The organism is Hypnocyclicus thermotrophus, from assembly GCF_004365575.1.
Lineage (GTDB): Bacteria > Fusobacteriota > Fusobacteriia > Fusobacteriales > Fusobacteriaceae > Hypnocyclicus > Hypnocyclicus thermotrophus.
The window spans coordinates 346,029-403,699 of sequence record NZ_SOBG01000001.1 but is presented as its reverse complement, the minus strand read 5'-3'; the positions used below and the strand labels follow the sequence as shown (position 1 = coordinate 403,699).

The 57,671-nt window shown below is 24.2% G+C and carries 46 protein-coding genes and 1 riboswitch (2 of these 47 cut by a window edge); of the genes, 30 read left to right on the top strand and 16 right to left on the bottom strand.

What is annotated here, in order from left to right; translation table 11 throughout:
- Positions 1-180, bottom strand: partial view of a protein kinase domain-containing protein gene (locus EV215_RS01830; RefSeq protein WP_134112276.1) — the 5' end (the start) only. The gene continues 5,025 nt to the left of window position 1, outside the view; only the first 180 of its 5,205 coding nucleotides appear in the window; it begins with the start codon at positions 178-180; the stop codon falls past the left edge of the window.
- Positions 181-412: 232 nt separating this feature from the next.
- Here EV215_RS01830 and EV215_RS01825 point away from each other — a divergent pair, with 232 nt between their 5' ends.
- The 3 genes from EV215_RS01825 (at position 413) to EV215_RS01815 (ending at position 3,793) form a co-directional block, all read left to right on the top strand.
- The gene (locus tag EV215_RS01825) at positions 413-1,801 is read left to right on the top strand and encodes an FAD-dependent monooxygenase (protein ID WP_134112275.1); all 1,389 of its coding nucleotides are present in this window, start codon (positions 413-415) and stop codon (positions 1,799-1,801) included.
- An 18-nt stretch (positions 1,802-1,819) separates the two neighbouring features.
- Entirely contained in the window at positions 1,820-2,914 is a 1,095-nt protein-coding gene (locus tag EV215_RS01820; RefSeq protein ID WP_134112274.1) for a lipocalin-like domain-containing protein, read from the top strand.
- A 102-nt stretch (positions 2,915-3,016) separates the two neighbouring features.
- Positions 3,017-3,793: an NADPH-dependent oxidoreductase gene (locus EV215_RS01815; RefSeq protein WP_243832375.1), complete on the top strand. Its 777-nt coding sequence runs from the start codon at positions 3,017-3,019 to the stop codon at positions 3,791-3,793.
- Between the two features lie 47 nt (positions 3,794-3,840).
- Here the strand turns inward: EV215_RS01815 and EV215_RS01810 are convergent, their stop codons facing one another.
- Positions 3,841-5,175 (bottom strand): APC family permease, encoded by a 1,335-nt coding sequence (locus EV215_RS01810; protein WP_134112272.1) that lies wholly within the window; start codon positions 5,173-5,175, stop codon positions 3,841-3,843.
- Between the two features lie 313 nt (positions 5,176-5,488).
- Between EV215_RS01810 and EV215_RS01805 the strand changes: the two genes are divergently transcribed.
- The 11 genes from EV215_RS01805 to EV215_RS01755 all read left to right on the top strand — a co-directional run bounded on the left by EV215_RS01805 (position 5,489) and on the right by EV215_RS01755 (position 21,393).
- Entirely contained in the window at positions 5,489-7,759 is a 2,271-nt protein-coding gene (locus tag EV215_RS01805; protein WP_134112271.1) for a ribonucleoside-diphosphate reductase subunit alpha, read from the top strand.
- Positions 7,760-7,875: 116 nt separating this feature from the next.
- The gene (locus EV215_RS01800) at positions 7,876-8,937 is read left to right on the top strand and encodes a ribonucleotide-diphosphate reductase subunit beta (RefSeq protein WP_134112270.1); all 1,062 of its coding nucleotides are present in this window, start codon (positions 7,876-7,878) and stop codon (positions 8,935-8,937) included.
- Positions 8,938-9,187: 250 nt separating this feature from the next.
- Entirely contained in the window at positions 9,188-11,023 is a 1,836-nt protein-coding gene (locus tag EV215_RS01795; RefSeq protein ID WP_166667315.1) for a methyl-accepting chemotaxis protein, read from the top strand.
- Positions 11,024-11,202: 179 nt separating this feature from the next.
- Positions 11,203-13,008, top strand: a complete 1,806-nt coding sequence (locus tag EV215_RS01790; RefSeq protein WP_134112268.1) for a methyl-accepting chemotaxis protein — start codon at positions 11,203-11,205, stop codon at positions 13,006-13,008.
- Between the two features lie 116 nt (positions 13,009-13,124).
- Complete coding sequence (locus tag EV215_RS01785) at positions 13,125-15,032, top strand: methyl-accepting chemotaxis protein (RefSeq protein WP_134112267.1); 1,908 nt, start codon at positions 13,125-13,127, stop codon at positions 15,030-15,032.
- 189 nt (positions 15,033-15,221) lie between these two features.
- Complete coding sequence (locus EV215_RS01780; RefSeq protein ID WP_208320311.1) at positions 15,222-16,658, top strand: leucyl aminopeptidase; 1,437 nt, start codon at positions 15,222-15,224, stop codon at positions 16,656-16,658.
- A gap of 131 nt (positions 16,659-16,789) precedes the next feature.
- Positions 16,790-18,295: a carboxypeptidase M32 gene (locus EV215_RS01775; protein WP_208320310.1), complete on the top strand. Its 1,506-nt coding sequence runs from the start codon at positions 16,790-16,792 to the stop codon at positions 18,293-18,295.
- 34 nt (positions 18,296-18,329) lie between these two features.
- Positions 18,330-18,941: a histidine phosphatase family protein gene (locus EV215_RS01770; RefSeq protein ID WP_134112266.1), complete on the top strand. Its 612-nt coding sequence runs from the start codon at positions 18,330-18,332 to the stop codon at positions 18,939-18,941.
- Positions 18,942-18,955: 14 nt separating this feature from the next.
- On the top strand, positions 18,956-19,276 hold the full coding sequence (locus EV215_RS01765; protein WP_134112265.1) for a thioredoxin family protein: 321 nt from the start codon (positions 18,956-18,958) through the stop codon (positions 19,274-19,276).
- A gap of 24 nt (positions 19,277-19,300) precedes the next feature.
- Entirely contained in the window at positions 19,301-20,566 is a 1,266-nt protein-coding gene (locus EV215_RS01760; protein ID WP_134112264.1) for a M18 family aminopeptidase, read from the top strand.
- A gap of 14 nt (positions 20,567-20,580) precedes the next feature.
- Positions 20,581-21,393 (top strand): ZIP family metal transporter, encoded by an 813-nt coding sequence (locus EV215_RS01755; RefSeq protein WP_134112263.1) that lies wholly within the window; start codon positions 20,581-20,583, stop codon positions 21,391-21,393.
- A gap of 59 nt (positions 21,394-21,452) precedes the next feature.
- On the opposite strand, the gene speE is transcribed toward EV215_RS01755, so the two are convergent.
- Genes speE through EV215_RS01740 form a run of 3 tightly spaced genes read right to left on the bottom strand, consistent with a single transcriptional unit; the run spans position 21,453 to position 24,226 of the window.
- Positions 21,453-22,307, bottom strand: coding sequence for a polyamine aminopropyltransferase (gene speE, locus EV215_RS01750; RefSeq protein ID WP_134112262.1), 855 nt, complete (start codon positions 22,305-22,307; stop codon positions 21,453-21,455).
- Between the two features lie 14 nt (positions 22,308-22,321).
- Entirely contained in the window at positions 22,322-22,738 is a 417-nt protein-coding gene (gene speD, locus EV215_RS01745) for an adenosylmethionine decarboxylase (RefSeq protein WP_134112261.1), read from the bottom strand.
- Between the two features lie 21 nt (positions 22,739-22,759).
- Positions 22,760-24,226, bottom strand: coding sequence for an aminotransferase class I/II-fold pyridoxal phosphate-dependent enzyme (locus EV215_RS01740; protein WP_134112260.1), 1,467 nt, complete (start codon positions 24,224-24,226; stop codon positions 22,760-22,762).
- Positions 24,227-24,494: 268 nt separating this feature from the next.
- Here EV215_RS01740 and dinB point away from each other — a divergent pair, with 268 nt between their 5' ends.
- The gene (dinB, locus tag EV215_RS01735; protein ID WP_166667314.1) at positions 24,495-25,559 is read left to right on the top strand and encodes a DNA polymerase IV; all 1,065 of its coding nucleotides are present in this window, start codon (positions 24,495-24,497) and stop codon (positions 25,557-25,559) included.
- Positions 25,560-25,617: 58 nt separating this feature from the next.
- On the opposite strand, the gene EV215_RS01730 is transcribed toward dinB, so the two are convergent.
- Genes EV215_RS01730 through EV215_RS10755 form a run of 3 tightly spaced genes read right to left on the bottom strand, consistent with a single transcriptional unit; the run spans position 25,618 to position 27,558 of the window.
- A complete protein-coding gene (locus EV215_RS01730; RefSeq protein ID WP_166667313.1) occupies positions 25,618-26,379 on the bottom strand; it encodes a TrmB family transcriptional regulator in 762 nt (253 codons plus the stop codon).
- A 34-nt stretch (positions 26,380-26,413) separates the two neighbouring features.
- Positions 26,414-27,328: an MFS transporter gene (locus tag EV215_RS01725; protein ID WP_166667312.1), complete on the bottom strand. Its 915-nt coding sequence runs from the start codon at positions 27,326-27,328 to the stop codon at positions 26,414-26,416.
- Complete coding sequence (locus tag EV215_RS10755) at positions 27,325-27,558, bottom strand: MFS transporter (RefSeq protein WP_306767433.1); 234 nt, start codon at positions 27,556-27,558, stop codon at positions 27,325-27,327. Before EV215_RS10755 ends, EV215_RS01725 begins: the two co-directional genes overlap by 4 nt.
- A gap of 174 nt (positions 27,559-27,732) precedes the next feature.
- Between EV215_RS10755 and EV215_RS01715 the strand changes: the two genes are divergently transcribed.
- From EV215_RS01715 to gmhA, 6 genes are all read left to right on the top strand, one after another.
- Positions 27,733-28,290, top strand: coding sequence for a CPBP family intramembrane glutamic endopeptidase (locus EV215_RS01715; RefSeq protein ID WP_134112255.1), 558 nt, complete (start codon positions 27,733-27,735; stop codon positions 28,288-28,290).
- 1 nt (position 28,291) lies between these two features.
- Positions 28,292-29,428, top strand: a complete 1,137-nt coding sequence (locus EV215_RS01710) for a THUMP domain-containing class I SAM-dependent RNA methyltransferase (protein ID WP_208320319.1) — start codon at positions 28,292-28,294, stop codon at positions 29,426-29,428.
- Positions 29,429-29,538: 110 nt separating this feature from the next.
- Positions 29,539-29,688, top strand: a complete 150-nt coding sequence (locus EV215_RS10480) for a hypothetical protein (protein ID WP_166667311.1) — start codon at positions 29,539-29,541, stop codon at positions 29,686-29,688.
- A 188-nt stretch (positions 29,689-29,876) separates the two neighbouring features.
- A complete protein-coding gene (locus EV215_RS01705) occupies positions 29,877-35,789 on the top strand; it encodes a hypothetical protein (RefSeq protein WP_134112253.1) in 5,913 nt (1,970 codons plus the stop codon).
- 217 nt (positions 35,790-36,006) lie between these two features.
- Positions 36,007-37,209 (top strand): L-lactate MFS transporter, encoded by a 1,203-nt coding sequence (locus EV215_RS01700; RefSeq protein ID WP_134112252.1) that lies wholly within the window; start codon positions 36,007-36,009, stop codon positions 37,207-37,209.
- A gap of 106 nt (positions 37,210-37,315) precedes the next feature.
- On the top strand, positions 37,316-37,891 hold the full coding sequence (gmhA, locus tag EV215_RS01695) for a D-sedoheptulose 7-phosphate isomerase (RefSeq protein WP_134112251.1): 576 nt from the start codon (positions 37,316-37,318) through the stop codon (positions 37,889-37,891).
- A gap of 63 nt (positions 37,892-37,954) precedes the next feature.
- Here the strand turns inward: gmhA and EV215_RS01690 are convergent, their stop codons facing one another.
- Genes EV215_RS01690 through EV215_RS01680 form a run of 3 tightly spaced genes read right to left on the bottom strand, consistent with a single transcriptional unit; the run spans position 37,955 to position 40,297 of the window.
- Positions 37,955-38,509, bottom strand: coding sequence for a DJ-1 family glyoxalase III (locus EV215_RS01690; RefSeq protein ID WP_134112250.1), 555 nt, complete (start codon positions 38,507-38,509; stop codon positions 37,955-37,957).
- Positions 38,510-38,519: 10 nt separating this feature from the next.
- The gene (locus tag EV215_RS01685) at positions 38,520-39,143 is read right to left on the bottom strand and encodes a MarC family protein (RefSeq protein WP_134112248.1); all 624 of its coding nucleotides are present in this window, start codon (positions 39,141-39,143) and stop codon (positions 38,520-38,522) included.
- On the bottom strand, positions 39,143-40,297 hold the full coding sequence (locus EV215_RS01680) for a toxin-antitoxin system YwqK family antitoxin (RefSeq protein ID WP_134112246.1): 1,155 nt from the start codon (positions 40,295-40,297) through the stop codon (positions 39,143-39,145). Before EV215_RS01680 ends, EV215_RS01685 begins: the two co-directional genes overlap by 1 nt.
- Positions 40,298-40,549: 252 nt before the next feature.
- Between EV215_RS01680 and EV215_RS01675 the strand changes: the two genes are divergently transcribed.
- Genes EV215_RS01675 through EV215_RS01665 form a run of 3 tightly spaced genes read left to right on the top strand, consistent with a single transcriptional unit; the run spans position 40,550 to position 42,207 of the window.
- Positions 40,550-41,107 carry a SiaB family protein kinase gene (locus EV215_RS01675; RefSeq protein ID WP_134112244.1) on the top strand — a complete coding sequence of 186 codons (558 nt, stop codon included), beginning with the start codon at positions 40,550-40,552 and terminating at the stop codon, positions 41,105-41,107.
- Between the two features lie 6 nt (positions 41,108-41,113).
- A complete protein-coding gene (locus EV215_RS01670) occupies positions 41,114-41,488 on the top strand; it encodes a DUF1987 domain-containing protein (RefSeq protein WP_134112242.1) in 375 nt (124 codons plus the stop codon).
- A gap of 17 nt (positions 41,489-41,505) precedes the next feature.
- Positions 41,506-42,207 carry a GGDEF domain-containing protein gene (locus tag EV215_RS01665; protein ID WP_134112240.1) on the top strand — a complete coding sequence of 234 codons (702 nt, stop codon included), beginning with the start codon at positions 41,506-41,508 and terminating at the stop codon, positions 42,205-42,207.
- 60 nt (positions 42,208-42,267) lie between these two features.
- On the opposite strand, the gene EV215_RS01660 is transcribed toward EV215_RS01665, so the two are convergent.
- A complete protein-coding gene (locus EV215_RS01660) occupies positions 42,268-44,727 on the bottom strand; it encodes a glycoside hydrolase family 31 protein (RefSeq protein WP_166667310.1) in 2,460 nt (819 codons plus the stop codon).
- Positions 44,728-44,731: 4 nt separating this feature from the next.
- Positions 44,732-45,772, bottom strand: coding sequence for a LacI family DNA-binding transcriptional regulator (locus EV215_RS01655; RefSeq protein ID WP_134112236.1), 1,041 nt, complete (start codon positions 45,770-45,772; stop codon positions 44,732-44,734).
- Positions 45,773-46,038: 266 nt separating this feature from the next.
- Here EV215_RS01655 and EV215_RS01650 point away from each other — a divergent pair, with 266 nt between their 5' ends.
- On the top strand, positions 46,039-47,544 hold the full coding sequence (locus tag EV215_RS01650; protein WP_134112234.1) for an HD domain-containing phosphohydrolase: 1,506 nt from the start codon (positions 46,039-46,041) through the stop codon (positions 47,542-47,544).
- A gap of 18 nt (positions 47,545-47,562) precedes the next feature.
- Here the strand turns inward: EV215_RS01650 and EV215_RS01645 are convergent, their stop codons facing one another.
- The 3 genes from EV215_RS01645 to EV215_RS01635 all read right to left on the bottom strand — a co-directional run bounded on the left by EV215_RS01645 (position 47,563) and on the right by EV215_RS01635 (position 51,960).
- On the bottom strand, positions 47,563-48,912 hold the full coding sequence (locus EV215_RS01645) for a citrate/2-methylcitrate synthase (protein WP_134112232.1): 1,350 nt from the start codon (positions 48,910-48,912) through the stop codon (positions 47,563-47,565).
- A 14-nt stretch (positions 48,913-48,926) separates the two neighbouring features.
- On the bottom strand, positions 48,927-49,934 hold the full coding sequence (locus tag EV215_RS01640; RefSeq protein WP_134112230.1) for an isocitrate/isopropylmalate dehydrogenase family protein: 1,008 nt from the start codon (positions 49,932-49,934) through the stop codon (positions 48,927-48,929).
- A 109-nt stretch (positions 49,935-50,043) separates the two neighbouring features.
- Entirely contained in the window at positions 50,044-51,960 is a 1,917-nt protein-coding gene (locus EV215_RS01635) for an aconitate hydratase (RefSeq protein WP_134112228.1), read from the bottom strand.
- 500 nt (positions 51,961-52,460) lie between these two features.
- Between EV215_RS01635 and EV215_RS01630 the strand changes: the two genes are divergently transcribed.
- The 5 genes from EV215_RS01630 to EV215_RS01615 form a co-directional block, all read left to right on the top strand.
- On the top strand, positions 52,461-54,353 hold the full coding sequence (locus EV215_RS01630; protein WP_134112226.1) for a DUF1858 domain-containing protein: 1,893 nt from the start codon (positions 52,461-52,463) through the stop codon (positions 54,351-54,353).
- Positions 54,354-54,822: 469 nt separating this feature from the next.
- Positions 54,823-55,716 (top strand): glycosyltransferase family 9 protein, encoded by an 894-nt coding sequence (locus EV215_RS01625; RefSeq protein ID WP_134112224.1) that lies wholly within the window; start codon positions 54,823-54,825, stop codon positions 55,714-55,716.
- A 9-nt stretch (positions 55,717-55,725) separates the two neighbouring features.
- Positions 55,726-55,875 carry a hypothetical protein gene (locus EV215_RS10475; RefSeq protein WP_166667309.1) on the top strand — a complete coding sequence of 50 codons (150 nt, stop codon included), beginning with the start codon at positions 55,726-55,728 and terminating at the stop codon, positions 55,873-55,875.
- A gap of 108 nt (positions 55,876-55,983) precedes the next feature.
- Positions 55,984-56,107, top strand: a riboswitch (SAM riboswitch).
- A 91-nt stretch (positions 56,108-56,198) separates the two neighbouring features.
- A complete protein-coding gene (locus EV215_RS01620) occupies positions 56,199-57,212 on the top strand; it encodes a methionine ABC transporter ATP-binding protein (protein WP_134112222.1) in 1,014 nt (337 codons plus the stop codon).
- Positions 57,205-57,671: the 5' portion of a methionine ABC transporter permease gene (locus EV215_RS01615; RefSeq protein WP_134112220.1), read on the top strand. The gene runs 187 nt beyond the window's last position; the window shows 467 of its 654 coding nt (coding positions 1-467); it begins with the start codon at positions 57,205-57,207; the stop codon falls past the right edge of the window. The genes EV215_RS01620 and EV215_RS01615 overlap by 8 nt, the downstream gene beginning before the upstream one ends.

The window sequence follows — 57,671 nt, the reverse complement described above, 5'->3', positions numbered from 1 at the left end:
AATATTTAAAAATTTTCCAATATTATATTCATATAGAAATTTATCAATATCATATTTTGTAGGATATTCTTTATTTAAAATTTTTATTATTTTTTTTTCATTAGATGTTTTATCAAATATAGAGTATATTAAAGTTTTATTACTTTCATATATCTTTTTGTCAAGAATGTAGTTTTCCATAAAAATCCTCCTAATATTCTTCTATTTTAACTTTATAATTATACCAAAATTAAATAATATTTTCAATTTTAAATCACTTACAATTAATTTAAGTTTTTTAAACTAAATAATTAAATATACCGATATAAATTTTAGAGTAATAGATATTACTTACAAAACTAATAGTATTAAAAAATTCTTTACATTTTAATTTTATGTAATTGAATATTTTAAACAATGAAAGGGGATTTAAATGAAGAAATATGATGTGATTATTATAGGTGGTGGACCAAGCGGTCTTAGTGTAGGAAGTGAACTTTCTAAACTAGGTAATAAAATAGCTATAATTGAAAAAAATATTGTAGGAAAAACAAATCGTTCATGGCTTATACCTGGGAATGTAATAAGTAAGCTTGATAAAGATTTACAAAAGTATGCATATAATGGAGTAAAAAGATTTTTAGAGTATACCCCACATCTAGAAATAAAATGGGATACAAATCCGCCTTGGGGAAATAAAAAATATAAGTGTTATCCTTTTATTGATCAGGCAGGATTATTAAATCATTTTAAAAACATTATTTTAGAAAATAATGGAGAATTATTTGAAAATTCTATATGTAGTGATTATATAATAAAAGATACTAATGTAGTTGTAGAAATAATTAATAAAAGTTATAGAAAAGAAAAAATAGAAGCAAAAATATTGATAGATGCTTCAGGCTATGACTCAATGATTGTAAAAAAAGAAAATATAAATAGAGATAATTATTATCATTGGTCAGTATATGGATATGATTTAGAATTTGATGATACTAGCAAATTAAAACACCCAGGAAATTTAGGGAATATGCAAATTGGTGATTATATGCTTTGGCAAGCATTTAAAGATAGTCCAATAGATAAAAATACTAATTTATTTCAATTTAGACCTATTATGGAGTATGAAGTATTAGATGAAAAAAGAGTTTTTGTATTCATTTTATTTTTTTCAAAAAATAAAGTAGATAAAAATACTATGAAGTATATATTTAATGCAATATTAAAGAATGAAAATTCTATAAAAGACTTTAAAAATGGAAAAATATTAAAAGTTAGATTTGGTTGGTACCCATCAAATGAAGTATCTCAAAAAATTTCGAAAAATAGATTAGCTTTTATTGGTGATGCTGGTTGTTGGACTATTCCTGCGGGATGGGGGATGTCTTTTATATTAAATAATTATAAAAATTATGCTTTTAAATTAAATAAACTAATAAAAAAAGATAAATTAAATAAAAAAAATCTTGATAAAATAGTTTCATTTAATCAAAGACAAAAATTTGAAATTGTTATGGATAAATTGGTATTACATTTTTTATCAAATGCTAAACCACAACTTATTGATAAATTCACTCAAACAATAGTAGACAATTTTAAAGGTAAAACTTTAGAAACTATGTTTTGTTTGGAGTTAGAAGAAAAAGAGGTATTTAAATTATTTTTAGTAATTATTAAAAAGTTTACTTTAAAAGAATTATTTTCTATATTTAATTCAAAAAAAGATTATTTTTTAGTGTTAAAAGTAATATTTTACTATATTTTATCATTTATATTTTCAATATTTACAGAGGATAATTTAGGTTTTCAATTTAAAAAATAAATTTTAAAAGGGGTTAAGATGAATTTAAAAAAATATTTAGCATATTTATATCAAAAATTATTTTATGTAAAAAATGTACATCATCCATTGAGTGTTTTTAAAAATAGAAAAAAAAGAGTTATAACGTTACCAAAATTTGATTCTTTTCAAAGAGACCAAGATGTTCAATGGTGGTATTGGACAGGTCATCTAAAAGGAGTAAATAGAAAGAGTAAAGAAGAAAGAGAGTTTGGGTTTGAAATAGTTTTTTTTGCTTTTAATAGTTTTATTTTTTTTAAAAATGAATTAGCACAAGCTGCTATTACAGATATAAAAGATAAAAATTTTTCTTATTATGAAGATGTAAAATTTTTATCTTTACCTAAAAAATTAAAAAACGGTTATAAATTTGATTTTAAAAACAAAAAAAATTGGTCAAAATGTAGTGGGGGAAATGGAGAAGATAAACTTAATTTTAAAATAGATAATTATTTAGTTAAATTAAAATTAAAATTAAAAGAAAAACCAGTTATCAGATATAATGGAAAAGCTTATGAATATACTTTTGGAGGCTATACCTATTATTATTCTAGAGAAAAAATGGAAACAAGTGGGATTATGGAAATAGATAATGAAATATATGATATTTATGGAATAACATGGTTTGATAGACAATTAGGTGAGTTGTATCAAGCTATTTTTAAAGGGTGGCAGTGGTTTGCATTATCATTAAAAAATGGAAATACAATTATGTTATTTGATTTTTTTAAAGAAAATAAAAATAATTATGGAAGTATAACTAAGAATAATAAAACTATAGAATTATTTAAAGAAGATTTTAATGTAAAAGTAATTAATGAATGGATAAGTAAAAAAACAAAAATAAAATATCCTAGTGGATGGCATATAAAGTTAAAAAACATGGATTATTATGTTTATCCTAAAATAAAAAATCAAGAATTAGCTTGTAAACATAAATTTTGGATTGGGCCTGAATATTGGGAAGGGGATTGTATTATTAAAAATATTAAAGATGAGTTCATAGGTGAAGCATATGTAGAATTAAATGGATTTGGACATAAATTAATCACTATAGATATAGATAATGATGGAAAGAGAAGTTTTGGATTTTAAATAAAATCTATGGTTATAGATAAAAAATAAATAAAATTAACATAAAATGAAAATAGTATTTAAATACACAAAAAAACTTGACTTTAAAACTAAAGAAATGTTATGATTAAGTATATTAATAAATTAGGAGATGATAATGTGAATGAAACTATAAAAACAATTAAAAACCATAGATCAATTAGAGAATATTTAAATAAGGATATTCCAAAAGAACATCTTGATGCAATTTTAGAAGCAGCTCAAGCAATGCCTACATCAATAAATGGCCAACAGGTTTCAGTTATTGTAGTAAAAGATAAAAATACAAAAGAAAAAATTGCTGAATTGGCTGGTGGACAACCATATATTGCAAAAGCACCTGTATTTTTAGTATTTGTAGCAGATTTTTATAAAACTTATTTAGCAGGTAAAAAAGCAGGTGAACCTCAAGTTATTCATGAAAGTATTGAAAGTACAGCAGTTGGGACATTTGATTCAGGACTTGCTATGGGGGCAGCAATAATTGCAGCAGAATCTTTAGGACTTGGAATAGTTCCTATAGGTGGAATTAGAAGAAATCCAGAAGAAATGATAAAACTTTTAGAATTACCTGAGTATACATATCCTTTAGTAGGATTATGTATAGGATATGCTGAAAATAACTCTAAACAAAAACCAAGATTACCAAAAGAAACATTTATTCATAATGAAAAATATCAAAAAGACAATTTAATTAAATATATTAGTGATTATGATAAAACAATGGAAATGTATTTAAAAGAAATAGGTCTTGAAAATGAAGAGAATTGGTCAAGTAGAACAGCAAGTATATATAAGCAAGTATATTTCCCTAATGTGTATCCTACAATGAAATCACAAGGATTTAAAAATGACAAATAATATAAAAACCACTAAATTATAATTGATTTAGTGGTTTTTTATTTAAATTAAGCTTTTCTATAGAATAATAGTCCTGACGCAAATACTAAAAGAGAAATTACAAGATATATTCCAATAGCAGGATTAGTTATCCCACCATATAATATGATTAATGCTCCAATAATTGCACAAATAGGTATTACAAATCGTTTGAAAAAATTTAATTCTTTAAATTCTTTTATATACCATATATAAAGTGATAAATATATTCCATAAACCATTACTATAGGAATTTCATCGAGTCCTATATATCTACCAAATAAATTATTTAAACTAGCATACCATAACCCTAGATATATAAGTGTTAAAATATTAGAAAAAATACCAGAATTTATAGGTGTATTTGTTTTAGGATTGATTTTAGATAAAATATTTGGTATAGGTCCTTGATTTCTTATAGCAAGTGAATAAGGGATTCTCATATTTGATAAAACAAGACCATTTAATGTACCAAGACAAGATATTACTACAAAAGCAGTTAATACAACAGAACCAATATTTCCAAATAACTGTGTAGTAGCAAGTCTAATAGCATTATCACCTTCATTTACGATAGTTCCAGTTTTTAAAACTCCAGCTATCCCTAAAAAATATGATATATACACAACAAATACTATAAATGTGCCTATTACAAGAGCTTTTGGTAAATTTATTTTTGAATCTTTTATTTCGTTGTTTATTGTAATAGCTATTATCCAGCCTTCATAAGCAAATGCTGTAGCAACAACTGCTGATGCAAGTGTTCCTCTACTACTTCCTACTTGATTTGCTGCTTCAATAAAATTAGATACTGTAACCCCATTAATAATTCCGCTAATTGTTCCAATTATTGCTACTGCAAATAAAGGTATTAGTTTAATTATAGTAGTAGTTACTTGCAATTTACCAGCTAAAATAGGTGCTGTCCAATTTATTATAGATATTATTGATAAATATATAAATGCTAAAATCCAAGTTTCTTTTGAGTTAACAGGATTACTACTTTTAAATAATATCATAGTATAAAGTGATGCGACCCATGCAAGTATTGCAGATAAAGGCGAAAAATAGATTATTCCTTTAAACCATCCTACAAGGTATCCAAATCTTGGACCATATGCTGCTTCTGAATAATCAACTAGACCATTTGATTTTTCTATTCTTTGAGCATACTCAGCAAAAACAAGTGCACCAAAAATCATTGAAAAAGCACCTATTCCCCATGCAATTAATGCATATATTAAATTTCCATTTGTAAGTTTTAGGATGTCATCAGCTTTGAAAAAAACTCCAGACCCAATTACAACTCCTACCACCATTGCAACAGCTGTTGCTAAACCATACTTCTTTTGTAACTGTTCCATAAAATCCTCCTTAAATTTCTGTTATGCTAATAATTATATTTTATTGTCGTTAAAAATGCAATATTTTTTTGTGATATTTATACTATTTATTAAGTACATTATTTTATATTGTTTAGTAATATATAGTTTAAATAACTCTTTATATAATTTAAAATAATAATAAAGAGAATATATAATTTAAAATAATAATAAAGAGAATTTATTTATAGCACAAAATATAGAAAAAAAATTGAATCTAAGCACAATATATGGTATTATTATTGTAACGATAATAAAAATGAAATAAATATAATTAAAGAAAGAGGGTAAGGTTATGGCTAAAATTGTGAAAAGAGATAACAGAGTATCAGAAGTAGACATTAAAGAAATAAGAGAAGCACTAGAATGGGCAAGTAAAGATCTAGAGATTAATTATTTAGAACTTGAAAGCCATATTCAAAGTATTTATACAGATACTATTACAACAAAAGATATACAAAATTCTCTTATAACACAAGCTCTTGCAATGACTACAGTTGATGAGCCAGATTGGAAAAAATTAGCAGCAAGACTTTTATTAATGGAAATATATAAAGAATCTAATAGAAAAATAAAAGAAAAGGGATATTATGATTATGTAAATTTTGTAAATAATGCGATAGAAAAAGGTTTATATAGTGATGAAATAAAAAAAATATATAGTGACGAAGAATTAAAAAAAGCATCTACATTTATAAATCAAGAATATGATTTTGAATATGATTATGCAGGAATGTCAATGCTTGTAAATAGATATCTTATTAAAGATAGAAATAATGTATTTGAACTTCCACAAGAGATGTTTTTGACAATTGCGCTTATGATAGCATCTACAGAAAAAAAAGAAACTAGATTAAAAATAGCAAAAGAAATTTATCATCATATTGCAGGAAGAAAAATATCTTTAGCCACTCCTATACTTATAAATTTGAGAAAACCAAATGGAAATTTATCATCATGCTTTATTACAGCGATAGATGATTCTTTGGAAAGTATATTTTACAATATAACTGAAATAGCTAAAATATCTAAAAATGGTGGTGGAGTAGGAGTAAATCTTAGTAGAATTCGAGGTACATCAGCAGAAATAAATAAAACTCCAGGGGCCTCAGGTGGAGTAATTCCTTGGATAAAAATTATAAATGATACAGCAGTAGCAGTTAATCAATTAGGAAAAAGAGCAGGAGCGGTAACTGTTGCATTAGATGTTTGGCATTTAGATATAGAACATTTTTTAGAGCTTCAAACAGAAAATGGAGATCAAAGAAAAAAAGCTTATGATATTTTTCCACAAGTAGTAGTTAATGATTTATTTATGGAAAGAGTAAAAGAAAATAAAGAGTGGACGTTATTTGAACCGAATGAAATAAGATTAAAATATAATGTTGAAATAGCTGAATTATGGGGTGAAGAATTTAAAAAACATTATAAAATATTTGAAAATGATAATAAACTAAAATTAACTCAAAAAATAAAGGCTAAAGAACTTTTAAAAAAAATAATGAAAACACAAATAGAGACAGGGATGCCATATATTTTCTTTAAGGATACTGTAAATAAAACAAATCCTAATAAACATGATGGAATGATAGGAAGCGGAAATCTTTGTCAAGAATCATTTTCTAATTTTAAACCAACAAAATTAAATAAAGAAATTCTTAATAAAGAAAAAATCCAAAGTGAATATAAAAGTGGACTTGTACATACATGCAATTTAGTTTCTTTAAATCTTTCTACTTTACTAGAAAGAAAAGATTTAGAAAAGGCTACTAAGTTAGCTGTAAGGATACTTGATAATGCTATTGATTTAACAGTTACTCCTATTCAAGAAAGTAATCTCCATAATAAGATATATAGAACGATAGGAGTAGGAGCCATGGGACTTGCAGATTATTTAGCAATAAATAAGCTACCTTATAGAAAAAATAAAGAAACATTAATAGAGGTGAATGATTTATTTGAATATATTGCTTTAAATGCTGTAAAATCTAGTATAGAACTCGCTAAAGAACGTGGGAAATATAAAAAATACGAAGGTAGTGAATGGAGTAAAGGGATATTATTTGGAAAAAATAAAAAGTGGTTTAGAGAAAATAGTAATTTATATAGTGAATGGGAAAAAACAATAGAAAATTTAGAGAAATATGGAATAAGAAACTCTCAATTATTAGCGATAGCACCAAATACTTCTAGTGCATTAGTACAAGGTTGTAGTGCGAGTGTATTACCTATATTTAATAAATTTTATATGGATAAAAATGCAAAAGGAGTTGTACCAATAGCACCGCCATTTATAAAAAAAGCGTTTTGGTATTACAAAGAAAATAAAAATATTCCACAAACCGATGTAGTAGAAATTATATCGACAATTCAACAATGGATAGATCAAGGAATAAGTTTTGAGCTAGTTTATAATTTAAATATGGAGATTACAGCAAAAGATATTTATAATACTATTATGACAGCATGGGAAAAAGGATGTAAAACTATATATTATACTAGAACAATTCAGAAAAATAGTAATAGAATGAATGAAAAAGAAGAATGTGTATCTTGTGCAAATTAAAAAATTATTATAAAAAATTAAGAAGAAAGAAATATCTAAATAAAAGAATTGGAAAAATAAAAAATGAGTTTAATTAAATTAAGATTTTTAAAGAAAATAAAATTTAGGAGGATAGTATGTCTGGAAAAGAATTGGAAAAATTATTAACTAAAAAACTTTTATTCAATCCAAAAGGTAATGATAATATAGAAAAAAGAAGAATAATAAATGGTAGTACAACAAATTTATTTAATTTAAATAATGTGAAATATAAATGGGCAAATAAACTTTATAGAACTATGATGGAAAATTTTTGGATACCAGAAAAAGTAGATTTAACAATGGATACTTTAGATTATAAAAAGCTTACAAAATTTGAAAAAAGAGCATATGATGGTATTTTATCATTTTTAGTATTTTTAGATAGTATTCAAACAAACAATGTACCTAAAATATCGGAAGTAATTACAGCACCAGAAATAAATTTAGTGTTATCTATACAAACTTATCAAGAAGCTATACATTCACAAAGTTATGCATATACAATTGAAAGTATTATTCCTGTTGATGATAGAGAAAATATTTATGAATTTTGGAGAGATGATGAAGTGTTATTCGATAGAATAAAATTTATAGCAAAGATTTATCAAAAATATCATGATAATGAAACGATAGAAAATTTTTTTAAAACTTTAGTTGCGGATTATTTATTAGAGGCAATATATTTTTATAATGGATTTAACTTTTTTTATTTATTAGCTAGTAGAAATCTTATGCCTGGAACAGCAGATATTATTAGATATATAAACAGAGATGAACTTAGCCATGTAGTGCTTTTTCAAAATATAATTAATGATATCAAAAAAGAAAATTCTGAAATTTTTATAGATAACATTGTATATGAAATGTTTGACACAGCAGTAAAACAAGAAATAGAATGGACAAATCATATTATAGGTGATGATGTACTTGGGATTAATAAAAAAAGTACAGAAGAATATACAAAATGGCTAGCTAATCAAAGACTTAGAAGTTTAGGATTAAATGAATTATATAAAGGGTTTGATAAAAATCCATATAAACATCTTGAAAAAATAGCAGATACAGAAGGCTCAGGAGATACAAAAGCAAACTTTTTTGAAAGTACAGTTACAAGTTATAATCAATCAAGCGCTGTTACTGGGTGGGACGAAATATAAAATTTTATCAATTGCTTAGCAGAATACTACCACTTCAAAATTCGTTAGAATTTAAGTGGTGAGTAGTTCTCTTGAATCAATGGCTAAATTAATTTTTACTCATTTTTGTTTTAAAAAATAAAAAAAAAAGGAAAAAATAATGAGAAGAGTATAAGATTAGTAACAAAGAATATTATTTAGGGAAATAGGGGAAAGGAGTTATTATAAAAAATAAACAAGGAGTGTGGTAGTTGTGATAAAATCTATGACAATGAAAAAAGGTAAGAGAAAAAAAGTAAAATATCAAATAATTATTCCAGTATTTATTGCATTTATTATAATTTCAATATTAGATATTTTATATACCTCTTATACTTTTAATAAAGAGTTAGTAGAGAGAGTAACAAGACTGAGAGATGAACAAATTGAATTTAATAAAGTAAAGTTAAATGACCTAGTTTCATTGGGGATAGGTGTGTTAGATAAGTATAATAAACTTTATGAATCTGGAGAGATGACATTAGAAGAGGCTAAAAATAAAGCAAAAGAAACAATCAGAAATATGAGATATACTGGAAATAATTATTTTTGGATAGATAATGGTAATTATATTAATATATTATATTCAGTTAAACCAAAAGCAGAGGGAACAAATAGAGAAAACTTAATAGATAAACAAGGGAAAAAATTAGTAAAAGAGTTAGTGGATATAGCAAAACAAAATGGTGAATCTTATGTTACATATTATTATCCAAAACCTGGTGGAACTACAGAGCTCCCAAAACTTGGACATGTAAAGCAATTTAAACCTTGGGATTGGTATATAGGAACGGGTTTTTATATAGATGATATAGAAGTAAAAGTAAAAAATATGGAACAAAATGAATTAAAAGTACTTGGTAAAAATATAAAACAAAGAATATTTTCTAATATACTAATGTTTATTGTTCTTGTATTAATTTTAAGTTTTGCTACTGATATAATGGCAAAAACTATTAAAGATGTTAATAAAGTATTAGAAGCTGCAGCAAAAGATGGAGAGCTCGATGCTAAAATAGTTACAAAACAAAATAATGAGTTTGCTGTAATGGCAGAAGATATAAATGCATTTATGGAGAGAATAAAAACTATAATTAAAGAAACTAAAAACCTTGGAGACGAAGTAAAAAATACCTTTACATTAGTTGTAAATATAATGGATAATTTAATAAATGGTAAAGACAGTGAAGTGTATAATGAATTAAAAGATAAATTGAACAACGGTATAATACAACTTAATGAAGCAATAGAAAATGTAGTAGATAATGTAAGAAATCAAACGGCAGCATCAGAAGAAAGCTTAGCAGCGTTAGAAGAAATTACTGCTACTACAGAAACTATAAATGAAAATATTAAAGTTACTAACGTTTCTTTTGCTGAAACATTAAAAATAACAGAGAGAAGTTTTAAAGATATAACAGAATTAACAGAAAGTATGGAAAATATAAGTGAAAGTACTGAAGAAACAAATACAGAAATAGAAAAATTAAAGGAATTGTCAAATAGTATAGGTGATATAACAGTAGCAATAAATGCAATAGCAGAACAAACAAATTTACTTGCATTAAATGCAGCAATAGAAGCGGCAAGAGCAGGAGAAGCAGGAAGAGGATTTAGTGTAGTAGCAGAAGAGATAAGAAAATTAGCAGAGCAAACAAATAAAGAAACCGATAAGATAGAAAACCTAGTAAAAACTATTCAAAATGAAGTAGAAATAGTAAAAACGGGAGCAGATGAAGTAAAAGAAAAAGTAACAAGAGGAATAAAATTAACAAATCGATCACTTGAAAATATGACAAGAATAAAAGAGAATAATGATAAAAATGCTAAACAAATAAATGAAATCTCTGTAGCTGTAGACGAACAATCACATGCATCAAAAGAAGTAACAACGGCAATCAGTAGTATAGCTGATAGCTCAACAGAAATAGAAAGTTTAACAATAGAAGTAACAGATACTTCAAATGAAATTAAAGAAAAAATACTTATGAATCAAGAAATACTTTCATCATTAGAGAGCATTATTAATAAATTACAAGAAGATTTAAATTTCTTTAAAGTCAAATAAAAAAATATAAAGGCTAACATATTAATTATGGTAGTCTTTTTTTATTTTTAACAATAAAAATTGTATTTAAAGATTGATTTTTATTCTGAAATATGGTATAATGGCTCGTTTTAAATTAGTTTTTGGATTGGGTATGTTTAAAGGGAAAATAGGTCGTTAAATTAATCAGGGAGGAAACGATGAAAAAAACAAAAATTTCTAAAAAAATTAATGTGGCAGTGATATTAGTATTGGTAATTTTTAGTTTATTTAATTCTATAGTGAGTATAATAGCAGAACAAAAGCGAAGTAAAAGAGTATTAGAAAATTTAACTAAAAATTATTACAATGAAAAAAAACAAGATTTAATAAATTTAGTGGATTCAATAGCAAGTTTTATTGAAGGGAAAAATGAACAAGAAATCATAGAGATTTTGGATAAAGCTAAATATGATTCAACAGGTTATTTCTGGGTAAATGATACTACACTACCTTATCCCAAAATGATATATAATCCAAATGGGAAATCACTTACAGGTAAATTATTAAATAATACTAAATATAATGTAGTGGGTGAAAATAAAGAAAATTTATTTGTTGCATTAGTTAAAAAAGCAAATAAAAATGGGGCTGGTTTTGTAGAATATACATGGTTAAATCCAAAAAGTGGGAAAAAAGAACCAAAACTTAGTTATGGTAAAAAAATAGGGAATTATATTATAGCAACAGGAATATATTTATCAGAAATTCAAAGTATAATAGATAGGGAAAAAATAGCAGCCAAAAAAAATATACAAAATATAATAATAAGACAAATTATTTTATCGTTTATTATTATTATTATTTCTTGGTTAATCTTTAGATTAATTTTAAGAAAAATAGTAAAACCATTAGAAGAAGTAAATAGAAATATGAAACTTATTGCAGAAGGAGAAGCGGATCTTACTAATAAAATACAAATAGTATCTAATGATGAAGTGGGAGAGTTAGCAGAATATTTTAATAAATTTCTTGATAAATTACATGATATTATATATGAAATTAAACAATTAACGATTGTATTAACAGATAGAAATACACAAATTCATAATATTATGGATAATATAATTAAAGGAAGAGAATCAGAGTATTTGCATCAGTTAGAAGAAAGACTTGAAGCAGGAACTATCCATTTACAAGAATATATAGATAGAGTACTTGATAATGTAAGAAATCAAACGGCAGCCTCAGAAGAAAGTTTAGCTGCAATACAACAAATTTCAGCAGCGTCTCAAGAATCAAAATTAAAAACAAATGACGTCAGTAAAAATAGTGAAATTGCAATAAATGTATCTGTTAGCGGCCACAAAAAGATAACGGATATGAATGGTCAAATGAGTACTATAAGAAATAGTGTAGACAGTGCAGAAAAAGAAATAAACAAATTAGTTAAATCATCACAAATAATAGGTGATATAACAGTAGCAATAAATGCAATAGCAGAACAAACAAATTTACTTGCATTAAATGCAGCAATAGAAGCGGCAAGAGCAGGAGAAGCGGGAAGAGGATTTAGTGTAGTAGCAGAAGAGATAAGAAAATTAGCAGAGCAAACAAATAAAGAGACTAAAAAAATAGAAAAAATAGTGTCTAATATACAAAAACAAATAGAAAATGTAAAAGAAGCTAATATAGACATTGATAATAAAGTAGAATTTACACTAAATACAACAAATGAATTAACAGAAACTATATTAAATATAAATAAATTAATAGATGAAAACAATGTATTAATTCAAGATGTAAATAAAATGATAGATGAACAAAATATGTCAGTTCAAGATGTAAGTAAAGCTATAGAATTATTAACAAATAGCTCTACCAATATAGAAAGTGTATCAATAAATACTCAAGAAATTTCGGTTAAAATAGGGGATATTTTAAATAATAATCTTTCTGAAATAAAAGATACTGTTGAATTAGTTCAAGAACTAGAAAAAAAAGTAAAAGGATTTAAAACAAAATAAAGTTGAAAAAAAAAAAATAATAGAGTATAATTAACTTGAAGAATAAAAAGCAGTGATATAGCTGCTTTTTATTCTTCAAGTTATAAACACGTGTTTATAAAATTAGGGAGGGAACGATGAAAAAAATAAAAAAGAAAAAAAATAAAAAGTCGGGATTAAAAAAAAATAATTTTTTAAAAAAATTAAATCTTAAAAATTTTAGTTTGAAAAAGATGAGAATAGGAACGAAAATTGAAATAGCTGTAGTTATATTATTAATTTTATTTAGTGGAATTAATGTATATCAAAATATAAAAGCAGAAAAAGAAAAAGCTAGTGAATATATAGCAAGATTAGAAAATGAAGGGACTCTTTCAGTCCAAAACGAACTTACAGAAATGGTAAGAATAGTAAGTGGAATGATAAAAGGAAAATCTCTAGACGAAATCAAAGAAGTACTTGGAACTGTAAGATATAATAAAAATGGGTCTGGTTATTTTTGGTTAACAAATGCAAAGGGACCATATCCAACAATGTTATTTGAACCTCAATTTAAAAGTGAAATTGGAAAAGTTCTTGATGATGCAAAATACAATATAATTGGAGAAGATGGGAAAAATGTATATAAAGTATTACTTGATCAGGTAAGAAGAAAAGGTGGTGGATTTGTTCAATATGAATGGAAAAAACCTGGAAGTATGTCTGCAGGGACATTATTAATATATGGTACAAAAGTTGAAGATTATATACTCATTACAGGAACATATATTGATGAAATATTAGAAAAAATAAAAATTGAAAAAATAAATGCATTGAATAAAATAGATGATTTAAAAAGAAGAGCTATAATAAACTCAATTATAGTAATAATTATTGGTATTATATTAATTAAAATTATTGTAAATAAAGCTTTAAAACCTTTAAAAATAATAAATAAAAATATGAAAGAAATATCTGAGGGAGAAGCTAATCTTACAGTAAAACTTGATATTAAAACACAAGATGAAGTAGGAGAATTAGCAGGATATTTTAATAAATTTATTGAAAAATTACATGATCTAATATTTGATATGAAGTCATTATCAAATATTCTTATAGAAAAGAATGATTATATACATAATACCATGGATAATATAATAAGTGGTAGTAAATCAAAATATTTTGATTTGTTAGAAGAAAAATTAGAAAATGGAACAATAGATTTACAACAATATATAGGAACAATACTTGATAATGTAAGAAATCAAGCAGCAGCTTCAGAAGAAAGTTTGGCTGCAATAGAACAGATATCAGCAGTATCTCAAAATGTTGTAGGAAATACAAATATAGTATCTAAAGAATCTGAAAAAGCATTAGAAATTTCAAAACAAGGTAGAAAAAAAATAGAAAATATGAATTTACAAATGGGAACCATAGGCGAAAGTGTAGAAAAAGCTGACGGAGAAATAGAAGAATTAGTTAAATCTTCAGAGAATATAGGAAGTATAACATTAGCAATAAATGCAATAGCAGAACAAACAAATTTACTTGCATTAAATGCAGCAATAGAGGCAGCTAGAGCAGGAGAAGCAGGAAGAGGATTTGCAGTAGTTGCTGATGAAATAAGAAAATTAGCAGAACAAACAAATAAAGAAACTCAAAAAATAGAAAATATTGTAAATGAGATTCAAAATCAAATAAATAATGTAAAAAAATCAAATAGTGATATTGATGAAAAAGTAGATTTTGCAGTAAAAGCTACAGAGGAGCTTAAAAACACTATAAATAAAATAAACGAAATTATATATAATAATAATGAATATGTAAAAAATGTTACTCAAATGATAAATGAGGAACAAACTTCAATAGAAGAGGTAACAAAAGCAATAGAACTATTGACAAATAGTTCTACAGATATAGAAGGAATCGCAATAAACACGAATGATATATCTGAAAAAATTGGACAGATACTAGATAATAATCTTGATGAATTAAAAGGAATGATTAGTTTAGTAGAAGAATTAGATGTAAAAATACAAGGATTTAAAACAAAAAATAATAAATAATTTTTTTAAGACCTATTGAAATCCTAAAAAAATAGGTCTTATTTTTTAGTTAGATAGATATTTTATAAAAAAATATGTTATAATTAAAAAAACGCATTAAAGTAGTAATGATTACAATTTTGTAATTATTAATTTACAAAAACATAATATTGGTGTATAATATAAAAAACAACATATAGGAGGTTATTAATGACGATAAATTTAATTGACAATATAATAGAAAACTACGATTCATATATTATTTTTATGTATAAAAATAATATTACTTTTGAAAACACGTTATTTTATTCAGAAGGTCTTTATTTAAAAAATTTAGCTGAAAAATCTGGATTTAATGCTAAAAAAGAAGAAATTTTTGTTATACCATTTGCTAAAGGAAATAGTGTAGTTCAAATAGTACTAGTAGGTTTAGGTAAAAAAGAAAAAGTAAATACGGAAATTGTTAGAAAAAGTTTATATAAGGGATTGACAACATTAAAAAATGTAGAATCTACTTTAATTATTAAAAATAATCCAATAGAAAATATTGAAAAAGCTTTAGTTGAGACAGTATATTTTGCAAACTATGAATTTGATAAATATAAAACTAAAAAAGCTGAAAAGAAAAAAATAAAAAGAATAGATATATTAGGAAATCTTAATAATAATAAAATAGAAGAAGCAAAAATTTATGCAGAATCTACTTTTATAACTAGAGAGCTTATAAATGAGCCCGCGAATACTATATATCCAGAAACTTTGGCAGAAAAAGCAAAAGAATATGGAGAAAAATATGGATTTGAAGTAGAAATATTTGAAGAAGAAAAAATAAAAGAGTTAAAAATGGAAGCATTTTTATCTGTAGCACAAGCAGCAGAAAAAAGACCAAAATTTATTGTAATGAGATATAAAGGGAATAAATCTAATGAAACGATTGGTTTAGTTGGAAAAGGACTTACTTATGATACAGGAGGATTATCATTAAAACCTACTAATAGTATGGATACAATGAAAAGTGATATGGGCGGTGCTGCTACAGTAATAGGAGTAATGAGTGCAGTTGCAAGATTAAAAATCGATAAAAATATAATTGCAGTTATAGCGGCATGTGAAAACTCAATTGCGGGAAATGCATATAGACCTGGTGATATAATAGGAAGTATGGCAGGAAAAACAATAGAAGTATTAAATACAGATGCAGAAGGAAGACTTACTTTAGTAGATGCAGTGCATTATGTAATAGAAAATGAAAAAGCCGATAAAGTAATAGATGTAGCTACTCTTACAGGTGCAGCACTTGTTGCATTAGGAACTACAACAACAGCAGTTATAACTAATAATGATGAATTATATAAAAAGCTTGAAGAGGCTTCGATTGAAACTGATGAAAGAGTATGGAAGTTACCAAATTTTCCAGAATACGGTAAATTATTAGAGTCAAAAATTGCTGATGTAAAAAATATAGGTGGTAGATTTGCAGGGACAATAACAGCTGGAATGTTTATTGAAAAATTTGTTCAAAAGAAACCATGGATTCATTTGGATATTGCAGGAGTCGCTTATACAGATAGTCCTTATTCTTACTATAAATTTGGTGCAACAGGACAGCCAGTAAGAACGATTATAAATTTCTTAAAAAAGATTTAAATTTAAGTCACTATTAATTTAGTGGCTTTTTTGAAATTTTATACAAGTTTTATATTTAAGTTCTGTAAGAAAATATAAATATACTTAAATAAAATTGTAGATAAGAAAAATATAATAAAATAGGAGGAGCAATGGATATAAAAAAAAGTATAGAAAAAATAAAAGAATTAACAAATAAAATGAAAGCATATGAACATGCTATGGCAATATTTCAATGGGATATGGAGACTGAGGCTCCAAAAGCAAGTGTAGAAAAAATAAGTAAAACAATGGGTTTTTTTATTACAGAAAATTATAATATTCTTTTATCAAAAGAGATGAAAGATACATTAGATATATTGAATGAAAATATAGATAAACTTGACGAGCTTAATGCAAAAGTAATAAATGAATTAACAAAAGAATATGATAAAGCTACAAAAATTCCTGTGGAAGAATATTCTAAATATCAAGAATTAGTTACAAAAGCACAAGTTGTGTGGGAAGAAGCTAAAACTAAAAAAGACTTTGATATTTTTAAACCTTATTTAAAAGAAATAATAGATTTTAATAAAAAGTTTATCAAATATAGAGGATATAAAGGGCATAAATATAACACTTTATTAGATGATTATGAACCGGGACTTACAGTAGATAAAGCAGATTTATTTTTTACTGCGTTAAAAAATAATATAGTGCCATTATTAAAAAAAATAGAAGATTCTAATGTAATTATAGATAATGAAAAACTTAATATTGATGTAGATATAGAAAAACAAAAGAGATTTGCAAAATTTTTAGCTGAATATATTAATTTTGATTTTAATAGAGGTGTTTTAAAAGAAAGTATGCACCCATTTACATTAAATTTTTCTAATAAAGATGTAAGAATAACAACTCATTATTATAAAAATAATATATTATCTTCCATATTTTCTGTACTTCATGAAGGTGGACATGGAATATATGAGCAGGGAATAAGTGATGAGGTAAGTGAAACTATTTTGGGACATGGTACCTCAATGGGAATACATGAATCTCAATCAAGAATGTATGAAAATATGTTTGGTAGAAGTATTGAATTTTGGAAAGGAATATATAATAAATTTATAGAAAATTTTGAAGAATTTAAAGATATATCAATAGCTGAATTTTACAAATTGATAAATAAAGTAGAAAATAGTAAAATAAGGGTAGAAGCTGATGAACTTACTTATTCATTACATGTATTAGTTAGATATGAAATAGAGAAAGCAATTTTTAATGATGAAGTGACAATAGACGAATTACCTAATTTATGGAATGAAAAAATGAAAGATTATTTAAATGTTGAAATAGAGAATGATGCTGAAGGTATTTTACAAGATGTACACTGGTCAGCAGGACTTTTTGGATATTTTCCTTCATATGCATTAGGAAATGCATATGCTGCTCAAATATACAATAAATTATCTCAGGAAATTGACATAAAAAACACTTTATTAAATGGTGAATTTAAAAAAATCAATAAATATTTAAATGAAAAAATACATAAATATGGTAAAATGAAAAAGCCATTAGAGCTTATAAAAGATATAACTAACGAAGAGTTGAATCCACAATATTTTTGTGATTATCTAAAAGAAAAGTATTGTGAAATATATAAAATAAAAAAATGATAATTTATGAAATGTAAAATATGAAAGGTAAAAAATGAATATTTATATAATAAGGCATGGAGAAACAGAATGGAATATCGTAAAAAAATGGCAAGGGCATAAAAATTCTAATCTAACTGAATTAGGCAAATTACAAGCAGAAAAACTTGCAAACAAATTAAAAAATATCAAGTTTAATAAAATTTATTCAAGTCCTTTAGGGAGAGCATATGATACTGCTAAAATTTTAAAAGGAAATAGAGATATTGATATAGAATTAGATAACAGATTAAAAGAAATTAATATGGGAGTATTAGAAGGACTTGATAGAGAAATTGGGATTAAAAAGTATGGTAATACTATAGAACAATTTTGGAATTATCCACATTTATATAATCATAAAGAAATAAATGGAGAAAGCTTTTATAGTTTAAATAATCGAACAAAAGAATTTTTAGAAGAAATAATAAAAAAATATAATAAAAATGAACACATAGTTATAGTATCACATGGTGTAACTATAAAATCATTTTTATTTAATATAAAAAATAAAAATATAAAAGAATTTTGGGATGGAGGGCATGTAAAAAATACAGCACTTACACATATTTATTTTGATAATGAATTTAAAATTATTAAATATTTAGATAATTCACATTTACAGTAGAGAGGGAGAGATATATGTATTTAGAAAATATAGAAAAAATTAAAGGAATAATTGAGACAAAGGATATAGTTATATTTTATGTATCATCTACAGGTTGTAATGCTTGTGAATCATTAAAACCTAAAGTTGAAGCATTAGCTAAAAAATTAGAAATTGAGTTTGTTGAAGCAAAAGTAGATGTGGTTGAAGAAATAAGAGATGTATATAGAATTTTAGCTGCTCCGACAGTAGCATTATTTGTAGATAAAAAAGAGATTCTTAGAGATGGTGTATTTATTAATTTACCTGATTTAGAATCTAAAATTAATAGATACAAAAAACTATTGAGAGATTAAAAAAATAAAAAAATAGGAGGATTAATGGAAAAAGAGTTTTTAAAATTTGTATATGATAGCCCTACTGCGTTTAATGCTGTAGATAATATAAAAAAAATTTTATTAAAAGAAAATTTTATTGAATTAGATATGTCACAAAAATGGAATCTTGAAAAAAAAGGTAAATATTTTATTATTAAAAATAATAGCAGTTTATTTGCTTTTCAAATAGGTGAAGAAAATATAAAAGAAACAGGTTTTAAAATAATAGGAAGTCATACAGATAGTCCAGGATTTAAGATAAAACCAAATCCTGAAATAATAATAGAAAATTATATGAAATTAAATATTGAAGTATATGGAGGACCTATATATAATACTTGGCTTGATAGGCCATTATCTATTGCAGGAAGAATAATATTAAAAGATTTGACTACTAAAATAGTAAATATAAATAAACCACTACTAATAATACCAAATTTAGCTATTCATCAAAATAGAGAAGTGAATAAAGGCATATCATTAAATCCACAAGAAAATTTACTTCCGATAATAGAAATAATGACAAAAAAATTAGAAAAAGAAAACTATTTATTAAATATTATTTCAAAAGAAACGGAAATTAATATTAATCAAATATTAGATTTTGAATTATTTTTATATGAATACGATAAAGGAAGTACAATCGGATTAAATAACGAGATGATTTCTTCTAGTAGAATAGATAATTTAGCTTCTGTATTTACTAGTTTAAATGCATTAATTAATAATAAAAATAATAAAAACACAAAAATTATAGCTTGTTTTGATAATGAAGAAATAGGAAGTACAACTCTTCAGGGGGCTGACTCTCTTTCATTATCTTATTTATTAGAAAAGATTTGTTATGGTCTGGAATTAAACAGAGAAGATTTTATATCTTCACTTGAAAAAAGTTTTATAATTTCAGCTGATGGAGCACATGCTTTTCATCCTAATTACTCAAATAAAGGAGATATAACAAATAAATTGCTTATGAATAATGGTATTGCAATTAAATATTCTTCAAATTATTCGTATACTTCTAATGCTTATAGTGCAAGCTATATAAAGAAAATATGTAAAGAAAATAATATAAAATATCAATATTTTTTAAATAGATCTGATACTAGAGGTGGTTCAACAATAGGTCCAATTTCTCAATCAAATTTACCAATAAATTCTGTTGACATAGGTATACCTATGCTTGCTATGCATTCTATAAGAGAACTATGCGGAACAGAAGATTTAAAATTATTAAATAAATTATTAAATAAATTTTTTGAAAAATAAAAAAGGAGGAGAAAATGTTAGAAAAAATGTTAACGATAAATCCTATTTTATTAGCATTATTAGCGACTCTATTTACATGGTTTATGACTGCTCTAGGATCAGCCATGGTTTTCTTTTTTAAAGAAATAAATAAAAAGTTATTAAATGCTATGTTAGGATTTGCAGCAGGAGTAATGATTGCGGCAAGTTTTTGGTCATTACTTAGTCCAGCAATTGAAATGGCTGAAAAAAGAGGAGAAATAGGTTGGGTTCCAGCCTTAGTAGGATTTTTAGGTGGAGGGGCTTTTTTATATCTATTAGATAGAATTTTACCTCATTTACATATGGGATTAGAAATAGATGAAGCCGAAGGAATAAAAACTCATTTACAAAGAAGTATTCTTTTAGTATTAGCAATTACACTTCATAATATACCCGAAGGATTTGCAGTAGGAGTAGCTTTCGGAGTATTAGCAAATAATCCAACAACAGGAGCTTTAGCAGGAGCTTTAGCATTAGCATTAGGTATAGGAATCCAAAATTTTCCCGAAGGAGCAGCAGTATCTATACCACTTCGTAGAGAAAAAATGTCTAGATTAAAAGCTTTTAATTATGGTCAATTATCTGGTATAGTAGAACCAATTGCCGGTGTAATAGGAGCATATCTAGTTTTTATTATAGAACCTTTATTACCATATGCGCTTTCTTTTGCAGCAGGGGCTATGATATTTGTAGTTGTAGAAGAATTAATTCCAGAATCTCAACTAGGGCATGAGACAGATATGTCGACGTTAGGAGCACTTTTAGGATTTGCAGTAATGATGTTTTTAGATGTAGCACTAGGATAGTAATTTTTTATAGATTATAAAAAAACATGCCCTTGTTAAGGAATCAAGGGCATGTTTTTTTAATCTTCAAGGTTTTTTAACATTTCTTGTACATAAGTTGGAAGTGCAAATGCACCTTTATGAATATCAATATTATAGTATTTTGTTTTTAATCCTAATTTTAACCATTCTTTAGGTTTAAAATCTTTTATTGGATCAATTCCTTTTGAAGCAAATCCAAACAACCAATGCCCAGAACCATATGTAGGCATATGAAATTGATATATTTTACTTAAAGGAAAAATTGATTTAATTTTCTTATGACTTCTTTTCATTTCTCTAGCATTAAACGGATAATATGGACTTTCATTTTGATTGATAAGTATTCCATTATTAGTTAGAGCTTTATAACAATTTTTATAAAATTCTGTAGTAAATAATCCTTCGCCAGGCCCAATAGGATCAGTAGAATCTACAATTATTAGATCATAAATATTTTCCTTATTTTCTACAAATTTTACGCCATCTTCAAAATAAAGATTTACTCTTCTATCTTCAAGCTTTGATGCGGTAATAGGTAAATATTTTTGGCAACATCTAACAACTCTTTCATCTATTTCGACCATATCTATTTTTTCAATAGAAGAATATCTAGTTAATTCACGGACACTTCCACCATCACCACCACCAATTATAAGTACATTTTTAATGTTTGGATTTGTGGCCATTGGTGCATGAGCTATCATATCATGATAAATAAATTCATCTTTTTCTGTTACCATTACATAACCATCTAATGTGAAAAACCTACCAAATTCATAAGAATCAAAAAAATCTATTTGTTGAAATTTACTTTTTTCAGAGTGAATATGTTCTTTTATTTTGATTGAAAATCTTGCTCCCTCAGAGTGATTTTCAGTAAACCATAATTCCATTAAAAATACCTCCATTAATTATTTTCTGGTTTAAACACAATTTTTTCTAATGGTTTTGGATAATACTTTTTGATTTTTTCAGTCATTCCTCTAGGAATTTCTATCGATTCACTTCTATCAGATTTTAACATTTTTTCTAAATAATCAAAACCTTTCCATGGATTCACAGTGTCTCCACATGTAAATAAATCAACTGCAGCATAGCCATATTCTGGCCAAGTGTGTATAGTCAAATGTGATTCAGAAATAATCACCGCTCCACTTACTCCCCAAGGATTAAAATGATGAAATACACTATTTACAATAGTAGCACCGGCGACTCTTGCAGCTTCATTCATTAATTCTTGAATAAGTTCAACATTTTTTAAAATTTCCTCATCACAATTGTAATACTCAACTAAAATATGTCTTCCTAAAGTATCAAGTTTCATTTATTCCTCCCTATATCCAGTTTATTTTACAACTTTTATATAATTTATATCAGGGTCTTCTGCCCCATTAAACACAGTATCTTGAGTTTTTAAAAATTTTATATAATTAATCATATCTTTTGTTATTTTTTCTCCAGGTGTAATTATTGGAATCCCTGGAGGATAAACCATTATAGATTCACCACTAATTCTATTTATACAATCATCTAAAATAGCATTTTCTTTTTCTGCGTAAAAAGCTTCTCTAGGTGATAAAACAACCTTTGGATTTTCTAGTGTTGGATGTTCTATTATATGTTTAGTACCTTTAAATCTTTTAGAAATATCTTTAAAAGCTTCTAAAAGTTTATTTAAGTTTTCTTCGGTATCCCCAATACTTATTATTGCAAGAACGTTATAAGTGTCTGCAAGTTCCATTTGAATAGAATAATCATCTCTAAGAATATCATATACTTCAAACCCACTAAGACCTAGTTTTGCCACGTTGATTCCAAGTTTAGATTCATCAAAATCTGCGATTCCTTTTTTATCTATAATTTCTTTTCCAAACGCATATATACCCTCGATTTTGTTTAATTCATTTCTAATATATCTTATATGTTTTAATATTTTATCAAATTTTTCTCTTCCATTTAAAACAAGATTTTTTCTAGCTACATCTAAACTACTCATTAATAAATACGATGCACTAGTGGATTGAGTGAGATTTAAAATTTTTTTTACTTTATTTTTACTTATTCTTCCCTCATTTAATAAAAGGATAGAGCTCTGAGTTAAAGAACCACCTGTTTTATGTAAACTTGTAGCAGCCATATCAGCACCAAGAGTAGTTGCACTTTTAGGAAAATCAGGATGGAAATTTAAATGTGCACCATGAGCTTCATCTACGAGTACTGACATGTTATGTTCATGAGCGATTTTAATAATTTCTTTTAATTCAGAAACAGCACCATAATAGTTTGGATTTAATAAAAATACAGCTTTTGCATCTGGATTTTCTCTAATTGCTTTTTCTATTTCTTTATGTGATACTCCCATTACTATACCTAAATCATTTCTTATATCTGCCTGTACATATATAGGGATAGCAGAACATAATATTAATGCATTAACAGCACTTTTATGAGCGTTTCTAGGTAAGATTATCTTATCTCCAGGCTTACAACAACTCATAATCATTGCTTGAACTCCAGAAGTAGTTCCATTTATTAGAAAAAAAGCATGATCTGCATTATAAGCATCAGCCATTAATTCTTCAGCTTCTTTTATTACACTAGTAGGATTAGCTAAATTGTCCAATTGTTTCATCGAATTTACATCGACTTCCATTATTCTTTTTCCAAAATAATCAGTAAATTCAGGCAATCCTTTTCCTGCTTTATGACCTGGAACATCAAAAGGAATTATATTGTCCTTTTTAAATTGTTTTAAAGCATCAAAAAGAGGAGTTACACTATGATTTAGATTTTTTCTTTCTATTTTGACCACATCCTCTATCAAAAAATAAATGTTTATTTAAAATAAAGAAAAAATTTAGTATAAATAAACACTAAATAAGAATACTATATTTTTAGTTTATTGTCAAATATTTTTTTTGTATTAAGTAAAAGTAAAAAAAACCTTGTAATTACTGGATTTTTTTACTTTTAAAATGTTAAAGAATAATAATTTAAACTACTTCTTTAGTATAAAATATGATATAATTAAAATAAAGAAAAAATTTAGTATAAATAATTTTATTAATATAAGGAGAAAAATGAAAAAGCAAGTTATAATGCATTATGATATGGATGCATTTTATGCTTCAATTGAAATAAGAGATAATGCAAAATTAAAAGGGAAGCCTGTAATTGTAGGAACTCGTGTAATAACAACTTGTAATTATGAAGCTAGGAAGTATGGGTTGCATTCTGCAATGAGTGTAACTGAAGCACGGAAATTATGTCCAAATGGAATATATCTTAATGTAGATAAAAATAAATATATAAAAGTTGCATATCAAATTCAAAATTTAATTAAAAAATTAACCGATAATATAGAATTTATTGCATTTGATGAAGGTTATATTGATATAACAAATATTATAAATAAATATCCTAGTTATGAGTATTTTATAAAAAAGTTTAAAAAAAGAATTTATATACATACAAAACTTACTTGCTCAGTAGGGATAGGATATAATAAGTTAACTGCTAAATTGGCAAGTGAAGTAAATAAACCAGGAGGATTTTTTATTATAAAAAATAATAAAGAATATTATGAATATTTTAAAGAAAAAGATATAAAAATTTTACCAGGAATAGGAGAAAAAACACAAAAATTTTTAAGACAGAATAATATAAATAGAATAAGAGAAATCAAAGAAAAAAATTATTATTTTTTAAAAGAAATTTTAGGAAGTAGTAAGGCTCAATTACTTTATGATTATAGTAGAGGAATAGACTATCGAAAAATTAAAACTGAAAGAAAATATAAATCTATAGGGAATGAAATCACTTTTAAATTTAATACAGATAATAAAATTATTATTTTTAATACACTTGATGATATTTTTAATAAAATTTATAAAAGACTGATAAATAAAAAATATTATGCAAAGACACTTGTGTTAAAAATAAGATTTGAAGATAGACACATAATTACTCGTTCTAAAACTTTAAAAGATTTTAGTGAGAATAAAATAGAATTTATTAAATTATTAGAAGAATTTAAAAAGGAATTTGATTATAAAAATAAGATAAGATTAATAGGATTAACATTTTCAAATATAATTACTCATAAAAATGAACAATTAACTTTAATTAAAAAAAAATTAGATTAAAATTAATTAAAAATAAAAAACTCTCATTTTTTTCAAATTAAAAGTGAGAGTTTTTTATTTAATTAAACAAATTTTCATGCTTAGTATTTATTTTTATTTTATTCATATCGATATTATAAAAATTTGATAAATTAGTAAGATAAATATCATGATGAATATGTTCTGTAACTATATCAATAAGTAATCTATTTTTTGTAAAACTACCTATCAACTCTTTATTTCTTCCTTTTTCTCCAATGCAGGCTTCTTTCATATCAATAACAATCATCATACGCTTATAATCATCACGACATTTTCCAGTAAATTTTTTACTAAAAACCTCTATTCCTAAATGTGAATAATCAATATCTTCAAAAGTAAATAGAATAATTCTTATTTTTTTCTTTTTTAGTTCTAAAAATTCTTTTTCAAATAAATTTAAATCAAAATTTGTATTTATATATATTTCTTCTTTTGCATTTTTAATCATTTCACGTATTTTTTCAAAAAATATTTCTTCACCATTAATATTTATGTATTGATTATTTTCATCATTAATAGAAATTTTTTTAAATTCATCATTTAATAATTCTATACCTTCCATATACTCTTTTTTTAGTTTTTTAAGAAGTTTACTAGATTCGAGTGCGATATATTTATTACTATCATTTTCAGCAAGCAAAAATACACAACCTTTTTTTAAAAGCTTATCTAATGCTGAGTACACTGAAGTTCGAGGTAAATTAAGAATTTTAGCTATTTGAGAACCATTTGAATTTGGATTTTTAATAAGTTCATAATAAACTTTTGATTCTATTTCTGTAAATCCAAATTTTGACAAAGTATTTATAATTATATTAACCACCTCCAAAAAATTATCTATGGTTTTGTTTTTTTAATGAGTAATAAAGATATATTAAAACGAGAAATCCAATAGTAGACCATAGGAAATAAAATTTATATGCTGCAAAAATATTTATCTTATCTATTATTATACCAGATAAAAATATACATAGCATTGAACCTATTCCTAAGCTAAGCGAGAAATATATGGTAATAGCAGTAGCAGTTTGAGATTGTTTTGTATGCAATTTAATATATTGTGCAGCTCCTGCTAAAAAAGTTCCAATTGATATTCCTTGTAGAAAAAACAATATTAATATTATTTTTGTGCTAGGAATAAAACTGTATATTCCCCATCTAAGCATAAAAGATATTCCAGAAAATATTAATAATTTGTTTACACCAAATTTTTTTATTATAAAATCACTATTTTTTAAAAAAGGTGCTTCACTTAAAGCGAAAAGTAAAAATGCAAATCCAATACCAGAAGTAGTACCACCTAAGTTTTTATAAAGTAATCCAAAATATGTATTATTAGCATTTATAGTACCACCTATAAAAAAAGCCATAATTAAAAATAATATATAATTTTTATTCTTAAATAAATCTTTTAATAAAACTAAGTTAATAGTTTCCTCATGAATACTTTTTATATCAATTTGTTTTAAAAATATAAGAGCAGTAAAACAAGCAAAGGCAGTGATATAAAAAATAATATTATTTGAAAGATATTGTGCTAATATTGATGATATAAAAGCAGCAGTAGCAAATCCAACAGAACCCCATTGCCTTATTTTTCCAAATTCATGTGTTGAATGAAGTACAGCAGCATCATTTAATGGGAAAATTCCACAAGTGAAAAATTGATATAAGGCATATAAAACAGCAATAATTATAAAACTTTTAGTAAAAGGAATAGAACTAATAGTCAATGCAGAAAAAGTCAATAAAAATATAAGAATTTTTTTATTGCATTAGTTTTATCTGCTATAAATCCCCAAAATGGTTGAAATAATATAGAAATAAAAGTACCAATAGAAAAAATTGAACCTATTTCTATACCAGATAACCCAATAGATTGTAGATATTGTGAAAATAAAGGCAATGTAGCACCCATTGAAAAGTATAAAAAGAATGTAAGAAAACTATAGTATTTCATAAATTTTTCCTCTCTCAATATATTTATATTATATATCTTGTCACCTAGGTATAATACTTTATAAATTTTATTTTATAAAGTATTATAAAAAGTTGTTATATTAATACAACTATTATACTTTGTAAAACAATTTTTTTCAATACAAAAAATAAAAAATATGATATAATTTAGTAAAAAATAGTGAGGCTGATCATGAATTACAAAAAAATAGAAGATAACTTATGGGAAATATTTTTGCTTAGTATAATTTTTAGGTTTTTAATAATTTTACCAATTAATTTTATAATGATTATTTTACCAAATTTAATAAAATTACCCGAAATCACAATGACTGAAAAAGAAATATGGATAACACTTTTATTTATTTCACCTATATTTGAAGAACTTTTATTTAGAAAATTTTTATTTGGATTAATAGCAAAATATAATTTTTGGTGGGCGATTTTTATTTCGACTTTTATATATTCTTTATTTGGAGTAGATTTTATAAGTTTATCATTATTAAATGTTTTTTTTATCTTTATTTATTACACTACTAAAAATATATGGTATGCAATATATTCACATTTTGTTTTTAATGCATTTGCAAGAATAATAATATTTTATAAAATAGATATTTTTATTGAGAAATATTTAGAAATTAAATCAATAAAAATTATTCTTATTATTTTAATATTGAGTTTAATTTATCCATTTTATAAAATAGCAATAAAATTTTATTTAAGAAATAGAAAGGACAATTATGAATAAAATTACTTTAATAGCGACAACAACTATGGGACTTGAAGCTATAGTAAAAAAAGAATTATTAAACTTAGGATATACTGATTTTAAAGTATTTGATGGACAAATTGAAATAAATTGTAGAATAAAGGATATACCAATATTAAATATATCTCTTCGCTGTGCAGATAGAATATATTTAAAAATGGGTGAATTTAAAGCTACAACATTTGAAGAACTTTTTCAAAATACTAAGAGACTTTCTTGGGGAGAAATATTACCAGTTGATGCAAACTTTCCTATATCATGGATAAGTTCTGTAAAATCAAAACTTTTTAGTAAAAGAGATTCTCAATCAATAATAAAAAAAGCTATTGTTGAAAAATTAAAAGAAAAATACAAAGTAAGTAGATTTGAAGAGGATGGAGCAAGTTATAAAATAAAAGTACAAATAAAAAAAGATATTGTAAAAATAATGATTGATACATCTGGAGATCCTCTTCATAAAAGAGGTTATAGAGCAAAACACAATGAAGCACCAATAAAAGAAACTTTAGCAGCAGCGTTAGTTTATTTAGCTAATGCAATGAAAAAAGATATAATTATAGATCCTACTTGTGGGACAGGAACTTTACTTATAGAAGCTGCAATGATAGCTAAAAATATTATGCCTGGTGTAAATAGAAATTTTGTCTCTGAAAAATGGAATATAATTGATGAAAATATTTGGATTGATGTTAGAGATAAAGCTTTTTCAAATGAAAGAACAACTAATAAAAAGTTTATTGGCTATGATATAGATAAAAGTATAGTTGATTTAGCAATAGAAAATGCAGAAAATGCTTATGTTGATGATATAATTATTTTTAAAAACAAAGATTTAAGAAACTTAAAAAATAGAGAAAATTATACAAATGGCGTTATAATTTCTAATCCACCATATGGTGTAAGACTAGAAGATGAAGATTACGTAATTAATTTGTATAAAGAGATGGGACTAATATATAAAAAATATTATAAAGATTTTGAGTTTTATTTAATTACTTCAAATGAAGATTTTGAAAGATATTTTGGGAAAAAATCTGATAAAAATAGAAAACTATATAATGGTGGGATAAAGTGTTATTATTATCAGTATTTTAATAGAAAACAAAAAAATAATTGAAAGATAATGAATTATAAAGAATAAAAAAATTAATAATAAAAACAACATAAAAGTTTGAAATAATTGATTTATAGAGTATAATATAATTATAAAATACAAGGAGTAAATTTATGGATTTTTATAAAAAATTAATAATAAAAATATTAGAATCCTCGTCTTTAGCAGAGAACAGTAAAATTTTAAAAAAATTAAAATTAGGGTATGATCTTTCTCAAGCAGAAAGAAGAGAATTAGAAGAGTTGATTGACAATATAATATAAGTACATAAATTATCTTACAGCAGCTTTATTAAAATGAATTTTAAGCTGCTTTTTTTATAGACTTTTTAAGAGCAATATGTTATTATTTAAAGAGACTTTTATGATAAAAAATATGGAAAAAATAAAAATAATAGTTCGAATTTAGTATTGGAATACAAAAAAAGAATTATTTGGGAAGGTGTGATATTATGAAGAAGAAAATAGTGGGATTGATATTCATTTTTATGACTGCATTTACTTTTGCTGAAAATATTATAGTAAAAGATTGGACTGCTTTTTCAATTGAAGGGATTGTAAATTTAACAGGTTCATCTAGAATTGAAGGAATGACAGGAAGCAATGCAAATAGCTTAATACAGGGAGAAAAACCTATACTTTTAGAAGGTACTTCTTGGATTGGAGATACAAAATTAAACTATCGCTCTATTTATATAGGAAATACAGCAATAGCAGACGATATAATTAATTTCCCAGATTGGTATAAAACAGGAAGTATAGAACAACAAGAATTTTATAATAATGTAAAAAATAATACGATATCTAAGTTAAACAAACAATATAGCTTTGATATACCAGATTGGTTAGATTTTAAAACACCAGTAGTAGATGGTTTATATTCTCAAGAAGATATATATGAAGATTATAATAATGATGTGACAATTAATTCAGAAGATAGTGGATATTACAAGAATATTACTGTTAAAGATAAAATGATTATTAATGTTGGAAATAATGATTTATATATAAAAGTTGACAAATTAGATATCAGTGGAGATGTTATAATAAATAGAAACGGTACAGGGAGATTATTTTTTATAGTAACGACTACATTTGATTTGAAGTCAAATGGTAAAATTATAGATAGTAAAAATGATAATAGCTATATTTATTACTATTATTTAGGAACTGCACCCCTTAATCTAGCTAATGCGATAGAAATACAAGGTTTTTTGTATGTAGAACAAGCTGATATAAATATATCAGGTAGTGCAAAAATAGATTTTAACGAATTAATAACAAAAGGAAATGAGTTAACAATTAATGGAAACGCCGTAACAACTGGTAAAATTTATGCAAATAATACTAATATAAATATAACTGGAAGTGCTAGTCTTGAATATGGAATAGTGACATCAGGTCAAAATGTAACTATAAACGGAGGGGTATCTCCAATAAATTATATATATGCTCCAAATGCAGATGTAAATTTAACTGGAAGTGCAAGGATAGAAGGAAGTGTTATTTCAAAAAATTTATATTTAACAGGTAATTCATATATAAAAGGAAAAGGAGATATTGAAATAACAGGACCAATAATACCAGAACTTATTATTGCTGAACCTAGAGATGCTGATAGAGATCAGACTATAGTTTTTCATGCTTCTAAATATATCGATAAAGATTTTACAGATTTATCGTATTTAGAAGATGATAATAGTTCAACTATTCAAGCAATAAGAACGATAAATTCTTTAGATGTAGAGAACTTAAGCTATAACTTAGTTAACGATTATATTGAATATAATTCAAAATGGTATTTTAAGGGTAGTAGTGCAGGAAGTGATATATTTATAAATAAAGATGTAATGGAAGGTATAGATAATGTTACAAATGTGTCTAAATTAACATTAAAAGATTCATTAAAAAATAAACTTATAGATATTTATTACCCATTAAAGCTAAATAATATTAAATTAAATCAAAATAGTGATTTAGTAAATATAACTTGGAAGAAAATAGAAGCAAATAAATATGCTAAATATTTTAATAATCAAAAAATCATGTTTAGACTTTATAGAAATAATCAAACTAAATATAAATACGATGTTTATAATAAAACATATAATAAAAATTTATTATCACAAGAAAATTATCAAGATTTTATAGATAATAAAATAGATTATGTAGATATCGAATTTAATTATTATGTATATAATAAAAAAGCTGAATATGGGAATATGACATTTATATATTCACCAGAAAATTTTGTAATTCAAGGATTACCTATAAATGAAGAATTTGTAATTGAAATATATACAGAATATAGTGATGAAAATGGAGATTATGATATATATAATTTAGAAACAACAGCTGTTTTTACCTCAGGAAAACCAGCAATAGATGAAGGAAGTAATGCAACAGCAAATAATATTTATATGATAAATAGTATAGATAAATCTTCATATCCAGTAATAAATGTAGACTTTTTTACAAAAGCACCTAAACAACTTTCATTAACTACAGATAATATTTTATCTAATGAAAATGGAGAAATAGGTTATATAAAAGAAATAAGAGAAACAGAAGAGAAATTAGGGAAAGTTTCAACTATAACTAAATCTAATAAAATGGGACTTAAATATCCTCTTGATGTTATAATTATGGCTGATGGGTCTGCATCAATGAGTCAAGAATTAGCAGCTGTAAAAGATAGTTTAAGCGATATAGTAGCCTTGCTTGAGTCAAATGGATTTGATGTAAAATTTAATATTATTTCATTTGAAGCACCTCAAGATGCTTGGCTTTTAAATGGTTCAAATAGTGATACTAATAGAATAAAATTTGTACCTGAAACAAATGATGGAAAAGATGATTTTAAAGTTAAATCAACAATAGGATATGGAAATGGTGTACTAGAAGGAGCTATTAGATATGATCAATTTGATTATAAAGATAGTAGTTGGAATACCTATCGTTCATCACATATAGTAGATGTACCATCACCAGCAAAGAAAAGAAATTATGGTGAAGTATATTTTAGAGAATATTATCGTAATTTTGTACAAGAAAAAGCTGATCCAAATAATATATATAAAATTTTAAAAAGAAAAATTTTTAGAAAAACATCAGGAAGAATGGTTAGAAATGGAGAATATTATCTAACTGTATATAAAGGAAATGATGAAGGAACTGGAGATGGATGGTTTGATGATCTTTCAATAGTACAACAAGCAATAAAACAAGTAGGCGCTAATGGTGTAAGAGGAAGTAGTATTTATTGGGATGGAGTAACAGGTATTCAAGGTAATGGAGCTTGGGCGTTGCATTATGCAATAAAACGTTTTGAAGATTATGGAAGAGGTCTTGATAAATACGGTAATATAACTTCAAATAAAAATGATATAATATTAAAATCTAAGAAATGGATTATTATGCCAACAGATGAAGGTTTAGACGCAGGACCGCGAATTAATAAATTAGGTTATACATATAATGATGTAATAGAAAAATTATCTGAAAAAATGAAAAATAATAATATTTATTTTTCATTAATAGCTAATAATAGAAGCTCCTCATCTGTAAGACCATATACTGATTTTAGAAATCAACCAGGATTAGATATTTCTTGGCATTATATTACTAGTAACACTACATTGTTAAAATCATATTTAGTAGAAGATGCAAAAAAATTAGGGATAATTCAAAGATGGGATTTAAAATATACAACACCTTTTAATGATGATATCTATGAAGAAGGGAAAAATAGAAAAGTATATTTTGATTTAAATTTAACACTTGATACCGGAAGTGATGCAGTATTAACAAAACAACTTGAAGATGTAACAGAAAATAGTAATAGAATTTATATAGAACCAGTACTAAAAACTCTTGAAATACATATTACAACACCTAATGAAGATGCAACAAATAGAATATTTAAAGTAGAAAATAATTTAATAAAAATTAATGGTTGGGCAAAAGATAAGTACACAGATTTAAGTAGAATTTGGATAGCAATAAAAAATTCAAAAGGAGATATAGTATATGTAGATAAAAATAGTTATAATAATATACAAAATGGTACTATTGATACGCAATATCCATTTACATTTAATATACCTGAATCAAATTTAAATAAAGGTGAAATATATAATGTATACGCATATGTAGAAAATAAAAATGGATTAAGAGAACAAAAAATATTAGAAAATATATACTTTATGCCTGAATTAAAAAGTACTACTATTACAAATAATACGAATAAAGAACTTTTTGAAAAGTTAAAAGTATTTAGTACTAATGATATAATAAAATATACTTCAGTAACAAGTTCTAATAGTAATATAACAGATAATTTTTATATGAATAATGGAAATGTAGCAGAACTAAAAATAACTTTAGATGCTGATAGTATTATAACTATAAATGAAAAACCTTTTGGATTAACATTAAGTGGACTAGATAAAATTACTTTTGTTAAATCAAAAAATAATAATAATGGAACAGTAGATTTAATCTATAATATAGAAATAACAGATGATATAGAAGAAGAAACATATATTAGTGGAAAAATATATAATAATGAAATAGTGAAAATAAAAGTAATAAAAAATAAAAGTGATACTGCAAAATACGGAGAAATTTCAAAATATAAAAAAGGAACAACGCCTTTAGAGCCTATAGAAGGTGAATATTACTTAAATGATGCCGGAAGTATTGATATAATAGGGGGTGATATAGATACTATAGGTTATATAGCTTTATATAATTATGATCAAACAGAATCAGATTTGATAGAAACTAAAACAAATATTTTATCTAGTAAAGATATAGATTTAACTAATAATATCTATTGGAATGCAACAAACTCTAATGAACTCAGTATAAGTACAGATAAAATAAAAGAGAGTAATTCTTTAGATGGAAAATATCAGATTAAAAAAATAGTAACAATAAGTAAAACTGGGAAAATAGCTAATAAGGTAGTAACTGCTGTTAATTTTAAAAATAAATTATTAGAAGAATATAATAATAACACAGAAGGAGTATTAAATAGTGTATACTATATGGATACAATAGCACCAGTTATAACTGATTTTACTATTGAAAAAATAACTAATACAGATTTTACAGATTTTAAAGTAGGAGATAAATTTAATATAAATCTTACTGTAAAAGATAATAAATTATCTTTTAATAAAGAAAATTATATATTATTAACTAATCCTGATTTAGAAACATCACTTGAATACGAACAAAATAAAATAGATTTTAAAGATAATATAAGTGAAATTACAGAAAATAATAAAGTTATTGAGCAATTTAAGCTTATTCAAGAAAAAGAATTAATAAAAGAACTTATTGGAAGACAGGAGATAGAGTTTGATATAGAAGTAATAGATAAAGCAGGAAACTCAGCAAAATCTTCAGAGAGCAATTTAACTCAAACTATTACATATAATAATGAAATTATAGAAAACATTGATATAACTCTTACATCTGATATGGAAAATTCAGCAGATTCTACTAATTTTATAGAACAAATAATGGATGAAGAGTTTAAAATAATAAAAAATAAAATATATTTTACTATAAATGGTAAAAATAGTAATGGTGACAATGTAGATTTATCAAAAGCAATAATAACAATAAACAATAAAAATTATACTATTACAAATTTTATTAATAAAGACATTACAGTAGATAATGGTATGAATAATATTTCAAAAATAACTCTTTATTCTACTTCTGGATATGAAAAAACATTTATAACATCAGATAGTATAACTGTAGATTCAAAAGCTTCAACATTAGGAAATTTAAAAATATTAAAAGATAATAAATTTGATAGTAATCCTATAAATAATTTTAAAATATATATTGATTATAAATCAGGAACGAATTATACACTAATATTAGATGCTAGTAATATGAAAGATTATACAAAATTATGGAAAATAATAATAAAAGAGGTAAGAATAAAAGGTGTAAAAGTAACAGATCTTAAATATACAGATGAAGGTGTTGAAAAAATTCTAGGTGAAAATACAACATTTGAATATACAGTTGATATAAATAATTACGAAACATATAAAACTAAGATAAAAAATAATGAGTTACTTGATGGGGAAGTAAAAGTAATAGCATTAAATATAAGTAATCATAAAGATGTAGCTGGAGGTAGAATTACATTTAAATTAGATATATTAGATAATTTATCTAATAGCCTTGGAAGTGGATTCCAAATAGAAGGATTTGTACCAAAAGCTGATTTTGAAATTATAGGTAAAAGTGAAGAAAGCTCTAGAAGCAGAACTAGTAAAGTAAAAATAGTAGGAGATTCTCAAAATGATTTTGAAGTACAATCAGTAGATGAATAATACTTGAAATTATATTTTATCTATGATAAAATATGTTATACTTAAATAATAAGGTGATTTTATGCTGAGAAAATTAAGGAAAACTAAAAATAAATTTAAACAAAAAAAATTAAAGAAAAAAATAAATAGAATATATTTTTTAAAAGACTCTCTTTTTTAAGGGGAGTCTTTTTCATTTTTTTAGATTTAATAAAAATAATAATAAAGGAGTGATTTTATGTTGAAGAAGAAACATCTTTATATTCCATTGGGAATATTAATTTTTATGACATTGGGAACAATTTATTCATGGAGTGTGTTTAGGAAACCATTACAAATTGCATTAAATCTAAATGCAACAGAGTCAGGATTACCATATACTATATTTTTAATGTGTTATGCGCTTACTATGCCTATTGCTGGAAGTTTTTTAGATAAAATAGGGCCTAGACTTACAATAATATTTGGGGGAATATTAGTAGGAATAGCTTGGTTTTTATCTAGTTATGCAACAAATATAGGTTTTCTTATATTCACATACGGAGTACTAGGTGGAATAGGGGTAGGTATTGTATATGGAGCTCCAATGAGTGTAGCAGCTAAATGGTTTCCAAATAATAAGGGACTTGCAGTGGGAGCTACTCTTGCTGGATTTGGGTTATCTCCATTTATTACAGCACCACTTGCATCAAATTTAATTGAAAAATTTGGGATTTTTTCAACTTTTAAAATTTTAGGTATAGTTTTTATAGTAATAAATGTAATTTTAGCTTTACCATTTGAATACCCAAAAGAAAACACCTATAATTTAATAAAAGAAAATAAAAAATCAAAAAATTATACTTTAAAAGAAATGTTAAATACAAAAGAATTTTATATCTTATTTATTACTTATACAATCGGAACTTTTGTAGGCTTAATGATAATAGGAATAAGTAGTCCATTTGCTCAAAATTTACTAAATATATCGCCAAAACAAGCAGCTATATATGTATCTTTCTTTGCTATTTTTAACGGAATTGGTAGACCTTTATTTGGAATATTAGTAGATAAATTTGGAGTAAAAATAAGTATAAATGTTTCATATTTTATATTACTAATTTCTTCTATAATTGTTATCTTAACAGGAGAACATAGTATAATTGCCTATATTATAAGTTTTTCTATGTTTTGGTTAAATCTTGGTGGGTGGCTATCTATTGCTCCAGCAGCTACAAGTAAAATATTTGGAAGTAAAAATTATTCACAAAACTATGGAGTAATGTTTTTAGCTTATGGAATAGGAGCTCTATTAGCTGGAATAATTTCAGGAATTATAAAAGATACATTCGGTTCATATATATATGTATTTTATCCAGTAATTCTTTTATTAATAATAGGTATAATATTAGTAAATTTAAATTTAAAAGAAAAAGAAATATTAAAAAAAATATCTTTATAAATAAAAAAAATCAAGGAGATTAGTAAAATTTAAATAATCACCTTGATTTTATATATTTTTTTTGGTAACATTTATAAGTTAGAATAAATATTTGAAAGGAGAAAAAATGAATTTAAAAAAATCATACATTGATGCATTTAATTTATTAAAGAAGTTTATAGAAAATGAAAATAATTTTAAAATAACTGAAGAAATTTCAAAAGAAATAACAAAAGCTTTTAAAAATGGTAATAAAGTAATGATATGTGGAAATGGTGGAAGTAATTGTGATGCAATGCATTTTGCAGAAGAGTTTACAGGAAGGTTTAGAAAAAATAGAAAAGCTCTTCCAGCAATAAGTATTTCGGATTCTTCTCACATTACTTGTGTAGGAAATGACTATGGATTTGATTATATATTTTCTAAAGGCGTAGAAGCATATGGAAAAAATGGTGATATATTAATTGGCCTTTCTACAAGTGGAAATTCTACTAATGTAATAAAGGCATTTGAGAAAGCTAAAGAGCTAAATATAAAAACAATTGGTTTATTGGGAAAAAATGGTGGGAAATTAAAAGGAAATTGCGATTATGAATTTATAATTCCTGGAATTACATCTGATAGAATTCAAGAAATTCATATGATGATACTTCATATAATAATAGAAGGTGTAGAAAGAATAATGTTTCCTGAATTATATTAAAAAAAGAGAAGTTTATTTAATTAGACTTCTCTTTTTTTGTATTGATATTATTAAAAAATTATTTTAATTTTTTAAAATTGATTTTGCAATTTCATCAGATTTTTCTTTATTAATCAATAATTCTATTAATTTTAACCCAAAATCAATAGATGTCCCCACTCCTCTCGAAGTAATGATATTATCAGCTACTACAACTTTTTCATTTGGAAGATAATTAGCATTTAATAAATATTTTTCAAACCCAGGATAACATGTAGCATTTTTTTCTTCTAAAAATCCCATTTTACCAAGTATCATAGGAGCAGCACAAATAGCTGCAATGTATTTATTATCAAGATCAAAATCAATTATAACTCTTTTTAAATCATCACTATTTTCTAAATTAGTAGTTCCCGGCATACCTCCAGGTAATATTATCATATCTATTTCATCATAATTTACTTCATTTAATAACTTATCTACTGTTATTTTTATTCCCTGACTACTCTCAATAATCTTATCTTGAGTAATAGAAACCGTTATTATATCTATTTCTGCTCTTCTTAATAAATCAACTTGTGTTAAAGCTTCTATCGTTTCAAAACCATTTGCTAAATGAATAGCTACTTTCTTTTTCATTTTAAACCTCCTATTGAAATGATTTTATAATTTCAAATATACCCGTTGCTAACATTTTTACACCTGTTGCAATAATAAATATTTGCATTACACGTGAAAGAATATATAAAACTAATTTACCAAATATTTTTTCTATAAAATGAGAATAAGTAAGTAATACTTTTATTATAATAAAAGCTATAATTGTAGCAAGTATTACATAAAGGCTACCGGATTCTTTTTTTATAATAAGAATAGTCGTCATAGTACCAGGCCCTACTAATATAGGAAATGCCATAGGAATAATACCTTGCTGTAAAATTTCTTCTTCACTTTCAAGAATATTTTTACTTGAGTTATTTTGTTTTTTTTCTTTAGGTGTAAGCAAACTTTTAATAGCTACTATAATAAGTATAAGTCCCCCCGCAACTTTTATTTGCATCATTTCCACTTTAAAAAAATATTTAAGTAAAATATCTCCTATTAATCCAAAAAGAATAACAATAGAAAAACCAGTATAAACTATTAAATCAAATAATTTATTCCTCATTTTTTTAGATAAACTTTCTGTCATACTTACAAATAATGGTACGTTTCCAAACGGATTCATTACAGCTAGTAGAGTAGTAGCTATTATAAATATTTTTGTTATCATTAATTTTTTTTCTCCTTTGTGTAATCTATAGTATATTCTAACTTACCGCTTTTATTATAAAAATAATGTGTATTAATTTTTTTATTTTCCTTATAGAATTCAATAGATTGAATATTACCATTTTTATAATAACTAGTTATTTTACCATCAAACCTTCTATTTTTATAAGAACCTTCTAATTGAAGAATTCCGTCTTCATAATAATATCTAAAAGGTCCGTTTGCTTGACCATTTTTATAAGTTATTTCATATTTTTTATTTTTATTTGGATAAAAATATGTTTCAATACCATTTTTTAAATTATTTTTATAATTAATGATTTCTCTGATATTACCATTTTCATAAAATTCGATAATTTCTCCATTTAACATAGAGTTTTTATAGTTATATTCAGCTTTTAATGAATTTTGAGGATTATCATAGTATACTTTTGATATTCCTTCTAATTTATTATTAATTAAATAATTTTTTCGTTTAATTTTATTTTGTTCATAATTATAATAGATAGTTTCTTCGGCTATTTCTTTTGAATAGTCTATAATAGAGATAATATTCCCATTTATATCATAAACAATTTTTTTCCCTATAGGTAAATCATTTTGATACATAACTTCACTCTTTTTTATTAAATTAGGAAAATCAAAACTTTTTGGATAATATTCAATAGATATTCCATTTTTTTTATTATTTTTATAGTATTCAGATAAAATAATATCTCCATTTTCATTGTATTTATTTACTTCACCATTTTTTAATCCATTTTTATACTCACCTTCTTCTTTAACACTACCAGTCATATAAAATTTACGATATTTACCATTTAATACATTATTTTTATAATTATAAATGCTTTTAGGAATAACATTAGAATAATACTCTATTACTTCACCATTTAGTTGATTTTCAAAATAAGTTTCTTTTTTACATAAAGAACCATTTTCATTATATAATAGGGTAACACCATTTTTTAATCCATTTTTATATTCTATTATTTCTTTTATATTTCCATTTTTATAATAATTGATTTCTTTTTTTAATATATTATTTTTATATTCTAACACAGATTTTCTATTTTTTTTACTTACATCATAATATTCTGTTTTTATTATTTTATTATTTTTTATTTTAAAAGGTTTTAAATTTGTGCAACTCACTAAGAATACTATAAAAAAAACAATTAATATTTTAATAATAACTCCTCCTTAAATTAAGATTAAAATTGTGATATAGATATCATAATAAATATTCTGTCTAATTCTAACATAAACTATAATATATTTCAAAAAAAATTTAACAAAAAAGTTATTTTTTTTGACATAAAATCTGAATATATGTTATAATTTTATAATAAAAAAAACTAAAAATTTCAAAAAAATTTCAAAAAAATTTTGAAAAGAGGGATGACATTGGGGTGTCTAAATTTTTTTGAAGTTGAAAAAATATTAAAAAATAATCATATATTAATTTTTTTTGAGGGGAATTTTACTCAAAAAAAATTATATGAATTAGTTGAGTCTTTAAAAAATAAATTAAATTTAAATTATGAACATTGTTATTTAGAAAATAATTATTCTATTTTAAAAAAAGTATGTTCTATATTTATTGAAATGGCTCAAAATATTCAACTTCATTCACTTAAACAAAATAATTTAAAAAATGGAATTATTATTGCTATTGAAAAAGAAAAAAATTATAAAATTTATTCAGGTAATAATGTTTCTTCTGAAATTGGTAGAGAACTTATAGAAAAATGTAATTATTTAAATTCATTAAATTCTACTGAAATAAAAAAATTATATAAAAAAAAATTAAAAGAGCCCAGACTAAATAAAAATAGTGCAGGATTAGGTTTAATCTATATGAGGAAAAATTCATTAAATTCTCTAAAAGCCGAAATAAAAAAAATTGATAAAAACACGTCATTTTTCACTTTAGAAGTTACAATAGATAAGGAGGGAATTTAATTAGGGATGGAAAATTTATACATTGAAGGGACACAAGATAATTTTGATATAAAATGTAATAAAAATACCGGTAAGATAATTTTAAAAGGGAATTCTTATCCAGAAAATGTTGTTTATTTTTTTGATGAGATATTTAAATGGATAGAAGCATATATAGAAGAAGTTAAAAACAAAATTACTTTAGAACTATATATTGATTATCTAAACACAAGCTCTTCTAAATGTATGCTTGATATTTTTGATTTATTAGAATCTTATTATTTAGATGGTGGAAAAGTACTTATTAAATGGTTCTATAAAAAAAATGATAGAAATATATTAGAAACAGGTGAAGAATTTAAAGAAGATTTAGAAATTCCCTTTGAAATAATTGAAATTTAATTTTTAAAGGGAGGAATATGAAATTTTATTTAGAGAATAAAATACTAAAAAAAGCTGAAGAAAAGATACTTTATTTTAAAAAAAATAATGAAATAAACAAAGAAGAAGTAATTTCTGAATATTTCAAATTAAAAAAAAATTATGAAAAAATGTTAAGAAAATTTGAAAAACTAATAAAAATAAATGATATACAACAGCAAAAGTTACTTACTTTAACGGATAAGTTTAAAAGTATTTCTCATAAAGATGATTTAACAAATATCTATAATAGAAGAAAGTTAAAAAATATATTAGTAGAAAATTATAATAAATTTATAAATGATAACACTAGTATTTTTTCTATTACTCTAATTGATATAGATTTTTTTAAAAATGTTAATGATACTTTCGGACATGATATTGGAGATCAAATAATAAAAGAAATTAGTACTTTTATTTTAGAAAATAAACAAAAAGAAGATTATTTTGGAAGATGGGGCGGAGAAGAGTTTTTAATTATTTCTCCTCAAAAAAATTGTTATGATGTAAAATTATATTATGAAAAATTAAGAAAAATTATTTCTGAGAAAGTTTTTTCTGATAAAAACATTCAAAAAACTTGTAGTTTTGGAATTACAACTATTAAAATTAATGATACCTTGGATACTTTACTAAAAAGATCTGATGTAGCACTCTATATTGCAAAAGAAAATGGGAGAAATAGAATAGAGATTTTATAAAAATAGGCTATATTTTAATATATTCAAAATATAGCCTATTTTTTAAATAATATACTTTTATTAAAAATATTGAATTTCAATATTTTTAATAAAAAATTTTAACTTTATAATAGTATCCTTATTTTTATAATAAAAACCTATCCCTTTTTCTTGTTTATTTTTTATTTCATTTAATTTAGAATTGTTAATTAATATATTTTTTACAGATTTATTTTTTAGAACAATATATAAGTTCTTATTTTTCGGTATATAATTAATATTTTTTATATTAAAACTAATTTTATTTTTTTGTTTTTTTATCTCTATATTAGTAAAAACTCCTTTTAAATAATTCTTTGATATTCCGTCATCTAAGTACAAAATATGATTTGTATCTTCATCACCATATATATTTATATAAAGAGGCGAATTATTTTCATTTTCATCAATATATTGTACTATATCTTGCATTGGAATAATAGCATTCTCTTTAATAAAAATAGGAATTATATCTAATGGAGCATTAATTAAATAAGTTTTCCCTCCTTGATAAACTTCATTTGTATAAAAATTTATCCAGTTATTCCCTTTTGGAAAATATACTTCTCTTTTAAAAGTATTTTCTTTTATAACAGGTGTTATAAGTAAAGAATCACCAAATAAAAATTCATCTTCTATTGTATATAACTTTTCATCATTGGTATATTCTAAAAATAAAGCTCTCATTAATGGGATACCATTTTTAGATGATTCATAAATATAGTCATAAATATATGGTATTAATTTATACCTTAAATTAATATACTTTTTTATAATTTTAGTCGTCTCTTCATTAAAGGCCCACGGTTCTTGAGGATTTGTATTATCTGCGGTATGATTTCTAAAATAAGGATAAAATATTCCTAATTGCATCCAACGAATAAATAATTCTTTTGATGGTGAAGTAATAAAACCACCGACATCAGCACCTGAAATAGGAACTCCTGATAATCCTAAATTTAAAAGCATTGGAATACTTAAGGCTAAATGTTCAAAATTTGATCTATTATCTCCCGTCCAAACACCAGCATATTTTTGAATTCCTGCATAACCGCTTCTACTTAATATAAAATTTCGGTAATTTGGTCTATGACTATTCAATCCTTCTAGAGAAGCTCTTGCCATTTCCTGACCATACACATTATGAATTTTAGTATGAAAAGATTTTTTATTAAAATCTGTATGCAATGTATTTAAAGGAAGTGTATTAGATTTGCTATTTAAAATACTCGGTTCATTCATATCATTCCAAAATCCATCAATTCCTAAATTAATTAAAGGAATATATTGTTTTCCCCACCATTCTTTTACAGTTTTATTTGTAAAATCTGGAAATACCGCTAATCCCGGCCAAACTTTTTCTTTAATTAATTCTTCTTTATCATTTTTTAAAAAAACATTTAGTTCTTTTCCACTATCATAAACATTATACCCTGACTTCATTTTTATTCCTGGATCTATAATACTCACAACTTTAAATCCCATATTATGTAGTTCATCTATCATTTTTTTAAAATCTGGAAATTTATTATTATCAATTGTAAAAGATTTATATCTATCCATATAATCTATATCTAAATATATTGCATCAGCAGGAATATTTTTATCTCTAAAAGATTTTGCTAATTCTATTACTTTTTTTTGTGGATAATAACTATATCTAGATTGATGATATCCAAACAACCATTTTGGTGGCAAATTTATTCTACCAGTTAAATTAGTATAACTTTTAATAACCTCTTTTGGATTATTTCCACTAATAAAATAATAATTTAATTCTCCATCAAGAGCTCCAAAATAATATTTATCTTTTTCAGTATATCCAATATCAAAATATGTTTGATAAGTATTATCAAATAAAATTCCATTACAATACTCTTTATTAAATTCTATAAAAAATGGAATAGACATATAGAGTGGATCCGTATTTTTATCATAATCATAGCTATCATTATTCCACATTTTCATTTGAAAACCATTTTTTACTAAATCACCTGTTTTTTCTCCAAAACCATAATATTTACTATTATTTAATATAAGTTTTTTGTTATAAAATCTATTTCCATTCCATTTTATTTCTATATCTTTACTAATTAATTTTTCTCCTCTGTATATTTCTATATTAAAATTTTTTTTAGAAATTTTTAATGTAAGAGTATTTGTAGATAAATATATATAGTCCTTATCTTTTGAATAAATAAAATCTTTAAATTTATTATTATTAATAACTGCATAACTTTTTTCTGAAAATTTATTATTATTACTTATTTGAACATGAACAATATTATTATCTATAAAAGAAATTTTCGTTCTTATTTTTCCATAATGATATATAATTATAAAATCTTTCTTTGAAGATACATATCTTACATCCCCTACATTTTTCCAAACAGTTAAAAATTCTTTACTCTTTATTATTTTAAATTCTTCACTAAAAGTAATAATAGAATTTATTACTAATAAAAAAATTATAATTTTTAAAAACTTATATTTAATAAACAAAAAATCACTCCTTAACATTTTTAACACTTTCTCTTATAACAAGTGATACATCCATTTCTATATTTTTTTTAATATCATCATATTCAATAATTTTTATAAGTTCTTCAGCAGCACTTTGTCCTTTTTTATAGATATTTTGATCAATAGTAGTTAATTTTGGATATATATATTTACTAAGAGATATATTATCAAATCCTACGACTGAAAAATCATTAGGGATTTTTATTTCTAATTCTTGTAATCTATTGATCAGACCAATAGCAATAATATCAGAAGTTACAAAAGCTGCAGTAAACTGTTTCCCTATTAAATCTTTTATTTTATCAGCAATATAAACTCCAGAATCATAATGAAGATATTTCAATTCAAAACAATTACTTTCATAAAAATTTAGATTATACTCACTTAATGCCTCAATATATCCATTAAAACGATTTTTTTCAACTTTACTTAGATTAATTCCTGTATTTATAAATGCTATATCTTTATGACCATTTTCAATAAGATACTTTGTAGCTAAATATCCACCTTTTTTATCAGCAATATAAACTCTAGAAAAACCATTTGTAGCATCTCTTAGATCATCTACAATGACAGTCGGTATTTTTAATTGCTCAAGGTATTCATAAATATAATTACTTGTAAGTCCAAAACATATAACACCATCAATTGCTCTTTTTCTAATCCAATTTTTTATATTAAATTTATTTTCATTAACACCAGTAAAAATTATATCATATTTATTTTTTATTGTACTTAAATATCTATTTATTCCTGATAAAAATTCTTGTAAAAAGAAATTTTCTTGTAAAATATCAGTATCTTTATATATAGGCAAAATTACACCTATTAAATATGATTTTCCTTCAGATAAACTTTTAGCACCAATATTTATATTAAAATCAAGTTTTTCTATAGCTTTTAATACTTTAATTTTAGTTTCTTCAGTAAATTTATTTTCAATATTATTTATAACATTTGAAACTGTGGTTTTTGATACTCCAGCCAAATCTGCAACATCTGCAATTGTATACTTTTTCTTCATAAATATTTCTCCTTTTAGTTTACCATTTTACTTTTAAAGTATATTCTTTTATAAGTTATTTGTCAATATAAGTAAAGTTATTTTTATATATTTACCTAAAAAACAATATTGTTTTAATTCTGTTAAAAAAGTTTTAAAATCAAATTTTAGTTTTGATTTATGAAAAGATTTTTAAAAAAAGACAATAATTATTTGAAAAAAAACTAATAAAACTATATAATTAATAGTGGGGATATTCCAAGTTAAATTATGGGAGTGTTGAAATCATGAATGAACTATTTCATACAGAAACTATAAAAAACAATGAAAAAAATATAGGAAAAAAGAAATGGAAGATAATTATTGCTGATGATGAACCAGATATACATTCTGTAACTAAATTAGTTTTAAAAGATTTTAAATATGATAATAAAAAATTAGAATTAATTAACTGCTATAATGATAAAGAAACAAAACATGCATTAATTAATAATAAAGATACTGCTATTATATTATTAGATGTTGTAATGAATAAAAATAATTCTGGTTTAGAAATAGTTAAATTTATTAGAAATGAATTAAATAATAGAAGTATTAGAATAATATTAAGAACAGGACAACCTGGCTTAGCGCCAGAAAGAAATATTATATTAAATTATGATATAAATGATTATAAAGAAAAAACAGAATTAACAGCTCAAAAACTTATTACATCTATAATATCTTCCCTTAGAGCATATAAAGAAATCATAAATATTGAAAGAAATAAACTTGTATTAGAAAAAATTATTTCTATTGCTCCCAAATTATTTAAACTTGAACATAATTTAAAAAGTTTTTCAAAATTAATTGCTGATGAATTTAAAGATACTTTTGATATAGATAAAAGTTTTATTTTATGTGTAAAAAAGAAGAGTTTTAATATTATTCATAGTTTTTCTATAGAGAAAGAAGAAATTAAAAATATTTATAAAAATTTGTTTTTAAATAGTAATATAGAGTGTCTAAAGCGGCCTAAAGATAGTTTGATTAAAGAGAATATTTTTGTAGGTTGCCTAAAATATTTTAATAATAAAAAATTGTATGTATATTTTGAAAATACAGAGCCTTTAAGTGATATAGATAAAAATTTAATAAATATATTTTGGAAAAATATAGGAACTGCCGTTGAAAATATTATTTTAAATGAAGAGATTTTATCTACACAAAAAGATGTTATACTTACATTAGGAGAAGCCATTGAAAACAGATCAGAAAAAACAAATTTTCATGTAAAAAGAATTTCAGAATATGCGTATTTATTTGCTAAAAAATATGGTCTTGATGAACACAAATCTAAAATACTTAAATATGCTGCACCATTACATGATATAGGAAAAATTGGAATAACAGAAAAAATATTAAATAAACCTACAAAACTTAAATTTGAAGAATTTGAAGTAGCAAAACAACATGCACAAATAGGACATAATATTTTAAAAATTTCAAAACGAGCTTTATTACAAGCAAGTGCTATAATAGCATATGAACATCATGAAAAATGGGATGGAACTGGATATCCAAGAGGTTTAAAAGGTAAAGAAATAAATATTTTTTCTAGAATAATTAGTATTTGTGATGTATTTGATTCCATGTTACATCCTAAAATATATAGAAAAGAATATTCTTTAGAAAAGACTTTAGAATATATAAAATCTGAAAAAGGTAAACATTTCGAACCAAAATTAGTTGATATTTTATTAGAAAATATAGAAGAATTTATAAAAATTAAAAATAAAATTAAAAACTCTTGACGATTCAAGAGTTTTTTGTTATCTATCTTTTAATTTTACATATTTATTAATACTACTTACATTTTTATAAGCAGGTCTTATAATTTTTTTATCACTTAAAATTTGTTCGATTCTATGAGCACACCAACTTGCTATTCTAGCTGTTGCAAAAAGTGGCGTGTATAATTCTTGTGGTATATTAAGCATTGAATAAACAAACCCTGAATATAAATCCACATTAGCACAAATTAATTTATTTTTTTGTTCTAAAAAAATTTCTTTAGTTAATAATTCAATATTTTCGTATAATTCAAATTCTTTTACAGCATTTTTATCTATAGCCAATTCTCTAGCTTTTTCTTTTAATAACATTGCTCTAGGGTCAGAAATAGTATAAATAGCATGTCCCATTCCATAAATAAGACCTTGTTTATCAAAAACTTCTTTATTTAAAATTTGTTTAAGATATTTTTTTAATTCTTCTTTATTAGAATAATTTTTTACATTTTCTTTAATATTATCTATCATATTTCTTACTTTTATATTTGCACCACCATGCTTAGGTCCTTTTAATGATCCAACTGCTGTAGCAATAGCAGAGTAAGTGTCTGTACCACTAGATGATACAACGTGTGTAGCAAAAGCAGAGTTATTTCCTCCACCATGTTCTGCATGCATAACTAAAGATAAATCTAATACTTCAGCTTCAATTCTTGTAAATTTAGAATCAGCTCTACTCATATGAAGTATATTTTCAGCTGTACTATAATCCTCTCTAGCTGGATGGATAAATAAGCTTTTATTGTCATAATTATAAACTTTTGCTTGATATCCATAAGCTATTATAGTAGGGAATCTAGCAATAAGATATAAACTTTGTTTAACTATATTATTAATAGATATATCATCTGGATTATCATCTAATGAGTATAAAAATAAAATTGTTCTTTGTAAAAGGTTCATTACATCTTTACTTGGAAGTTTTAAAATAAAATTTTCATTAAATCCAGATGGAAGATTTCTCATACTTCCTAATAATTTATTAAAATCGTCTAATTCTTTTTTATTTGGAAGTTTTCCAAAAAGTAAAAGATAAATAGTTTCTTCAAATCCATATCGTTTATCTTCTTGGAAACCATTAACTATTTCATTTATTTCTATGCCTCTATAAAAAAGTTTTCCTTCACGAGGTATTTTTTTATCATCTTCAATAACATATCCATGAACTGATCCTACTTCTGTAAGTCCAACAAGAACTCCAGTTCCATTATTGTTTCTTAATCCTCTTTTTATATCATACAGATCATAATAAGTAGGATTAATTTTATTATTTTCTTTTGCATGTTCTATTAATTTATTTAATGTTTTAATATTTGATTCTGATATCATAGATACCTCCTTTTTTAAAGAAGTGCAGAGATTTTATCTACTAAATAATCTCCAAATTCTGTAGTAGTTGCATTACCTCCCAAATCTTTTGTTAATACTTTTCCTTCTTTAAATGTTTCTTTTAATGCTGTTAATATTATATCTGCTCTTTTATTTTCACCAAGATATCTTAACATAGATATTCCAGATAAAAGAAGTGCAGTTGGATTTGCTAAATTTTTACCGGCAATATCTGGAGCACTACCATGAACAGCTTCAAATATCGCAATATCTTCCCCAATATTAGCTCCTGGAGCCATACCTAATCCTCCAATTAAACCAGCAGCTAAATCAGATAGAATATCCCCATATAAATTCATAGTAACTATTACTTCAAATTGATTTGGATTAATTACCATTTGCATACACATATTATCAATAATTACTTCTTTTAATTCTATTTCTGGATAGTCCTTTGCTACTTCTCTAGCACAATTTAAAAATAACCCATCAGCAAATTTTAAAATATTGGCTTTATGTGCTACCGTAACAACTTTTTTATTATTTTTTTTAGCATATTCAAAAGCAGCTTTTACTATTCTTGTACTTCCTTTTTTAGTAATTACTTTTATAGCTTCAACTGTTTCTTCATCAATTTTATTTTCTTTACCTATATATAAACCTTCTGTATTTTCTCTAAATATAACCATATCTATATTTTCATATCTACTTTTTATTCCTTCAAAGCTTTTTACTTCTCTAACATTTGAATATAGATCATATTTTTTTCTAAGTTGAACATTTATACTTCTAAAACCTTTTCCTATAGGAGTAGTAATAGGCCCTTTTAATGCAATTTTATTTTTTTCGATACTTTCAAATACATTATTGGGTACTAATTCTCCTGTTTTTTCATATACATCTATTCCAGCGTTAACCTCTTCCCAATTTATTTTTACTTTTGTAGCATCAATTATTTTTTTAGTAATCGCGGCTATTTCTGGTCCTATACCGTCACCTGGAATTAAAGTTACATTATACATACGTATATCCCCCTTATTTTTATTTTTTCATATATAAAAGAAATTCAAAGTATTAATAATTTTATAAAACTTTGAATTTCTTTATATCAATTAATAATCAAAATTAATTTTATTTTTTTGCATAGTTTAAGTATCCACCTTCAAGAAGTATTGCTTTTTCTCTATCTGATACTTCTAAAATAGCTTTAAACTCTTTATTTTTAGTTTTATTTACTATTGTAAATATACCTGCTTTTACACTATCGATACAATTATTAAGTACTAATTCATCAAATTCATCAATATTATTATAATCTTCTTTATTTTCAAATACTAATGGTAAAATCCCTGAATTTATAAGATTTGCTTTATGAATTCTAGCAAATGATTTTGCAATAACAGCTTTTACTTTTAAATATAAAGGAACTAAAGCTGCATGTTCTCTACTTGAACCTTGTCCATAATTATCTCCACCTATTACAAATCCACCATTATATTTTTCTGACCTTGCTTTAAAATCATCTACTATTGTAGCAAAACAACTTTCAGATAATTTTGGTATATTTGATCTAAATGGTAATAATTTTGCATTCGAAGGCATAATATCATCTGTAGTAATATTATCTCCTGTTTTTAATATTACATTTTTAGTAATACTATTTTCTAAAGCATTATTTAATGGAAATGGTTTAATATTTGGTCCCATTATTACTTCGAGACCTTCTCTATTTTTAGGTGGATATATAAAATAATTTTCATATACTTGAAACTCTTTAGGTAATTCTATTTTAGGTGCTTCTCCATAATTCATTGGATTAGTTAAATATCCTTCAAGAGCTGAAACAGCCGCTACTTCTGGAGAAACTAAATAAACATCAGCATTTTTAGTACCACATCTGCCCTTAAAATTTCTATTAAAAGTACGAAGTGATATAGCATTTGATTTAGGCGCCTGTCCCATTCCTATACATGGTCCACAAGCTGCTTCTAAAATTCTTGCTCCAGCACTAATAAGCTCTCCAAGAGCTCCATTATCAGCCATCATTTTTAATATATTACTTGAACCAGGTGATATTACTAGATCAACATCTGGATTTATTCTTTTCCCTTTTAGTATTGCAGCAACTTTCATAAGATCAGTATATGAAGAATTTGTACAAGAACCGATAGCTACTTGATCAACTTTTATTTTATTTTCTTCTGTTATTTCTTTTACTGCATCTGGACTATGTGGAAATGCTGCCATAGGTTTCAACTCATCTAGATTAATGACAATTTTTTTATCATAATTTGCATCAATATCAGCTGCTAATTCTGTATAATCATTAGCTCTTTTTTGTCTTTTTAAGAAATCATAAGTAATTTCATCACTTGGAAATATTGAAGTAGTTGCTCCAAGTTCAGCTCCCATATTTGTAATAGTAGCTCTATCTGTAAGTGAAAGTGATTTTACTCCTTCACCAGTATATTCTACTATATATCCTACTCCGCCTTTAACTGTAAGTTCTTGTAATACTTTTAATATTACATCTTTTGCGCTTACCCAAGGTTTTAATTTACCTTTTAATTCTACATTTAATACTTTAGGTACAGTTAAAAAATAACTTCCTTTTGCCATAGCTACAGCTACATCAAGCCCCCCAGCACCAATAGCTATCATACCCATTCCTCCACCTGTTGGAGTATGGCTATCTGAACCAAGTAAAATATTACCTGGTTTACCAAACCTTTCTAAATGTAATTGATGACATATACCATTTCCAGGTTTTGAAAAAATTATTCCATATTTTGCTGCAGCTGTTTTTATAAATGTATGATCATCAGCATTTTCAAAACCAGCTTGCAAAGTATTGTGATCAATATATGCTACAGATAAATCTGTTTTTATATCTTTTATTCCCATAGCTTCTAATTGCAAATAAACCATTGTACCTGTTGAATCTTGAGTTAACGTTTGATTAACTTTTACTTCTATTTCATTTCCGGCTTTTAATTCTCCATTAATAAGATTTTTAGATAAAATCTTATAGGCTAAACTCATCCCCATATTGAACTTACCTCCATTTTCTAAATATTTTCGTGTATACACAAGAATTATTACATATATATTATATAAAAAAGTATGTACTTTATCTAATATATTTTTTTAATAAAAATCATATATAAAATATATTTTACATAAAAATAACTATATCTCTTCATAATTTAAATTCTTAAATAAAATTTAGTTTAAATAATTTTTATTTAAGAATCCCAAACTAAATATAATCTTTATTATATTTAGTTTTTTCTAATAGTATTTTATAAGTAAATATTATCTTAAATAATTTTTATTTATAAGAATGATAATTTTATGTATGTTGAATACGGTAATGAAAATGTTAACGTAAAAAAGAAAAATAGATATAAAGGAAATTGTATAGTATAATTAAATAAACTATTAATTTTATTATATTTTTTAATATAAAAAATATAATTTACTTTGACTTTAATATTAGGATGTGCTAATATATATCTAAAACAAAGTTTACTTAGGAGGTAAAGAAAATGAAAGAATTTAAAGTTACAGAAGAATGTATAAGTTGTAGAGCTTGTGTTGGCGTGGCAGAAGAAAATTTTAATATGAATAAAGAAAATAAAGCATTTGTGTTTTCACAACCAAAAAATAATGATGAACTTAAAAAATGTGAAAAAGCAAAATCTATATGTCCTGTAAATGCTATAATAGAAATAAAACAAAAAGATATAGATCCAATATTTGCCAATGCAAATGTAAAAGATACATTAGATAAATACACTGATCTAAAAGATGTTTTAATAAAATTATCCCCAAAATTTAAAAGAATACAAAATCCTATTATGTACAATACTTTAGCAAAATTTGTAACTTTTAAAGAAGCTGCCAAGGTTACAGGTATCTCTATATGTGAAATTTTACATACAATAAATGAATATTTAGGAGTAGAAAAAAAATTAGTAGAAAATATGCCTGAATGTATAACTGCAATGAAAGATAACAATGATTTTGAAATGAAAAGTGAAAAAATAACATGGAAAGAAAGTAATGAAAGATTTATTTATAATAATGAAACTGTAGAAGAATTAATTAAAAAAACATCAAAATTAAAACCACAAGAAAATATAGTAATATTATCTGTAGAGTTCCCAACAGAATTATTAAAAGTGATAGAAGGATTAAATTTTAAATATAATATTGAAAAAAATAGAGAATTTAGAATATCAATATTTAATCCAGAAATTGATAAAAAAGTAAATTGGAAAGATAGAAAAAATGAATTTGATATATTAGATGTACGAGAAATGGAAACAGATCCATTTGATATAATAATTAAAAAAGCATATTCTTTAAAAGAAGATGATGGATTTATATTAATTCAAAAATTCAATCCTATTCCTATGATTAACATGTTAAGTGAAATGGGATTTGAAAATATTATTGAAGAAAAAAACAAACAAGAAATCTGGATATATTTTCATAAAAAAATAGAAAGAAAAAATAAGGAAAATATAAAAAATGATAAAGTAGATGTAGTAATTCAATCAGCAACACCAGTTGCTTATCCAGTTATGATGAAATTATTACAATCTGAAAAAATAAGGAAATCTATAAATATAAAAGAATTAAAAGTTTGGAATGAAACAGAAAAACATTTAGGTTGGATAGCTAATGGAAAAGCTGATATAAGTTTTTCTGCACTTATTACTTCTTCTAAATTGAAAAATAGTGATGTTAAAATACCTGCTTTATTTGTATGGGATAATTTTGTAATTTTAACAAGATATAAAGCTGATAGTTTTAAAGATTTAATAGGAAAAGAGATATATACTCCATTATTTGATGAAGCTCCTCCAGCAAAAATAACTAAATACTTAATAAAAGCTAGTGGCTTTAATGTAGATGATTTTAAATTTAAATATGGAAAACCATTTGGAAGACCAGAAAAAATATATTTAGATTTTATAACAGGGAAAGCAGATACTGTAGTATTAAGAGAACCTGAAGCTGCATATGCAATAAAAACAATGAAAGATAGAAAAGAAAACTTTTCTATAATTTCATATAACAAAATATGGAATGATATAAATAATGGATTTGGAAGTTTTCCTAATGCCGGATTAGTATTAAAAGGGAAATTTGTAAGAAAACATCCTGAATTAACAAAAGTATTATTAGAAGAACTAAAAGAAGCTATAAATTGGGTTATCAAAAATAAAAAAGAGGCTGCTAAATTATCTTTTGATATAATGAGACAATCTCCAGATAAAATTGAAGAATTTTTAGATAGAGTTAACTTTAAATATGTTGATGGCGAGGAACTTATAGATAAAGTAAAACAATATTTTAACATACTAGTTAAAGAAAAAATAGTAAATGATACAATAGATGAAAAATTTTTAAGCATATTTAAATTGGATTAAATTATTCTATAATTAAAAAAATATAAAGCACTGTATAATTAATTATATAAAAAATAATAAACTCTATATCTAATAAAAATCTAAAATAATTGAAATGAATTTTAAATTATAAAAAAATTATTATTCAAGAAAAATCTATTAAAAGTATTTGTATAAAGAGCTAAATATGATAAAATAAGTGTAAAAGCAACAGTAAGAAGATATAAGAATAAAGGTAAGTCTAAAGATTTATTTGAATTTTTGATATCTTGATATGTGAGGTTGATATAGTTGCAATTTGAAAAAGCAAAATTAATTAAATTGTTATTGGAAAAAGGAAAAATATTAAAAGATAACAGAAGAAATTTTGTAAAATTAATAGAATAAAATGGTATATATTATAAATTTGTTTTTATTTATTCTGTTTATATAGATAACTACAGAAAGCTAAAAAAGAACTTAAGATTTTGGAGGAGGTAAGAAAAAAATAATGGAAAATGCAATTTTAGTTCTTTTACCTAATAAACCTTTTTTGGGTAATCAGATAACTCAAATACCTTTTTTTGAAGAAATAAAAGGAAATAAGAAAATAATAACTGTAGGAACAAAGAAATCTTATTTTGTAATAAAAAACTTAGGTTATATAGATTTGGCGTTTGAATATAGAAAAAAAAGTTTTTTGGATTTGTTTAAAATTATAAAAAAAATAAAGAAAGATTATAATGTAACTGAAGTTTATAATTTTAGATATAGGTCGATAAGAATATCTTTTATATTGGCTTTGTTTTTTAGAAATATTACAGGGTATTTAAATAAACGTAAAAATCCATTATCGATTTTTTACAAGAAAAAAAAGATCTTTAATAAAAAAGAGTATATCGCGCATAACTATTTGAAGCTTTGTGATGGAAAACTAGAAGAATATTATTTAGAGAATGTAAGAAGAAAGAAAAGTATAAGTATCATTCCAGGTGGGAGTAATGACTTTAAAAAATATCCTTTGTCAAAATATTTAAAAGTTGTAAGAGAATTTGAAAATGATTATGAAATAAACTTTATATTAGGAAATGATATGTTGAAAGAACAAGAAGAACTAAAGCCTTATAAAGAGAAGTATAACTTAGTTATAGGAGAAAAACTTGACAAACTTAGAATGTTATTACAAGAGACTTCTCTTGTGATATCTAATGATTGTGGACCAAGTCATTTTGCTCATATTTATAATACTCCAAGAATAAGTTTGTTTGCAGGAAATACTAATCCAAGAGAATGGTTTAATAAGACTGATAAGTCAATATTATTAGAGAGTAGTAATAGAGATAATATAGATAGTATAAGAGAAGAGGATATTATAATATCAGCTAGAAAAATACTAAATAGATAAGTTTAAAGTATGAAAATAAGTGGATTTACAACGATAAAAAATGTAAGTAAACTTTATTATCCGGTAAAAGAGTCTATGATGAATAATTATTCAAGAAAAATGTTTGGATTTAAAAGTTCAAATGAAGTTTATGAAGAAAAATTAGTTAAATTAGCATAGGGGAAAATGTGTGCAACTAAACTTACAATTTTCATTTAAAAAAATGAAAATAAAAACTATTGACAAATAAAACTAAAACATGTATAATTAGTCAAAATTAAATATTAATTCTTATCAAGAGAAGTGGAGGGAACGGCCCTTAGAAACTTCAGCAACCTACCTGTTTGGTGTGGTGCTAATTCCGTGAATTATTGATTTAAGATTTTAAATCAAAATAATTCGAAGATGAGAGATTGTTTTGTGATTAAAACTCTTTCAAATTCGAAAGAGTTTTTTTTATTATATGATTTAAAAAAAATATATATACAATAGGAGGTTTTATTTTGATTCAAATAAAAAATCTAAATAAAATTTATCATTCTAATGGAAAAGAAATCCACGCAGTAAAAAATTTGAATTTAACAATTGAAAAAAATGATATCTTTGGCATTATGGGATTGAGTGGTGCTGGAAAGTCATCATTTATAAGAATGTTAAATCGATTAGAAGAACCTACTAGTGGAAATATTATTATTAATGGAAAAAATATTATTAATTTTAAAAAAAAAGAACTTAGAAATTTTAGAAAAAAAACAGGAATGATATTTCAACATTTTAATTTATTATCTTCTAGAACTGTAAGAGATAATGTGGCATTTGCTCTCGAGATAGCTAAATGGAAGAAAAAAGATATTAATAATAGAGTAAGCGAACTACTTGAATTAGTAGAATTATCTGATAAAGCAAACTTTTATCCTAGTCAGCTTAGTGGCGGTCAAAAACAAAGAGTTGCTATCGCTAGAGCACTTGCTAATAATCCTGAAATTTTATTGTCTGATGAAGCTACTAGTGCTCTTGATCCTAAAACAACAAAATCTATACTCGAACTCTTAAAAAAAATTCAAGAAAAATTAGGATTAACTATAATACTTATTACACATCAAATGGAAGTAATTAGATATATCTGTAACAAAACAGCTATTATACAATATGGAGAAATTGTTGAAAAAGGAAAAACAGAAGAAATTTTTATAAATCCTAAAAGTAAAATTACTAAAGAACTAGTTGCACATTTAATCCCAGAAGAAAAAGATGAGATAGATTTATTAAAGAAAAATAATTGTAAAATTATAAAGATTATTTACACAGGAGAAATTGTAGATAAACCTATTATTTCAAAATTAGTTAGAAAATTTGATATAGACGTAAATTTAATTGGTGGAAGTATAAATAAACTTATAACTACTAATATAGGTCATTTAATAGTTGAATTTGAGGGTGATTTAAAAAATCAAGAAAATGCTATTAATTGGTTAAAAAATCAAAATTTAGAAATAGAGGTGCTTTATAATGGATAATATTTTAAGATTATTAATCCCTTCAATCTGGGAGACATTATATATGGTATTTTGGTCAACAATTTTTTCAACTATTTTAGGAGGACCTTTAGGTATATTATTACTAATTACTAAAAAAGACAATATTTTATCTATGCCAAAATTAAATAGAATTTTAGATGCTACTATAAATATTTTACGTTCTTTTCCTTTTATTATTTTAATGATATTAGTCTTTCCATTATCAAGAATAATAGTAGGAACTACAATAGGCTCTACTGCTACTATTGTTCCACTTTCCATATCTGCAGCTCCATTTGTTGCTAGAATAATAGAAAGCGCTCTTAGAGAAGTCGATAAAGGACTTATAGAAGCTTCATTATCCCTTGGAGCTTCTCCATTTGAAATAATTATAAAAGTACTTATACCAGAAGCTATGCCAAGTATTGCAAATGGGCTTACTATTACAATTATTAACTT

What these genes read in the sequence shown, in the direction of transcription:
- EV215_RS01640 (WP_134112230.1), bottom strand. Translation starts at nt 49,934, where the DNA reads ATGTATAATGTAACTTTAATTCCAGGTGACGGTATAGGACCAGAAATA.
- EV215_RS01815 (WP_243832375.1), top strand. Translation starts at nt 3,017, where the DNA reads ATGATTAAGTATATTAATAAATTAGGAGATGATAATGTGAATGAAACT.
- EV215_RS01820 (WP_134112274.1), top strand. Translation starts at nt 1,820, where the DNA reads ATGAATTTAAAAAAATATTTAGCATATTTATATCAAAAATTATTTTAT.
- EV215_RS01715 (WP_134112255.1), top strand. Translation starts at nt 27,733, where the DNA reads ATGAATTACAAAAAAATAGAAGATAACTTATGGGAAATATTTTTGCTT.
- speD (WP_134112261.1), bottom strand. Translation starts at nt 22,738, where the DNA reads ATGAAACTTGATACTTTAGGAAGACATATTTTAGTTGAGTATTACAAT.
- EV215_RS01690 (WP_134112250.1), bottom strand. Translation starts at nt 38,509, where the DNA reads ATGAAAAAGAAAGTAGCTATTCATTTAGCAAATGGTTTTGAAACGATA.
- EV215_RS01795 (WP_166667315.1), top strand. Translation starts at nt 9,188, where the DNA reads ATGAAAAAAGGTAAGAGAAAAAAAGTAAAATATCAAATAATTATTCCA.
- EV215_RS01685 (WP_134112248.1), bottom strand. Translation starts at nt 39,143, where the DNA reads ATGATAACAAAAATATTTATAATAGCTACTACTCTACTAGCTGTAATG.
- EV215_RS01625 (WP_134112224.1), top strand. Translation starts at nt 54,823, where the DNA reads ATGGAAAATGCAATTTTAGTTCTTTTACCTAATAAACCTTTTTTGGGT.
- EV215_RS01755 (WP_134112263.1), top strand. Translation starts at nt 20,581, where the DNA reads ATGTTAGAAAAAATGTTAACGATAAATCCTATTTTATTAGCATTATTA.
- EV215_RS10480 (WP_166667311.1), top strand. Translation starts at nt 29,539, where the DNA reads ATGGATTTTTATAAAAAATTAATAATAAAAATATTAGAATCCTCGTCT.
- EV215_RS01780 (WP_208320311.1), top strand. Translation starts at nt 15,222, where the DNA reads ATGACGATAAATTTAATTGACAATATAATAGAAAACTACGATTCATAT.
- EV215_RS01645 (WP_134112232.1), bottom strand. Translation starts at nt 48,912, where the DNA reads ATGATATCAGAATCAAATATTAAAACATTAAATAAATTAATAGAACAT.
- EV215_RS01665 (WP_134112240.1), top strand. Translation starts at nt 41,506, where the DNA reads ATGAAATTTTATTTAGAGAATAAAATACTAAAAAAAGCTGAAGAAAAG.
- EV215_RS01705 (WP_134112253.1), top strand. Translation starts at nt 29,877, where the DNA reads ATGAAGAAGAAAATAGTGGGATTGATATTCATTTTTATGACTGCATTT.
- dinB (WP_166667314.1), top strand. Translation starts at nt 24,495, where the DNA reads ATGAAAAAGCAAGTTATAATGCATTATGATATGGATGCATTTTATGCT.
- EV215_RS01790 (WP_134112268.1), top strand. Translation starts at nt 11,203, where the DNA reads ATGAAAAAAACAAAAATTTCTAAAAAAATTAATGTGGCAGTGATATTA.
- EV215_RS01655 (WP_134112236.1), bottom strand. Translation starts at nt 45,772, where the DNA reads ATGAAGAAAAAGTATACAATTGCAGATGTTGCAGATTTGGCTGGAGTA.
- EV215_RS01810 (WP_134112272.1), bottom strand. Translation starts at nt 5,175, where the DNA reads ATGGAACAGTTACAAAAGAAGTATGGTTTAGCAACAGCTGTTGCAATG.
- EV215_RS01805 (WP_134112271.1), top strand. Translation starts at nt 5,489, where the DNA reads ATGGCTAAAATTGTGAAAAGAGATAACAGAGTATCAGAAGTAGACATT.
- EV215_RS01670 (WP_134112242.1), top strand. Translation starts at nt 41,114, where the DNA reads ATGGAAAATTTATACATTGAAGGGACACAAGATAATTTTGATATAAAA.
- EV215_RS01765 (WP_134112265.1), top strand. Translation starts at nt 18,956, where the DNA reads ATGTATTTAGAAAATATAGAAAAAATTAAAGGAATAATTGAGACAAAG.
- gmhA (WP_134112251.1), top strand. Translation starts at nt 37,316, where the DNA reads ATGAATTTAAAAAAATCATACATTGATGCATTTAATTTATTAAAGAAG.
- EV215_RS10475 (WP_166667309.1), top strand. Translation starts at nt 55,726, where the DNA reads ATGAAAATAAGTGGATTTACAACGATAAAAAATGTAAGTAAACTTTAT.
- EV215_RS01800 (WP_134112270.1), top strand. Translation starts at nt 7,876, where the DNA reads ATGTCTGGAAAAGAATTGGAAAAATTATTAACTAAAAAACTTTTATTC.
- EV215_RS01635 (WP_134112228.1), bottom strand. Translation starts at nt 51,960, where the DNA reads ATGGGGATGAGTTTAGCCTATAAGATTTTATCTAAAAATCTTATTAAT.
- EV215_RS01760 (WP_134112264.1), top strand. Translation starts at nt 19,301, where the DNA reads ATGGAAAAAGAGTTTTTAAAATTTGTATATGATAGCCCTACTGCGTTT.
- EV215_RS01825 (WP_134112275.1), top strand. Translation starts at nt 413, where the DNA reads ATGAAGAAATATGATGTGATTATTATAGGTGGTGGACCAAGCGGTCTT.
- EV215_RS01630 (WP_134112226.1), top strand. Translation starts at nt 52,461, where the DNA reads ATGAAAGAATTTAAAGTTACAGAAGAATGTATAAGTTGTAGAGCTTGT.
- EV215_RS01785 (WP_134112267.1), top strand. Translation starts at nt 13,125, where the DNA reads ATGAAAAAAATAAAAAAGAAAAAAAATAAAAAGTCGGGATTAAAAAAA.
- EV215_RS01650 (WP_134112234.1), top strand. Translation starts at nt 46,039, where the DNA reads ATGAATGAACTATTTCATACAGAAACTATAAAAAACAATGAAAAAAAT.
- EV215_RS01770 (WP_134112266.1), top strand. Translation starts at nt 18,330, where the DNA reads ATGAATATTTATATAATAAGGCATGGAGAAACAGAATGGAATATCGTA.
- EV215_RS01775 (WP_208320310.1), top strand. Translation starts at nt 16,790, where the DNA reads ATGGATATAAAAAAAAGTATAGAAAAAATAAAAGAATTAACAAATAAA.
- EV215_RS01700 (WP_134112252.1), top strand. Translation starts at nt 36,007, where the DNA reads ATGTTGAAGAAGAAACATCTTTATATTCCATTGGGAATATTAATTTTT.
- speE (WP_134112262.1), bottom strand. Translation starts at nt 22,307, where the DNA reads ATGGAATTATGGTTTACTGAAAATCACTCTGAGGGAGCAAGATTTTCA.